Annotated in this window: 50 protein-coding genes (2 of these 50 cut by a window edge); 34 read left to right on the top strand and 16 right to left on the bottom strand. The window is 64.6% G+C overall.

The features are described from left to right. Together ACM43_RS32165 and ACM43_RS32160 are read left to right on the top strand one after the other, a co-directional pair. On the top strand, positions 1–41 hold the 3' end of the coding sequence (locus ACM43_RS32165; protein ID WP_271545536.1) for a patatin-like phospholipase family protein. Its footprint begins 1,105 nt before the window's first position; the window shows 41 of its 1,146 coding nt (coding positions 1,106–1,146); the start codon falls outside the window, past its left edge; it ends in the stop codon at positions 39–41. 91 nt (positions 42–132) lie between these two features. Then, positions 133–1,083, top strand: coding sequence for an oxygenase MpaB family protein (locus ACM43_RS32160; RefSeq protein ID WP_271545535.1), 951 nt, complete (start codon positions 133–135; stop codon positions 1,081–1,083). A gap of 306 nt (positions 1,084–1,389) precedes the next feature. Here the strand turns inward: ACM43_RS32160 and glgA are convergent, their stop codons facing one another. Next, positions 1,390–2,805: a glycogen synthase GlgA gene (glgA, locus tag ACM43_RS32155; RefSeq protein WP_271545533.1), complete on the bottom strand. Its 1,416-nt coding sequence runs from the start codon at positions 2,803–2,805 to the stop codon at positions 1,390–1,392. 193 nt (positions 2,806–2,998) lie between these two features. Between glgA and ACM43_RS32150 the strand changes: the two genes are divergently transcribed. The 8 genes from ACM43_RS32150 to ACM43_RS32115 all read left to right on the top strand — a co-directional run bounded on the left by ACM43_RS32150 (position 2,999) and on the right by ACM43_RS32115 (position 11,992). Continuing rightward, entirely contained in the window at positions 2,999–4,195 is a 1,197-nt protein-coding gene (locus ACM43_RS32150; protein ID WP_271545531.1) for a CaiB/BaiF CoA transferase family protein, read from the top strand. Positions 4,196–4,326: 131 nt separating this feature from the next. Next, positions 4,327–5,862 carry an ABC transporter substrate-binding protein gene (locus tag ACM43_RS32145; RefSeq protein WP_271545529.1) on the top strand — a complete coding sequence of 512 codons (1,536 nt, stop codon included), beginning with the start codon at positions 4,327–4,329 and terminating at the stop codon, positions 5,860–5,862. Between the two features lie 7 nt (positions 5,863–5,869). After that, positions 5,870–6,820, top strand: a complete 951-nt coding sequence (locus ACM43_RS32140) for an ABC transporter permease (protein ID WP_271545527.1) — start codon at positions 5,870–5,872, stop codon at positions 6,818–6,820. After that, on the top strand, positions 6,807–7,679 hold the full coding sequence (locus ACM43_RS32135; RefSeq protein ID WP_271545525.1) for an ABC transporter permease: 873 nt from the start codon (positions 6,807–6,809) through the stop codon (positions 7,677–7,679). The genes ACM43_RS32140 and ACM43_RS32135 overlap by 14 nt, the downstream gene beginning before the upstream one ends. Next, the gene (locus ACM43_RS32130) at positions 7,676–8,668 is read left to right on the top strand and encodes an ABC transporter ATP-binding protein (protein ID WP_271545504.1); all 993 of its coding nucleotides are present in this window, start codon (positions 7,676–7,678) and stop codon (positions 8,666–8,668) included. Before ACM43_RS32135 ends, ACM43_RS32130 begins: the two co-directional genes overlap by 4 nt. Next, entirely contained in the window at positions 8,665–9,636 is a 972-nt protein-coding gene (locus tag ACM43_RS32125; RefSeq protein WP_271545502.1) for an ABC transporter ATP-binding protein, read from the top strand. Before ACM43_RS32130 ends, ACM43_RS32125 begins: the two co-directional genes overlap by 4 nt. 75 nt (positions 9,637–9,711) lie before the next feature. Then, positions 9,712–10,779: an alcohol dehydrogenase gene (locus ACM43_RS32120; protein ID WP_036037755.1), complete on the top strand. Its 1,068-nt coding sequence runs from the start codon at positions 9,712–9,714 to the stop codon at positions 10,777–10,779. Positions 10,780–10,912: 133 nt separating this feature from the next. Next, on the top strand, positions 10,913–11,992 hold the full coding sequence (locus tag ACM43_RS32115) for an isocitrate/isopropylmalate dehydrogenase family protein (protein WP_157280988.1): 1,080 nt from the start codon (positions 10,913–10,915) through the stop codon (positions 11,990–11,992). A 33-nt stretch (positions 11,993–12,025) separates the two neighbouring features. On the opposite strand, the gene ACM43_RS32110 is transcribed toward ACM43_RS32115, so the two are convergent. From ACM43_RS32110 to ACM43_RS32100, 3 genes are all read right to left on the bottom strand, one after another. Continuing rightward, a complete protein-coding gene (locus ACM43_RS32110) occupies positions 12,026–12,847 on the bottom strand; it encodes an enoyl-CoA hydratase (protein WP_271545500.1) in 822 nt (273 codons plus the stop codon). A 286-nt stretch (positions 12,848–13,133) separates the two neighbouring features. Then, complete coding sequence (locus ACM43_RS32105; protein ID WP_020608151.1) at positions 13,134–13,505, bottom strand: helix-turn-helix domain-containing protein; 372 nt, start codon at positions 13,503–13,505, stop codon at positions 13,134–13,136. Positions 13,506–13,534: 29 nt separating this feature from the next. After that, a complete protein-coding gene (locus ACM43_RS32100) occupies positions 13,535–14,584 on the bottom strand; it encodes a LysR family transcriptional regulator (RefSeq protein WP_157280992.1) in 1,050 nt (349 codons plus the stop codon). Positions 14,585–15,069: 485 nt separating this feature from the next. Between ACM43_RS32100 and ACM43_RS32095 the strand changes: the two genes are divergently transcribed. The 4 genes from ACM43_RS32095 to ACM43_RS32080 all read left to right on the top strand — a co-directional run bounded on the left by ACM43_RS32095 (position 15,070) and on the right by ACM43_RS32080 (position 18,495). Then, positions 15,070–15,336: a hypothetical protein gene (locus ACM43_RS32095; RefSeq protein WP_275508917.1), complete on the top strand. Its 267-nt coding sequence runs from the start codon at positions 15,070–15,072 to the stop codon at positions 15,334–15,336. Positions 15,337–15,542: 206 nt separating this feature from the next. Continuing rightward, positions 15,543–16,274 carry a cytochrome c biogenesis CcdA family protein gene (locus ACM43_RS32090; protein ID WP_271545498.1) on the top strand — a complete coding sequence of 244 codons (732 nt, stop codon included), beginning with the start codon at positions 15,543–15,545 and terminating at the stop codon, positions 16,272–16,274. 143 nt (positions 16,275–16,417) lie between these two features. Beyond that, a complete protein-coding gene (locus tag ACM43_RS32085; protein ID WP_271545496.1) occupies positions 16,418–16,690 on the top strand; it encodes a hypothetical protein in 273 nt (90 codons plus the stop codon). Positions 16,691–16,947: 257 nt separating this feature from the next. Then, positions 16,948–18,495, top strand: a complete 1,548-nt coding sequence (locus tag ACM43_RS32080; RefSeq protein ID WP_271545494.1) for a peroxidase family protein — start codon at positions 16,948–16,950, stop codon at positions 18,493–18,495. 79 nt (positions 18,496–18,574) lie between these two features. Here ACM43_RS32080 and ACM43_RS32075 read toward each other — a convergent pair whose 3' ends face one another. The 6 genes from ACM43_RS32075 to ACM43_RS32050 all read right to left on the bottom strand — a co-directional run bounded on the left by ACM43_RS32075 (position 18,575) and on the right by ACM43_RS32050 (position 23,315). Continuing rightward, positions 18,575–19,630 carry an ABC transporter substrate-binding protein gene (locus ACM43_RS32075; RefSeq protein WP_036037747.1) on the bottom strand — a complete coding sequence of 352 codons (1,056 nt, stop codon included), beginning with the start codon at positions 19,628–19,630 and terminating at the stop codon, positions 18,575–18,577. Between the two features lie 4 nt (positions 19,631–19,634). Then, a complete protein-coding gene (locus tag ACM43_RS32070; protein ID WP_271545492.1) occupies positions 19,635–19,967 on the bottom strand; it encodes a hypothetical protein in 333 nt (110 codons plus the stop codon). After that, on the bottom strand, positions 19,964–20,722 hold the full coding sequence (locus ACM43_RS32065; RefSeq protein ID WP_036037743.1) for an ABC transporter ATP-binding protein: 759 nt from the start codon (positions 20,720–20,722) through the stop codon (positions 19,964–19,966). The genes ACM43_RS32070 and ACM43_RS32065 overlap by 4 nt, the downstream gene beginning before the upstream one ends. Next, entirely contained in the window at positions 20,719–21,525 is an 807-nt protein-coding gene (locus ACM43_RS32060) for an ABC transporter permease (protein ID WP_036004520.1), read from the bottom strand. The genes ACM43_RS32065 and ACM43_RS32060 overlap by 4 nt, the downstream gene beginning before the upstream one ends. Next, positions 21,522–22,343: an ABC transporter permease gene (locus ACM43_RS32055; protein ID WP_271545488.1), complete on the bottom strand. Its 822-nt coding sequence runs from the start codon at positions 22,341–22,343 to the stop codon at positions 21,522–21,524. Before ACM43_RS32055 ends, ACM43_RS32060 begins: the two co-directional genes overlap by 4 nt. Positions 22,344–22,496: 153 nt before the next feature. Then, positions 22,497–23,315 (bottom strand): FadR/GntR family transcriptional regulator, encoded by an 819-nt coding sequence (locus ACM43_RS32050; RefSeq protein WP_271545486.1) that lies wholly within the window; start codon positions 23,313–23,315, stop codon positions 22,497–22,499. Positions 23,316–23,929: 614 nt separating this feature from the next. Between ACM43_RS32050 and ACM43_RS32045 the strand changes: the two genes are divergently transcribed. The 3 genes from ACM43_RS32045 to ACM43_RS32035 all read left to right on the top strand — a co-directional run bounded on the left by ACM43_RS32045 (position 23,930) and on the right by ACM43_RS32035 (position 26,842). After that, positions 23,930–24,928 (top strand): TRAP transporter substrate-binding protein, encoded by a 999-nt coding sequence (locus tag ACM43_RS32045; protein ID WP_271545484.1) that lies wholly within the window; start codon positions 23,930–23,932, stop codon positions 24,926–24,928. 82 nt (positions 24,929–25,010) lie between these two features. Further along, the gene (locus ACM43_RS32040) at positions 25,011–25,526 is read left to right on the top strand and encodes a TRAP transporter small permease (RefSeq protein WP_271545482.1); all 516 of its coding nucleotides are present in this window, start codon (positions 25,011–25,013) and stop codon (positions 25,524–25,526) included. Continuing rightward, on the top strand, positions 25,523–26,842 hold the full coding sequence (locus tag ACM43_RS32035) for a TRAP transporter large permease (RefSeq protein WP_271545480.1): 1,320 nt from the start codon (positions 25,523–25,525) through the stop codon (positions 26,840–26,842). The genes ACM43_RS32040 and ACM43_RS32035 overlap by 4 nt, the downstream gene beginning before the upstream one ends. Before the next feature lie 52 nt (positions 26,843–26,894). Here the strand turns inward: ACM43_RS32035 and ACM43_RS32030 are convergent, their stop codons facing one another. Continuing rightward, the gene (locus ACM43_RS32030; protein ID WP_271545478.1) at positions 26,895–28,169 is read right to left on the bottom strand and encodes a serine hydrolase domain-containing protein; all 1,275 of its coding nucleotides are present in this window, start codon (positions 28,167–28,169) and stop codon (positions 26,895–26,897) included. 154 nt (positions 28,170–28,323) lie between these two features. Between ACM43_RS32030 and ACM43_RS32025 the strand changes: the two genes are divergently transcribed. Beyond that, positions 28,324–29,241, top strand: coding sequence for an intradiol ring-cleavage dioxygenase (locus ACM43_RS32025; RefSeq protein ID WP_271545475.1), 918 nt, complete (start codon positions 28,324–28,326; stop codon positions 29,239–29,241). A 16-nt stretch (positions 29,242–29,257) separates the two neighbouring features. Here the strand turns inward: ACM43_RS32025 and ACM43_RS32020 are convergent, their stop codons facing one another. Continuing rightward, positions 29,258–30,148, bottom strand: coding sequence for a LysR family transcriptional regulator (locus tag ACM43_RS32020; protein WP_271545473.1), 891 nt, complete (start codon positions 30,146–30,148; stop codon positions 29,258–29,260). A gap of 102 nt (positions 30,149–30,250) precedes the next feature. Here ACM43_RS32020 and ACM43_RS32015 point away from each other — a divergent pair, with 102 nt between their 5' ends. After that, the gene (locus ACM43_RS32015; RefSeq protein ID WP_271545471.1) at positions 30,251–31,120 is read left to right on the top strand and encodes an SDR family oxidoreductase; all 870 of its coding nucleotides are present in this window, start codon (positions 30,251–30,253) and stop codon (positions 31,118–31,120) included. A gap of 75 nt (positions 31,121–31,195) precedes the next feature. Here ACM43_RS32015 and ACM43_RS32010 read toward each other — a convergent pair whose 3' ends face one another. Beyond that, positions 31,196–32,932 (bottom strand): bifunctional protein-serine/threonine kinase/phosphatase, encoded by a 1,737-nt coding sequence (locus ACM43_RS32010; RefSeq protein ID WP_271545470.1) that lies wholly within the window; start codon positions 32,930–32,932, stop codon positions 31,196–31,198. A gap of 60 nt (positions 32,933–32,992) precedes the next feature. Beyond that, positions 32,993–33,832 carry a formate/nitrite transporter family protein gene (locus ACM43_RS32005; protein WP_271545468.1) on the bottom strand — a complete coding sequence of 280 codons (840 nt, stop codon included), beginning with the start codon at positions 33,830–33,832 and terminating at the stop codon, positions 32,993–32,995. A gap of 676 nt (positions 33,833–34,508) precedes the next feature. On the opposite strand from ACM43_RS32005, the gene ACM43_RS32000 reads away from it, so the two are divergent. The 13 genes from ACM43_RS32000 (at position 34,509) to ACM43_RS31940 (ending at position 52,848) form a co-directional block, all read left to right on the top strand. After that, the gene (locus ACM43_RS32000; RefSeq protein WP_271545466.1) at positions 34,509–35,828 is read left to right on the top strand and encodes a CmpA/NrtA family ABC transporter substrate-binding protein; all 1,320 of its coding nucleotides are present in this window, start codon (positions 34,509–34,511) and stop codon (positions 35,826–35,828) included. A 65-nt stretch (positions 35,829–35,893) separates the two neighbouring features. After that, positions 35,894–36,790, top strand: coding sequence for a nitrate ABC transporter permease (gene ntrB, locus ACM43_RS31995; protein ID WP_157281026.1), 897 nt, complete (start codon positions 35,894–35,896; stop codon positions 36,788–36,790). Between the two features lie 13 nt (positions 36,791–36,803). Continuing rightward, on the top strand, positions 36,804–37,598 hold the full coding sequence (locus ACM43_RS31990; RefSeq protein ID WP_271545463.1) for an ABC transporter ATP-binding protein: 795 nt from the start codon (positions 36,804–36,806) through the stop codon (positions 37,596–37,598). Between the two features lie 340 nt (positions 37,599–37,938). Then, positions 37,939–39,330: an MFS transporter gene (locus tag ACM43_RS31985; protein ID WP_271545461.1), complete on the top strand. Its 1,392-nt coding sequence runs from the start codon at positions 37,939–37,941 to the stop codon at positions 39,328–39,330. Between the two features lie 180 nt (positions 39,331–39,510). Continuing rightward, a complete protein-coding gene (locus ACM43_RS31980) occupies positions 39,511–39,939 on the top strand; it encodes a globin family protein (RefSeq protein ID WP_271545459.1) in 429 nt (142 codons plus the stop codon). Positions 39,940–39,949: 10 nt separating this feature from the next. Then, complete coding sequence (locus tag ACM43_RS31975; RefSeq protein WP_271545458.1) at positions 39,950–41,167, top strand: NAD(P)/FAD-dependent oxidoreductase; 1,218 nt, start codon at positions 39,950–39,952, stop codon at positions 41,165–41,167. A 1-nt stretch (position 41,168) separates the two neighbouring features. After that, positions 41,169–43,871: a nitrate reductase gene (locus ACM43_RS31970; RefSeq protein WP_271545456.1), complete on the top strand. Its 2,703-nt coding sequence runs from the start codon at positions 41,169–41,171 to the stop codon at positions 43,869–43,871. A 361-nt stretch (positions 43,872–44,232) separates the two neighbouring features. Continuing rightward, the gene (locus ACM43_RS31965) at positions 44,233–45,129 is read left to right on the top strand and encodes an SMP-30/gluconolactonase/LRE family protein (protein WP_271545454.1); all 897 of its coding nucleotides are present in this window, start codon (positions 44,233–44,235) and stop codon (positions 45,127–45,129) included. A gap of 168 nt (positions 45,130–45,297) precedes the next feature. After that, positions 45,298–46,137 carry an aldo/keto reductase gene (locus ACM43_RS31960; RefSeq protein ID WP_271545452.1) on the top strand — a complete coding sequence of 280 codons (840 nt, stop codon included), beginning with the start codon at positions 45,298–45,300 and terminating at the stop codon, positions 46,135–46,137. A 187-nt stretch (positions 46,138–46,324) separates the two neighbouring features. Then, complete coding sequence (locus ACM43_RS31955) at positions 46,325–47,266, top strand: DMT family transporter (protein ID WP_271545671.1); 942 nt, start codon at positions 46,325–46,327, stop codon at positions 47,264–47,266. Positions 47,267–47,326: 60 nt separating this feature from the next. After that, entirely contained in the window at positions 47,327–48,406 is a 1,080-nt protein-coding gene (locus tag ACM43_RS31950; RefSeq protein ID WP_271545450.1) for a zinc-binding dehydrogenase, read from the top strand. Between the two features lie 149 nt (positions 48,407–48,555). Continuing rightward, the gene (locus tag ACM43_RS31945) at positions 48,556–51,255 is read left to right on the top strand and encodes a hypothetical protein (RefSeq protein ID WP_271545448.1); all 2,700 of its coding nucleotides are present in this window, start codon (positions 48,556–48,558) and stop codon (positions 51,253–51,255) included. A 15-nt stretch (positions 51,256–51,270) separates the two neighbouring features. Next, positions 51,271–52,848, top strand: coding sequence for a metallophosphoesterase (locus tag ACM43_RS31940; protein WP_333919951.1), 1,578 nt, complete (start codon positions 51,271–51,273; stop codon positions 52,846–52,848). Positions 52,849–52,917: 69 nt separating this feature from the next. Here ACM43_RS31940 and ppk2 read toward each other — a convergent pair whose 3' ends face one another. Further along, the gene (gene ppk2, locus ACM43_RS31935) at positions 52,918–53,838 is read right to left on the bottom strand and encodes a polyphosphate kinase 2 (protein WP_271545446.1); all 921 of its coding nucleotides are present in this window, start codon (positions 53,836–53,838) and stop codon (positions 52,918–52,920) included. Between the two features lie 93 nt (positions 53,839–53,931). Beyond that, positions 53,932–54,393, bottom strand: a complete 462-nt coding sequence (locus ACM43_RS31930) for an Lrp/AsnC family transcriptional regulator (RefSeq protein WP_027571162.1) — start codon at positions 54,391–54,393, stop codon at positions 53,932–53,934. A gap of 131 nt (positions 54,394–54,524) precedes the next feature. Here ACM43_RS31930 and ACM43_RS31925 point away from each other — a divergent pair, with 131 nt between their 5' ends. Together ACM43_RS31925 and ACM43_RS31920 are read left to right on the top strand one after the other, a co-directional pair. Further along, positions 54,525–56,888, top strand: coding sequence for a transketolase (locus ACM43_RS31925; protein WP_271545444.1), 2,364 nt, complete (start codon positions 54,525–54,527; stop codon positions 56,886–56,888). A 265-nt stretch (positions 56,889–57,153) separates the two neighbouring features. Beyond that, positions 57,154–57,392, top strand: partial view of an aldehyde dehydrogenase family protein gene (locus ACM43_RS31920; protein WP_271545442.1) — the beginning only. The gene runs 1,192 nt beyond the window's last position; only the first 239 of its 1,431 coding nucleotides appear in the window; the start codon lies at positions 57,154–57,156; the stop codon falls past the right edge of the window.

Genomic DNA, 57,392 nt, shown 5'->3' with positions numbered 1-57,392 from the left:
TACACGAGCATATGGACGAGATGCCGATGGCGGCGGAGTGAGGGCTCTGTCCGTCATAGCCTCGCACGACGACGATTTTGCGGGCGCGCGGTCCGGAGTATGGTCGCCGTATCTTCGTCGCGAGGCTTGCAATTGGTCGCTGAGAAAGATCTGGAGGAGTCGCTCGATACGCTGCGTGCCAACGCGGCGGGACCGGTCGCGGGCGTATTCGGCCCGGCCTCACTGACCTGGCGGATCGACCGGGAGGCCGTGCTCTTTCTCGGCGCCGGCCGTGCGCTGCTGCTGCAACTGGCCCATCCCTGGGTGGCGGCGGCGATCGCCGAGCATTCGCGCACCCTTGCCGATCCGATCGGCCGCTTCCATCGCACCTTCGACATCGTCTTTACGATGGTGTTCGGCTCGCTGGACCGGGCGCTGCTGTCGTCCCGGCAGCTGCATCGGCGTCACAGCATGATCGTCGGCGAGATGCCCGAGACCGTGGGGCCGTTCGCGGCCGGCTCGCGCTACTGCGCCAACGACATCCCCGCGCTGCGCTGGGTCCACGCGACGCTGGTCGAGACCGCGCTCATGACACATGATCTGGTGCTGCCGCCACTCTCGGCGGAGGAGCGCGATCGCTATTGGAGCGAGGCCAGGCTGTACGGCGCCCTCTTCGGATTGACGCGGGATGATTTGCCGGCGGATTGGTCCGGCTTCGTCGCCTACACCAAGGCAATGGCGCAGTCGGAGACGCTGACCGTTGGCCCTGCGGCGCGCGAGATCGCCGCGCAGATATTCAGCGGCGCGCGCCCGTGGCTGCGGCCGCCGCGCTGGTATCGCGCGCTCACCGCGAGCATGCTGCCCGAGCGCTTGCGCGCAGGCTTCGGCTTCGAGCTCGACGAGCGCGGGATCCGATCTGCCGACAACGCGCTGCGATGGATCAGGCTCGTCTATCCGAAATTGCCTGGCCGGCTGCGCTATGTCGGTCCCTACCAGGAAGCGCAGGCGCGGCTGCGGGGCGAAGCGCAGCCTGATTGGATGACGCGGTGTCTTAATCGCGCCTGGATCGGCCGTCCGCAGATGGATGTGCGCGGGAAGGGGTGACGGCCGATCGCTCGTGTCCCGGACAAGCCGCAACGCATGAGCGTTGCGGCGCAGAGCCGGGACCCAGAGGCCACGAACTCCTGTGCAGCGTGGGCCCCGGCTCAGCAGCGCACCACGTCGCAAGGGCGACGCGCTGCGCTGTGTCCGGGGCACGAGAGCGGAGTGGGGCGCGCGACTTTCTCCGCATCGTCATTGCGAGCGCAGCGAAGCAATCCAGACTGTCACCGCTGAGGGATTCTGGATTGCTTCGTCGCTTCGCTCCTCGCAATGACGGAGAATGAGTACGCTCCTCGGGGCGCCTCATCCTCACACCGATGCCAGCTTGCGGTACAGCGCGCTGTAGCTGCCGGCCGAGACGCTCCAGGAGAACGAGCGCCCCATGGCGCTGCGGCGCATGGTGTCGAGCTGGTCGTGGGCCATGAAGGCCGAGAAGGCGCGCCGCACGCCGCCGAGGAAGGACTCGCGCGAGGGCTTCGAGAACAGGAATCCGGTCTCGCCGTCGCTGATGGTCTCGGCGAGGCCGCCGGTCTGGTGACCGATCGGCAGCGAGCCGAAGCGCTGCGCGTACATCTGGCTGAGCCCGCACGGCTCGAACCGCGACGGCATCAGGGTGAAGTCGCTGCCGGCAAAGATGCGCCGCGCCTGGGCGTCGTTGAAGCCGATCGCAACCCCGATCGCGTCGGGGCGGCGGCGGTGCGCGTCGATCAAGGCCTGCTCGAGCGCCGGCTCGCCGGAGCCGGTGACCACGATCTGCCCGCCGGCGTCGACGATCTCGTCCGCCGCTGACAGAACGAGGTCGATGCCCTTCTGGTGCACGAGGCGCGCGACGATGCCGAACATCGGTCCGCGCGAGACCGCCAGCCCGAACTGCTTGCGGACGTAATCCGCATTGGCCTTCTTGCCGACCCAGTCGCCGGCACCGAATTGCTGGGCGAGCTGGGCGCAGGAGCGCGGGTCCCAGCTCTCGTCGATGCCGTTGAGGATGCCGGTGAGCTCGGCGGCGTCCGAGCGCAGGCGGAGCAGGCCCTCCAGGCCACAGCCGAATTCGGCCGTGGTGATCTCCCGCGCATAGGTACCGCTCACCGTGGTGAGGTGGGAGGCGTAGACGAGGCCCGCCTTGAGGAAGGAGACCTGGTCGTAGAACTCGACGCCGTCGATGTGGAAGGAGCTCTCCGGTGCGCCGATCCGCCGCAGCGAGTCCTTCGGGAAGAGGCCCTGATAGGCGAGGTTATGGATGGTCAGGATGGATGGGAGCTTGGCGCCCTGCCAGGCCAGGTAGGCCGGCACGAGCGAGGCCTGCCAGTCGTTGGCATGGATCAGGTCTGCTGCCCAATTCTTGTCCAGCTTGCCCATGGCGAGCTCAGCCGCGGCCGAGGCGAAGCGCGCGAAGCGGATGTCGTTGTCGGGCCAATCGCGCCCGAGCTCGTCGCCATAGGGGTTGCCGGGCCGGTCGTAGAGCTGCGAGCACAACAGCACATAGACCGGCAGCCCGTCCTTGGTCGCGGCACGGCCAAGCGAGCAGGCCGGCATCTCCGCGAATGCCGGACAGCGGCCAACGATCTGGATATGGGTGAGTTGCTCGATGATGTCGCGATAGCCGGGCAGCATGATCCGGATATCGGCGAAGGAGCGAAGTGCGCGGGGAAGGGCGGCGGAAACGGCGCCCAGTCCGCCGACGCGAACGAAGTCGTCCATCTCAGTGGTGACGAACAAGACCCTCAAGAACAGCCGCCCTTTTCCGATCCCGCTCGCTGCTATGCAAGAACGGGTCCAGTTGTGCTGGAATTCCAAAGCCCGCCCACGCGGCACGTCTGTTCGGTAAACACTTTCCTACTCAGCCGCCGCCCTCTAGGGTCGCCGCATCAACAACAAAGAACTTCGATGGTTCCCACGAGATCCGAGGGCGCAGGCAGGCATGCAGCTAGCAGATAAGCATGAGGGGACGACGACAAAGGCCTTCGCAGGCCTGCGGGTGCTGGATTTTTCGACCACGATCGCCGGGCCCCATTGCACACGGATGCTCGCCGACATGGGCGCCGAGGTCATCAAGATCGAGACCGACGGCGGCGAGACGATGCGGACCCGGCCGCCGCTGCGCAACGGCTGCAGCACCGCGTTCGGCCAGCTCAATGTCGGCAAGAAGAGCGTGGTCCTCGACCTCAAGTCCGAGGACGGCAAGGAGGCGGTGCGCCGGCTGGCCGCGACGTCAGACATCCTGGTCGAGAACTTTCGTCCCGGCGTGATGCGCCGCCTTCGGCTCGACTACGACAGCCTGCGCCAGGTCAACCCGAGGCTGATCTACTGCTCGATCTCGGGCTATGGCCAGACCGGCCCTTCGGCCGAGCTGCCGGCCTACGCCCCGGTGATCCACGCGGCCTCGGGCTATGACATGGCCCATCTCGCCTACCAGCCGGGCCGCAACCGTCCCGACTATTGCGGTATCTACCACGCCGACGTCGTCACCGGGACCTATGGTTTTGGCGCGATCGCGTCGGCGCTCTATCAACGCAGCGTGACGGGCGCCGGCCAGCACATCGACGTCTCCATGCTGGAAACCATGCTGTCGCTGACGCTGACCGAGCTGCAGAGCTCGCAATTCGCGGTGCCGCCGCCGCCGCGCCCCATGTTCGGGCCGACCGAGACGGCAAGCGGCTACGTCATGATCACGATCGCCAGCGAGAAGACGTTCCAGGCCCTGATGGGGGTGATCGGCCGCCCGGACTGGGTTTCCGATCCACGCTTCGCCACCTATGCCGCGCGCCGCGAGAACTGGGCCGAGCTGATGGACGGCGTCGAAATCTGGTCGCGGCAGCTTTCGACCGAGGCGTGCCTGCGCGCACTCGGGGCTGCCGGCGTGCCGGCCTCGGCCTATCGCAGCGTGTCCGAGGCCTTGGCTGATCCGCAGCTTGCGCATCGCCGTGCGCTCTCAGAGGTGCGGGACGAGGGCGGCTCATTCCAGGTGCTCAACCTGCCGTTCCGGATGTCGGGCGCTGACACGGCGCCGGCCAAGACCGTGTCCGTGCTCGGCGAGCACACCGCCGCCTTGCGCCAGGAGATCGGGCTTGCCGACGGCTCGGCAATTCCGCCAGGCAAAACGGCCGCGACATCCTGAGTCTTATCGCCGCCACATGCGGCGTTTGAACTCTCGTTCGTTCCCCTTGCCGAGGCGAGCATTTGTCGCCAAGCTCGCCTCCGAGTCATTCAACGATCCGAAACATCGGACGACGGATCCCGGGAGGAACCATGACGAACGCGGCGGCCTTGGCACGCAGGCGCGTGCCTATTTTCCTCGTTGCGGCATTTGCACTGGCAACGCCGGTACAGGCGCAGAAATCGGGCGGCAGCATCACCGTCGGCCAGGAGCTGGATATTCCGGGCTTCGATCCACTCAAGGTCGGTGTCTACGACACGTCGACCAATACGGCTGCGGCCGCGATCTTCGACACGCTCACAACGCTGAATGACAAGGGCGAGCCCGCGCCGAAGCTCGCGGTGTCCTGGACCCATTCCGAGGATTACAAGACCTGGACCTTCAAGCTCCGCGAAGGCGTGACATTTCATGACGGCACGCCATTCAACGCGCAGGCCATGAAGGAGAACTTCGACCGGCAGAAGAATCCCGCCAACAAGTGTCGCTGCGCCTTTTACATCACCAACGTGAAAGAGGTGCTGGCCCCCGACGACTACACCCTCATCTACAATCTTACCGACCCTTCGATCAACTGGCCGGCGGTTATTACCATTCAGAGTTCCAACAACGTCATCCACTCTCCAACCGCCTGGAAGACCAAGGGTGACGATTACAATCGCAACCCCGTCGGCACCGGCCCCTACATCCTGAAATCATGGACCGCTGGCGACCGCATGGTGCTGGAGAAGAACCCGAACTATTGGGACAAAGGCCGTCCCTATCTCGACCGCATCGTCCTGAAGCCGCTACCCGACGCGCAGTCGCGCTTCGCCTCCCTGCAATCGGGCGAGGCCGACATCATCTGGGACGACGAGAACGACGCCGACAACATCACGAAGGCGCAGAAGGACCCCAAGCTCACCGTTCACACCTACAAGGGCTCGGGCGCTGCGGTCTATGCCTTCAACACCAAGGTGGCGCCGTTCGACGACGTGCGGGTGCGCCAGGCGCTGGTGATGGCGATCGACCGTCCCAAGATGTCGCAGGCGATCAGCAACGGCCTGAGCCGGCCGGCGAGCAATCCTTACGGCGACGGCTCCTGGGTCAAGTGCAAGGACGACGGGGCGCTGCCGTTCGACGTCGAGAAGGCCAAGGCGCTGATCAAGGATTATGGCAAGCCGGTCGAGTTCAAGATGCTGGTGACGGCAACGCCGCGCGGCCGCATCATCGGCCAGGTGCTGCAGCAGTTCTGGAAGCGCGTCGGCGCCAACATGGAGATCGAGCAGGTCGACCAGGCCACGATTCCGACGCGAGCCTTCACGCGGCAATTCCAGCTTACGCCGTGGCGCATCGTCGATCTCGCCGATCCCGATCCGCAGATGTACGCGAATTTCCGCAGCGGCAGTCCGCTGTCGCTCTCCGGATATTCGAACCCCGAGCTCGACAGGCTGCTGGATCATGCACGCGTGACCGCAGATATGGGCCAACGCAGCGAGGATTACTGCGCCATCAGCCGCCTGATCAACAAGGAGGCGATCTGGTTCTGGACCTTCCAGAACACCTATTACGCGCTGTCGAGTGCCAAGCTGAAAGGCTTTCCGAAGATGTACAACGGCGTGATGGACGTCTCCAGAACCTGGCTGGAATGATGGCGCGATGCTGAACTTCATCGTTCGGCGGCTGCTTGCCATGCTGCCGGTGCTGCTCGCCGTCTCGTTGCTGACGTTCCTGATCGCCTCGCTGCTGCCGGGCGATCTCGCGCTCGTCATCCTCGGCGACCAGGCAACGCCGGAGAACGTCGCGGCGTTGCGCCGCGACATGGGGCTCGACCAGCCGCTGTGGTGGCGCTACCTGAGCTGGCTCGGCCACGTGGTGCAGGGCGATCTCGGCCGCTCGTTTCGCACCGGGCAGACGGTGCTGCAGGCGGTGGCCGAGCGCATTCCGGTCTCGCTGCAGTTGATGCTGATGGCAGAGTTCATCGGGCTCCTGATCGGTGTTCCCGTCGCGATCGCCTGTGCCGCGCGCGCCGGCGGTGCGTTCGACCGCTTCATGACCGGCAGCGCTTTCGCGATGCTGTCGATGCCGTCGTTCCTGACTGCGATCCTGCTGATCTATCTGTTCGCGGTCGAGCTGCGCTGGCTGCCGGCGACCGGCTATGTGCCGTTCACCGAGGCGCCGCTGGCCAATTTGCGCTTCTTCGTGCTGCCGGCGCTGACGTTGGCGCTGGCGGAATGGCCGGGCATCATGCGCGTGCTGCGCTCCGACATGATCGCGACGTTGCAGGAGGACTATATCGCGCTGGCGAAAGCAAAGGGTCTCAAGCCATCGCGTATCCTGTTCGTGCATGCGCTGAAGCCGTCGTCGCTGACCCTGGTGACGGTAACCGGCATCAATATCGGCCGCCTGCTCGGCGGCACGCTGATCGTGGAATCGATCTTCGCGCTGCCCGGCATCGGCCGGCTGCTGGTCGGGGCGATCTACACCCGCGACCTCGTCATTCTCCAGGGCGTCGTGCTGCTGGTCGCCTGCGGCTTCGTCATCGTGAACTTCATCGTCGACATGCTCTACGCCGTGCTCGACCCCAGGATCCGCCATGGCCACGCTTGAGCTGTCGATCCAGGACGAGGACGTGGCTGCGCCGGTCGGCCGCAAGCCCAAGCTCGGCCTGTTGTTCTGGATCGCAAGCGCCTGGGTTGCGATCATCCTTTCGCTTGCGATCCTGGCGCCGGTGCTGCCGCTGCAGAACCCGACCGACATGGACATGCTGGAACGGCGCGCCGCCTTCTCCAGCGAACATTGGCTCGGCACCGACGGGCTCGGCCGCGACGAGCTCGCCCGGCTGATCTTTGGCGCGCGGGTGTCGCTGACGGTCGGGCTGATCGCGCCCATGATCGGCCTCGTCATCGGCGGCGCGCTCGGCCTGCTGGCCGGCTACTTCCGCGGCCGGTTCGAGACGCTGGTGGTCGGCAGCATGGATGTGCTGCTCGCGTTTCCGCCGCTGATCTTCGCGCTCGCGGTGGTCGCCTATCTCGGGCAGTCGGTCCCCAACCTCACTGTCGTCCTCGGCGTGCTCGGCATTCCCGCCTTCATGCGCGTGGCGCGCGCGGCGACGCTGACGCTGGCGCGGCGAGAATTCGTGATCGCGGCCGAGGCGCTAGGGGCGAGCCATGCGCGCATCCTGCTGCGCGAGCTGCTGCCGAACGTCATCCTGCCGCTGCTCGCCTTCTTCCTGCTCGGCGTCGCCGTCACCATCGTGGTCGAGGGCGCGCTGTCCTTCCTCGGCCTCGGCGTGCCGCCGCCGATGCCGAGCTGGGGCAGCATGATCGGGGAGGGACGTGACAGTCTGGACGTCGCGCCGCGCCTCGCCTTCCTGCCGGCGGCGGCACTGTTCGCGACCGTGCTGGCGTTCAACCTCGTCGGCGACACATTGCGGGCCCTCACCGACCCACGTCAGGGGGCGCTGTGAGCGCGCCGCTCTTGGCCATCGAGGATGTCGCGGTCGAGCTGCCGACCCCGCGCGGAAATTTGCGTGCGGTCGATCACGTCGACCTTTTGCTGGAGGCCGGCCGCACGCTCGGGATCGTCGGCGAATCCGGCTGCGGCAAGACCATGCTCTCGCGCGCCGTGCTGCAGCTGCTGCCGAAGAAGGCGAAGCTGACGGGCCGAGTGATGTTCGACGGCGAGGATCTGGTGCGGCTCGAGCCTGAAAGCCTGCGGCGCCTGCGCGGACGCGACCTCGCGGTCGTGTTCCAGGACCCGATGACCTCGCTCAACCCGGTGCTCACCATCGGCACGCAGCTGATGGAGACGATCCAGGAGCACCTCGAGCTTGACGCTCCCGCCGCGAAGGCCCGCAGCATCGAGCTGCTCGCCGCCGTCGGCATTCCCGCCCCGGAGCAGCGGCTCACACAATATCCCCATCAATGCTCCGGCGGCATGCGCCAGCGCATCGCGATTGCGATCGCACTGTCCTGCGAGCCGAAGCTGTTGATCGCGGACGAGCCGACCACCGCGCTCGACGTCACCATCCAGGCTCAGATCCTCGATCTGCTCGCGCGCGAGCAGCGCCGCCGCCACATGGCGATGATCATCATCACCCACGATCTCGGCGTCGTCGCTGGCCGGGCCGACGAGGTCGCGGTGATGTATGCCGGCCGGGTGGTGGAGCGCGCGCCGACGCAAGCCTTGTTCAAGCGCATGCACATGCCCTACACCGAGGCGTTGCTGGCGGCGATCCCGAAGCTCGAGACCGCGCCGCATACGCCGCTGCCGGCGATCTCGGGCCGTCCACCCGATCCGACGCGGCCTCTGAAAGGCTGCTCCTTCGCGCCGCGCTGCAATTATGCCACGGCGCGCTGTCATGAGGCCAAGCCGGTCCTGACGAGTGCCGAGATGGCGGAACATCTCTATGCCTGCTTCCATCCGATCCGGATGGCGGAGGGGATCGAGGCATGATGCAGCTTGCCGCGCGCCCCGCGCCGCTTCTGAGCGTCGACAATCTCGTCGTCGAATATGGTCTGGGTAACAAGATTGTTCATGCCGTCTCCGGTGTCAGCCTCGAGGTCGCGCGCGGCGAGACGCTGGGACTGGTCGGCGAATCCGGCTGCGGCAAGTCGACGCTCGGCCGCGCGGTGCTGCAACTGCGCCGCGCTAAGTCCGGCCGCGTGATGTTCGACGGCGAGGACCTCACCGCCATGGAGGGCGAGGCGCTGCGCAGGATGCGCCGGCGCGTGCAGCTGATCTTCCAGGATCCGATTGCTTCCCTCAATCCGCGCCGGCGCATCGGCGACATCGTCGCCGAGCCGCTGATCATCGCCGGGATCAAGGATGCCGCCGAGCGCAAACGGCGCGTTCACGAGGTGCTCTCCGCGGTCGGGCTCGACCCCGATCTCGTGGCGAACCGCCTGCCGCACGAATTCTCCGGCGGCCAGTGCCAGCGCATCTGCATCGCGCGCTCGCTGGTGCTCAAACCCGAATTCATCGTCTGCGACGAGCCGGTGTCGGCCCTCGACGTCTCCATTCGCGCGCAGATCCTCAACCTTCTGGAGGAGATGAAGGCGCGCTTCGGTCTGACGCTGCTGTTCATCGCGCACGACCTCGCCGTGGTCAAAGCAGTCAGCGATCGCGTCGCGGTGATGTATCTCGGCCGGCTCTGCGAGGTCGCTCCCTCCCAGCAATTGTTCGCGCGGCCTGCGCATCCCTACACCGCGCTGCTGTTGCAGGCGATCCCGGTGCCGGATCCGGACGTGCGTCCCGTCGAAAGTGTGGCGGCCGGCGAGCCGCCATCGCCGATTGCGCCGCCATCCGGCTGCCGCTTCCGCACCCGCTGCCCGCGCGCAGATCAGCGTTGCAGCGCGGAGATACCGGAGTTGCGCCAGATCGCACCCGGCCAGTTCGCGGCTTGCCACCATCCGCTGGCCTGAACTAAGACCGGTTTGTCTGGTCGCGCCGACCATGGCATGGTGGCGCGACAACAAGAAGCATGCGGGAGGACGCCGATGAAGAGTTTCAAGGTTGCCGATTTCAAGGCACCGCTGTTGGAGGTCGACGAGGCGACGCCGCAGCCCTCGGGCACACAGGTGCTGATCAAGGTGAAGGCCGCCGGCGTCTGCCACAGCGACCTCCACATCTGGGAAGGCGGCTATGATCTCGGCCATGGCCGCAAGCCGCTCTCGCTGAAGGACCGCGGCATCAATCTGCCGCTGACCATGGGCCACGAGACGGTCGGCGAAGTCCTCGCCTTCGGACCCGACGTGAAGCCGACCGATCAGGGCGACCTGAAGGTCGGCGATGTCGGGCTGGTCTATCCCTGGATCGGCTGCGGCAAATGTGCCACGTGCCTCGCCGGTGACGAGAACATGTGCCTGACGCCGCGCTCGCTCGGGGTCTATTGCGACGGCGGCTATTCCGATCACATGCTGGTGCCGCATCCGCGCTACCTGCTCAATCTGAAAGGCCTCGATCCTGCGACGACCGCGCCCTATGCCTGCTCGGGCGTCACCACCTACAGTGCGCTGAAGAAGGTCGAGCAGCATTTCGACACGCCGATCGTGATGTTCGGCGCCGGCGGCCTCGGGCTGATGGCGCTGTCGCTGCTCAAGGCGATGGGCGGCAAGGGCGCGATCATGGTCGATATCGACGCGAGGAAGCGCGAGGCGGCAGAGAAGGCCGGTGCGCTCGCGACCGTCGATCCCAAGGCGCCGGACGCGCTGGAGCAACTTGCCAAGAAGGCGGGTGGCCCGATCCGCGCCGTGATCGATCTCGTCGGCAATGCCGCCACGACGCAGCTCGGCTTCGACTGCCTGACCAAAGGCGGCAAGCTCGTCATCGTCGGCCTGTTCGGCGGCGGCGCGACCTGGGCGCTGCCGCTGATTCCGATCAAGGCGGTGACGATCCAGGGCAGCTATGTCGGCAATTTGCGCGAGACGCAGGAGCTGCTCGACCTGGTGCGGTCGAAGAAGGTGCCGCCGATCCCGGTGACGCAACAACCGCTCGCCAAGGCCAACGACGCCCTGCTGCAATTGCAGCAGGGCGCGGTGGTCGGGCGTACGGTGCTGACGCCGTAACGAACGCCCTCTCCCTCGTCATTGCGAGGAGCGAAGCGACGAAGCAATCCAGAATGTCTCCGTGGATGCAGTTCTGGATTGCTTCGCTTCGCTCGCAATGACGACCTGGTTGACACCTTCCTTGAGGCCTTAAATGTCCGCAAACAACGCCTTCCACATTGCCGTGCTCGCCGGTGACGGCATCGGCCCTGAAGTCATGGCGCCGGCGCTGGAGGTGCTGCGCAAGGTCGGCGAGAAGTCCGGCCTCGGCTTCCGCTTCACGGAGGCGCCGGCCGGCGCCAACCATTATCTCGCGACCGGCAAGTCGATGCCGGACAGCACCATCAAGCTATGCGAGGAGGCGGACGCGATCCTGCTCGGGGCCTGCGGCCTGCCGTCGGTGCGCTACCCCGACAACACCGAGATCGCGCCGCAGATCGAGCTGCGCTTCATCTTCGATCTCTATGCCGGCGTGCGTCCGGCGCGCCTCATTCCGGGCGTGCCGAGCCCGATCGTCGGCGCGGACCAGCGCGGCATCGATCTCGTCGTGATCCGGGAGTCCACCGAGGGCCTGTTCGCCTCGATGGGGAAGGGCATCGTCACCCATGAGGACGCGCGCGAGACCCTAGTGATCACGCGCAAAACCTCCGAGCGTCTGTTCGAGTTCTCGTTTCGCCTCGCCGAGCGGCGCAAGGCGCGCGGCAAGCCGGGGTCGCTTGCCTGTGTCGACAAGGCAAATGTGTTCAAGGCGTTCGCCTTCTTCCGCCGGATCTTTGACGAGGCCGCTAAACGTCATCCGGACGTGAAGACGGATCATCTCTATGTCGATGCCTGTTCGGCGATGCTGGTCAAGCGTCCCTGGGATTTCGACGTGATGGTGATGGAGAACATGTTCGGCGACATCGTCTCCGACATCACCGCGAGCCTGATCGGCGGCCTCGGCATGGCGCCGTCCGCCGACATCGGCGACAAATACGCGGTGTTCCAGCCGTGCCACGGCACGGCGCCTGACATCATGGGGCAGGGCAAGGCCAACCCCACCGGCATGATCCTGTCCGCCGCGATGATGCTGGATTGGCTCGCCGACAAGCACGGCGTAGAAATTGCGGCCGAGGCGGGTGAGCAAATCGAGCGCGCGATGGACCAGGTCTATGCCGGCGGCATCAAGCCGATGGAGTTCGGCGGCAGCAACGGCACCGCCGACATCACGAAGGCGGTGCTGGGAGCGCTGTAGGGGCTGTGCTCCTCGCCTCTCTCCTCGACGAAATTACTTTCCCCTAAACTGCGGCTTGCGCTTTTCCATGAAGGCCTGCCGGCCCTCGCGGAAATCCGCGCTGTCCATGCAGGCATTGCCGATGACCTTGATCGCCTCCATGTCGCGCCGGCCCTCGTCCCTCATGACCTGAGCAATAGTGATCTTGGCCGCCTTGATCGCGAGCGGGGCGTTCTGCGCGATCGTCTCGGCCATCGCCATGGTCTCGCCCCAGAGCTCGCCTTGCGGAAACACACGCTCGACGAGGCCGATGCGAAGCGCCTCGGCGGAATCGATGCGCATGCCCGTGTACATCAGAAGCCGCGCCCAGGACGGCCCGATCAGCGACACCAGATGCCGCAGGCCGTCATAGCCATAGGCGATGCCGAGCTTGGCGGCGGGAATGCCGAACTGGCTGTCCTGCGAGGCGAGGCGGATGTCGGCGAGCATCGCGACCTGCATGCCGCCGCCGAGGCAATAGCCGTCGATGCAGGCGATGGTCGGCTTGGGATAATCGGCGAGCAGCGCGCGCTGGGCGGCGCTGCGCTTGGCGTATTGCTCGGACGCCGCCGCATTGTGCCTCACCTTCTCGAACTGGCTGATGTCGGCACCCGAGACGAACGCCTTGCCGCCGGCGCCGCGCAGGATCACGACGCGCACCGTGTCGTCGTCGCGCAAGGCCGTCAGCGCCTCGCCGAATCCCTCCCACATCTCCAGCGACATCGCGTTGCGCTTGTCGGGATTGTTGAAGGTGATCACGCCGACGCCATCGGCCGTGTGCGTCAGAATCTTGCCGTCGGCGTAAGGTGTTCCGGTCGTGCTGATAACGTCTGGCATCGCGCGCTCGCTGCTCGGTGGCGAGGCGCAATGTGCGGCGCAGGCGCCGCCGCGGTCAACCGGCGCGGGAGAGCAGAGGCTGCATCCGCCTGTGCTGCGATTGCATGGCGCGCGGCCGGAAACTTCGAAGGAAGACCGGCAAGAAAAAGGGGCGGCCAGGCCGCCCCGAGACAGGCCGCGCGCAGTTGCGCGCAGACATCTTTCGGCCGATCTCGTGCAATCCGGCCGCGCCCCCGTGACGCGGCGGATTGAACGTCGGCCGTGAAGGCCGGGCCGTCGACCGGCCTCAGCTCTCGTTCGCCGCGATCGATTCCATCAGCGAGACGAGCTGACGCTGCACCGTCTGGTCCTTGATCTTGCTGTAGGCGCGCAGCAGGCGGAGGCTGAAGGCCGAGTCGAGGAAGAGCAGGCTCTCGACTTCGCGGGCCTTGTTGTCGCCGTCGTAGAAGAAGGTCACGGGCACATCGAGGGCGGAGGCGATCTGCTGAAGCCGAGCCGCGCCGACGCGATTGACGCCCTTCTCGTATTTCTGCACCTGCTGGAAGCTGACGCCGAGCTTCTCGCCGAGCTCGGCCTGCGAGATCTTCATCTCGACGCGCCGCAGACGGATCCGCTTGCCAAGCTCGATGTCCGGCTTGCCCGCGCTGCGCTGCTTCATTCTTTTCGCCGCTGCTTTCATCTCTGTTTTCACCTTTGTTCTTCGGTTGAAAATCCCCCGAAGAGCTGGGTCAGGGGTTCGCCCATATACGAGTCCTTGAATTCATGCGGGTGCACGAACTCTTCCTTAAACCACGGGAAGCGGGCCGGATTGAAAGCCTCGATCAGCCAGTCAATCATGTGCCGCACGCGGGGGATACGGCCGCTACCGGGGTGGTAGGACAACCAGATATCCAGCGGCCGGTTCAGCTCGACCTCCAGTGGAATTAGTTTCCCGCCGAGCGCAATGGCGTAGCTCGGGAAGACGCCGATGCCGGCGCCGTTCGCGACCGCCCAATAATTGGCGCTCGAGACGTTCGTCTTCATGACCAGAAGGTCACGTTCGGACACGCCCGGGAAGAAGCTCTCGAAGGATTCCTTGGCGGCGAGCTGGTCGGCGAATTGCAGCACCAGACGATGCTTGATCAATTCCGCCGCCGAGCGCGGCGCGCCATGCTTTGCGATGTATTTCTCGGAGGCCCAGAACATCAGATGCATGCGGCCGAGCCGCACCAGCTTGATGTCCAGCGCCGAGGGACGGGACAGATGAATGGCGACGTCGGCCTCGTGGCGCGAGACGTCGGCCGAGCGCATCGCGCAATGCAGGTCCACCAGGATTTTCGGATAGGCCTGCTGGAATTCGACCAAGCGGGGGGCAAGCCAGAATGTGCCGAGCCCTTCGGTGACGGCCACGCGGACCTCGCCCGACAGCGCGTTGGCCATCGAATCGCTGGCGCGCAGCACGTCGAAGGTGGCCGCCTCCATGCGTTCGACAGCGGAGACTACCAAGGCGCCCTCATCGGTCAGATGGGTGCCGTGGACGTCGCGCGTGAATAACGTGGTGCCGGTCTGGCGTTCGAAATCGTCGATCCGACGCCGCACGGCGTTGATCGACAGAGACAGGCGCTCGGCCGCCGAGCGAAAGCTTCCGCATCGGACGACTTCCAAGAATATGCGGGCGGCGTCCCAATCGGAGAGGCCGCTGATATTTGTCTTTGGGCGTTCCGCCAGAGGAACGCCCCTTTCCGCCAAGGAGTGCATACAATTCCCTTTGGAACGCTAAACTGGCAGAATCTGGCGCAAACCACAACCACGACGGGTTGGGGAACGACGAGTTTTGAACGTCATCCTTACTACCTTAGGGCGGTATTTGGATGCTCCCATGGGCTGGGAATTCGGGCGAGGCTAATCGGCTCGAGTGAGGGGTATGACGTGAGTTCCGTTGCGAGCCGCGAGATGGCTGCGGGAGTGCCGGCGCTGACTGCAATGAACGGTCTTGCGCAGGAGTCGGTGCTCTTCGCCGTTGCTGGATCAATCGCACCGCGTCAGGCGTTCGCTCCCGGAGCATTGCTGCGATCGCCAAAGGCGTCGCATGGCGATGCGAGCGGGAACCTGGTTCCGCAGCAGAAACACACTGAAATCACGTTCGAAGGCGCAGTCGCCTCGTGCTATCTATCGTCTTCCATGGGGGCCGAAGGGGGCGTGACAGATACGTCTCGCAGGCCGAATTAACGGAAAGAACGCCGGTGTCGCATTCAGACGAACAGTTGCAGTCGGTGCTGGAAACGCTCGAGGAGTGCCGCAGGGTTCTCAATGCCTGCAACAGCCGCGAGTCGGCCGAGATGCTGTCCATCGTCATCCTCGACGTCAGGATGAAACTGAAAGGAATCGACAGTGCCGATCTCAAGGCGCTGTGCGACGAAATGCTGCGGAGCGCTGCCAGCGAGCCGCCGGCCCCTTCCAAGCAGACGCAGGACCAGCCCCGGCGTCCGCTGCTCCGCGTGGTGAAGTAGCCGCGCCGCCCAATCTCGCTTTCCGGCGAGGTTTGTGCGCGTCCCGATGCCGCATCTGTGATCACGGAGGGCATCGGGCGGAGCCCTGGATTTGTGCGCCTCTGTTGCGCATTCTCCGGCATGGGCTACACCAGAGCCGGTTCGGCTCCGGGCCGGGCGCGTTCCCTACGCGCCTTGACGGGGCCTGAGATGGCTCCGATTGCATCATGCAAAATGTTTCGATTCCGGCCGCACTGATTGCCGGCCTCGTCAGCTTCCTCTCGCCTTGCGTCCTGCCTCTAGTTCCGCCCTATCTGGTCTACCTCACGGGTGCCACGATCGAGCATGTCGAGAGCGACGAGCCGGTCGCGGCCTCCAAGCGCGCGATCATGATGTCGGCGCTCCTGTTCGTGCTCGGCTTCTCCACCATCTTCGTGGCGCTCGGCGCCAGCGCTTCGCTGATCGGCGGGCTGATCCGTGCCTGGTCGGCGGAGCTGTCGATCCTCGCTGGCATCGTCATCATCATCATGGGCCTGCACTTCCTCGGCCTGACGCGGATCGGCTTTCTGATGCGGGAAGGACGCCTGCCGATCTCCAAACCGGTCGGCCTGTGGGGCGCCTATATCATGGGCCTCGCATTTGCGTTCGGCTGGACGCCTTGCATCGGCCCGATCCTCGCCGCGATCCTCTCGGTCGCCGCGGCGGAAGCCACGGTGACGAGGGGCGCCGGCCTGCTCGCGGTCTATTCCGCGGGCCTCGGAATCCCATTCCTGATCGCCGCGCTGATGATCGAACAGTTCTCCGCGCTGTTCGCGCGCATGAAGGGCCAACTCGTCAACGTCGAGCGCGCCATGGGCGTCCTGATGGTGCTCACCGGCATCGGCTTTCTCACCGGCGCGGTCTCGAATGTGAGCATCTGGCTGTTGGAGACGTTTCCGGTGCTGCAGACGATCGGTTAGGGCGCGCGGGGACCGGGTTCTCACGGACGAAAAAGTAGAGGAACCGTTGAAATCGGTCAGGCATGCTGCCACGGAACGACGATTCCAAACCTTTCCGGTCCCGAGGCGTTGCATCGTGGGACAACTCGCATGGTGGAGATCACGTGACCAGGACACTGCGCTTAGAACCCCTGTCGGACAACGCGGCGTTGGTTGCCTGGCAATTTTTGGGGCAGCCGTTGCAGGAGTGGCCGAGCTGGGTTCAGTCGAATTGCTCGCTGCAGAAGGATGCCGACGGAAAATTCGAGCTTCGGCACGAGCGGCGCAGCGGCACACAGATCGTCTATCTCGGCGAGTGGCTGGTGAGAGATCTCGATGGCGGCGTGGACTTCTACACGGACGCTGAGATCTGGTCGCGGTTCGCTGCCAAGCGCTGACGCGCTGAGAGATTCAGCCGACGCGTCGATCGGCCTTAGTCTTTCCTGCTCGAGCTTCGGACGATCAAAAGCCTGTGTGGCTGGTGGGGCAAAAGGCCTCGCGGTAGGACACATCCACAGAATGCAATCTGTGGTAATATTCCTTCGTACTGCACCCTGAGGGGCAATTCTTCTGAACGTATACTGAAACGAGAATTTCAGACAATCGACATCTTCGGCGCCCCTCTCCCTTACAGCATATTGAGCAGGAGCAAGCGATGGGAACCGACGTGAATGTTCATCCCGGTCATGGCAAGGCCGGACGTCAACCGACGCGACAATTTCTGGATACGCTTTCCGGACACGACGATCCGGGCATGTTTGGCCGGATGTTTCCGACCCTGGAGCCGCTGGCTGTCGACGACGGTCCGCTGCGCGAGCTCGCCGACGCGATGAAGGATCCCGCCCCCGGCGACGCCGCGGGAAACAACCTCAACGTCCCGGCGGGTTTCACCTATCTCGGCCAATTCGTCGATCATGACATCACGCTCGATCTGACCTCCTTCGGCGAGAAGGAAGCCGATCCGATGGCGGTCACGAATTTTCGCACGCCCGCACTCGATCTCGACAGCATCTATGGTCTCGGTCCCGACGGGAGCCGTCATCTGTACGCGCGCAATTCGGCGGGCGACAACGGCAAGACTCCGGGTCCCAAGCTCCTGATCGGCAAGACCGTCAACGTCGACACCATCACCGGAGATCATCGCAACGACCTCCCGCGCAATCCCGAGGGGTTCGCCCTGATCGGCGATCATCGTAACGACGAGAACCTGGTCGTCGCGCAAACTCACCTTGCGATGCTGAAGTTTCACAACAAGGTCTGCGATCAGCTCGCGGCGTCAGGCAAGCCGGCGGGCGAGATCTTCGAGGAGGCGCGCCGGATCGTGACCTGGCACTATCAATGGATGGTCCTGCACGATTTCGTGGAGCGGATCACCGAGAAGGGTATCGTTGCGAAGATCCTCGAGCAGGGTCGGCGCTTCTACCGCTTCAAGAAGATCCCCTACATGCCCGTCGAGTTTTCGGGGGCGGTCTATCGTCTCGGCCACAGCATGGTGCGCCAGGCCTATAGCCACAACCGGATCTTCACGTTCGGCCCCGGCGGTATTCCTGCAACTCTCGATTTGCTGTTCAGGTTCACCGGGCTTTCGGGAGGAATCATCGGAGACCTCGCACCCAATCCGATTCAGCCGCCGCTCCCGCTTCCGTTGCTTTCGAGCAACTGGATCATCGACTGGCGGCGCTACTTTCAGGTGCTGCCGAACAACCCTGCGGGCGTGACGCTCAATCCCTCGCGCAAGATCGACCCCTTCATCGTGCCGCAACTCCATACCCTGCCTGGCGACGGCGGCAGCCTGCCGTTCCGCAACCTCAAGCGCGGCGTGTTGCTGGGATTGCCGTCCGGGCAGGACGTCGCCAAGGCCATGAAGATCAAGAATCCGCTGACGCCGGAAGAAATCTCGAAGGGGAGCGACGGCGCCGTGGCGAAAAAGCATGGCCTGCACCAAAACACCCCGCTCTGGTACTACATCCTCAAGGAGGCGGAGCAGCGGGGCAGCGGCGAAAGGCTCGGCCCGGTCGGCGCGACCCTGCTTGCCGAGGTCTTCGTCGGCCTCGTCCATGGCGACCACCAGTCGTATCTCTGGCTCAAGGGCAAGAGCTGGAAGCCGACGCTGCCGTCGCAAGTGCCGGGCGAATTCACGATGGCCGACCTGCTGCGTTTCGTCGGGGATATCAGCCCGATCGACGGCATCTCGACGGTCTAGACCAGACGCCCGCCAGCGTTGCAGACGATGGGCCGGACCGGCGTGCATGGCGCGCCGGTCTGGACGTTTGCAACAATGCTCAGGGCTTGAACACGTAGCCCGGCGTGATCGCCGCCGTCTCCGGGATCGGCGGCAGGTCGGCGAACAGCTCAGGACGGTCTTTCATGACCTTGAGAATGTGCTTCGGCTCAATATGCGCATTGACATCGAAGGTCGATTTGAGGATGCCGAGCCGGGTGAGCCGGTCCTGGGCGCTCCACAGCGCGCGGTAGTTGTTCGCCGACAGCCGGCGGTCCGCCTGCTGGATGTTGAACTGCATCGCGGCCTCCGCGACCTCCTGCTTCAGGCCTGGAATCCAGCGCGTCGCGACTTGTGCCGCCAGCTTCGGGTTCTTGCGCATCCATTGGTCGGCCTCGGAGACGGCGGCGAGGAATTTCTCGATGGTCTCGCCGTTGGCCTGCACCCATGGGCGCAGCGCGACGTTGAAGCCGATATAGGAGATCACGTCGCCGCCCCGAATGATCTCGACGGCGCCCGGCACGTCCTTGCCCGCGACGATCGGCCAGGGGTCCCAGCCCGAGAACGCGTCGATGCCCTTGGCGAGCAGGGCGACGGTCATGTCCGGGGGCGGGGTGTTGACCAATGTTACGTCGTCGGGTTTCAGTCCGGCCTTCTCCAGCGTCGCCAGGATGTAGAGATGGTTGATCGTGCCGAACGACGCCGCGATCTTCTTGCCCTTCAACGTCGAAAGGTCGCCCTTGACGATGCCCGAGCCTTCGCGCGCGATGATCGCCATCGTGGCATCGGAGCCGGCCTTGGTGGCGTTGCCGCTGTAATTGCCCAGCGCGACGAGGTCCATGCCGCGCAGCACCGCGCCGATCATGGGTACGCCGACCTGCACGATCTCGCTCTCGCCGGCCTGCAACGCGTTCAGCGCGTCGACGCCGGTGGCGTAGGGGCGTGCGATCGTGACGTCGAGCCCGTACTTCTCGAAGAAGCCGCGCTCGAGCGCGATGGGCAGGCCAATCTGGTCGATGCCAGTGACCATGCCGGCCTTGAGTTTCGTCAGGGTTTGGGCGCTTGCCGGCACCATGCCGGCCAGAAGCGCCAATCCAAGCAGCAAGAGTCGTTTCATAGTCTCAGCCTCCCTCTTTTATCGGCCCCACCGCCGTCACCCAATAGGGCCGGGCCACGGCATTGAGGTCCGTTCTTTTGACACCGCGCAGCTCGATCGAATGCTCGTCCGTGCCCGAGACGCGTCCGTATTGCTGGAAGGCGAGCACGTGGAAACGCTCCGGCGTGAACGGCAGCTCGATCTGCACGTTCACCTTGTCCGATGTGCCCGCGAGCTGCGGCGAGATCTTTCCAGGCGCTGCCACCGTCAGCCAGACCTGAAACAGTGCCCATGCGGCCACCGCGCCGAGAACGACACGGCTCTTGGGCGAGCGAAGAACGTCGGCGGCGATGCTCATGCTGCGCGCACCATCTGCAGCACGCGCGCCGAAAGCTGCTTGAACTGGTCGTCCCGGACGAGATCGTCCCAGATGCGGGGACGCGGAAGGTCGATCGCGACCTGATCGAGCACGCGTCCCTTCGACAGCACGACGACGCGGTTGGCGAGAAACACCGCTTCCGACACGTCATGGGTGATGAAGATCACCGTCGGCTTGCGCTCCTGCCAGATGCGGGTCAGTTCCTCCTGGAGCGTCATGCGCGTTTGCGCGTCGACGCTGGCGAACGGCTCGTCCATCAAGAGGACGTCGGGGTTGTTGGCGAGTGCGCGCACCACGCCGACGCGCTGTTGCATGCCCCCGGAAAGCTCGTTGGGATAACGGTGCGCCGCATGCGAGAGCCCGGCAAGCGCGAGATATTCATGCGCGATGCGGTCGCGCTCGGCCTTCGGCACGCCGCGCATCTTCGGCCCGAAGCCGACATTGTCGAGCACGGTCTTCCAGGGAAACAGCGCGAACGACTGGAACACGACGCCGCGCTCGGGGCCGGGCCCGTGCACCGGCTTGCCGTCGAGCAGGATGTCCCCCTTCGAATAGGGAATGAAGCCGGCGATCATGTTCAGGATCGTCGTCTTGCCGCAGCCGGAGGGGCCGACCACCGAGATGAACTCGCCGGGCTCGACGTCGAGTGAGACGTCGTGAACGGCGGTGACATGCGCGCCTGCATAAGGGTCGAAATAGGTCTTGCCGAGATTGCGCAGCGAGAGCGTCTTCATGATGTCACCAATCCCCAACGCTGGCCGGTCGCACGCTCGAGCGGGGCGAGAATCCAGGCGTCCACGATGTACCAGAGCAGTCCGAGAATGATCATGCCGAGGATGATCTCGACGGTCGAGCCGGCGCGGCGCGCATCGAACATCATGAAGCCGATCCCTGAGGTGCCGACGATCATCTCGACGGCAATCAGCGCGCGCCAGCCGTAGCCGAGTCCGTTGCGCAGGCCGGTGATGATGTTGGGCAGCGCGCCCGGCAGCGTCACCTCCCAGAGCACGCGCGCCCGCGAAGCCCCGAGGCTCAAGGCGGCGCGTGACAGATCGCGCGGTACCGATTCGACGCCGAGCACGGTGTTGAGCACGACGGGGAACAGCACGGTGTAGACGATGACGAAGGTCATCGTCGTCAGACCGAAGCCGAACCAGATCAGAAGGATCGGCAGCCAGGCGATGTCGCCGATGGCCTGGAAGAACAGCAGCACCGGCCAGCAGATGCGATGCGCCCAGCGGCTGGTGCCGATCAGGATGCCCAAGGGTATGCCGAGCGCCATGCCGACCGCGGCGCCGGTCGCGAGCCGGATCAGGCTGTCCTGGAGATAGTCGGGCAGGATACCCTTGTAGGTCAGCGTGAAGAATGCGCGGATGACGTCGGCCGGGCCGGGGAAGAACGCGCGTGGAAACAGCCCGGCCTCGCTGACCGCGGTCCACAGCGCCAGCACCGGGATGAAGGGAATGATCGCGGCGATGCCCGGCCAGCGCCGGGTCAGGCGGGCATAGCCGGCCCAGATTTGCAGCAGGACGTTCATGCGCGCCTCACCATGCCCCAGCGCTCGATGGTCGCGCGTTCCAGCGGGACCAGCAACAGACGGTCGATCAGAAGCCAGAGCACGCCGATCACGATCATGCCGAACACGATCACCTCGGTGCGGTAGAAATCGCGCGCGACGAACAGCATGTAGCCGAGCCCGACATTGGTCGCGATCATCTCCGCGGCGATCAGGCCGCGCCAGGCAAAGCCCAGGCCGGTGCGAATGCCCGTGACGATATTGGGCAGCGCGCCCGGCAGCAGCACTTCGGTCAGCAGCGCCCAGCGGCCGGCGCCGAGCGAGGCGGCAGCGTTGCGCAGCGTGTGCGGGATGGTCCTGACGCCGAGAAGCGTGTTGTAGGCGACGACGAAGAACACTGCGTTAAAGATCACGAAGACGATCGCGCCGAAACCGTAACCGAACCACAGTGTCGCGATCGGGATCCAGGCGATGCCGGCGAGCACCGAGAAGAACCGGAACAGCGGCGTGAGAAAGGCCGCGACTGTCGGGCTGACGCCCATGGCGATGCCGAGCGGCACCGCGGTGGCGATGCCGATCAGTGTCCCCAGGCCGACCCGCAAAAGACTGGCGCCGACATGCGCGAACAACGTGCCGTCCCGGATCGAGTCAAGCGCGGCGGTGCCGACCGCGCCGACCGAGGGAAACACGCGCGGATTGACGTTGAACAGCGGGATCACGGCGGCCCAGACCGCGACCAGCGCAAGCAGCGGCGCGATGAACATTGCAGCGCCGGCCAGCGAGTTGACGCTGCGCATCAGCCGCGACGATCGGCCTTTCAGACTGCCCGTCAGCTGCATTCGACCTCCCTGACGCTCAGCTATGCCTGTACCGGCATTTCCCACTGATCATTGCTGGTATCGTAGCCGCGTCTCGCCCAATCGCATATCTGTATCGGTTGCGACCCTCCTCGCGATCCGCGCGGAGCGGGGATCCGGGCCGAGCCCCTCATGTCACGGTGCATGGCGCTTTCTCTTGTTGAGGCTCGGCTTCCTGACGGCGCGCAGGGTCGATCCATCCGCCTTGCGAGCCGCCGCGGCGATGATGGTCTTTCGGTTCGACAGCTTCGATCGGGTGTAGCCCAGAAGCCGTTCCATCGCGGCGCGCGCCTTCTCCGGGTTGCCGCTCTCGATGGCCCGCGCCGCCATGACGTGATTCGGCAGATTGTCCTTGAACCAGCCGCCGGGGCCGCCGACGGCAACGGTGAAGACGGTGCCCAGAATGGTATCGATCGCCCCGCGAAAGCCCTGGAGGACCGGATTGTGGGTCGCGTCCAGGATCGCGAGATGGAAAGCCTTGTCGGCAGCGAGGGCGCTGGCCTGGTCCTTTGCAGTCTGCATCGCCGCCAGGGCCGTGTCGATCCGCCAGCGGTCGTTCCTTGTTGCACGCTCGGCCGCAAGCGCTGCGGCAGCGGGCTCGATGATCGAGCGCACCTCCTGGATTGCCAGCAGAAGGTCCCGATCCGGCTCGTCCTGGCCGACCAGCCAGCTCAGCACGTCGCGGTCGAGCAGGCTCCATTCGTGGCGCGGCAGCACGTGCGTGCCGTGGCGCGGCCGCACGCTGACCAGACCTTTGGCGGCGAGCGTCTTGATGGCTTCGCGCACCACGCCGCGCCCGACTCCGAAGCGGGCTTCGAGCTCAGGCTCCGGCGGCAGGGCTGTCCCGACCGGAATGAGATCCTGCGCGATCTCCCGGCCGAGCGTCGTCAGCACGGCGCGAATGCGGCCGGGCTTGATCGGCTTGTCGACGGGGCTCGGGCGCGCTCTTGCCACTCGTACGTTTCTCCCGTCCGGCCTGTCGCGGCTGGTTCGTTTGTATTTGGCTGCCACGCCCCGGCAGCTGCAATCATCGGATGTTTAACATCGGATGAATGGATGAGGGCAAGCGCAATTGTCGCAGCACACCCCGTGTTGCGCTGCGATATGCGCGTGGACCGCGGATCAAAGCGTCTCCTCCAGCGTGCAGGTCACAGTGCAGACGACGCCGCGCGGCAGGGGCAACCCCCGTGATCCGCTGCACCTCGGCATCGAGCACCATGCGCATGCTACGCACCGTTTCCAGCACACGGCGCGCAGCCTCGCTGCGATCCTGACGGTAGTTGCAATAGGCAAGGCCACCGCGAAAACGATCAGCGGCAGCGTCGTTCCGGCCCCCGTCCAGCGCGCTCCTGATCGCCGGAGACCTCGCGCCTCCGCCGCACACCGAAGTGGCGAGTTGCAGTGCAGCAGGCGTTTACGTGCAGTCCTGCGACGAAGGGGTAGCTCCAGCGCACGCAAAATGACTTCCGTCCCGCCGAGGTTTTTCATACGCTTGCGTCTCGCAAGCCGCATAACGGCTGCGCTCACGGCCCGGCGACAGGGCCGGAGCATCAAAGGGAGGGGAGACGATGAAGCGAAGGTCATTTCTCGCTGGGATCGGGGCAACCACTGCGGCAGCTGCCATCGGCATGCCGTCGATCCTGAGGGCGCAAGCCCCGATCACGCTGAACGGTGCCGTGCAGTTCAATGACGACCATGCCTTCAACCGGGCCCTGCTGCGGTTCGAGGAGCTGGTGAAGAAATATTACGGCAAGCCCGTCAACTTCACCCTGCACAGAAACTCCTCGCTCGGCCTCGAGAAGCAGTATTTCGAGTACATGTCGCAAGGTAAGGCGGTCGATTACGCCATCGTCTCGCCGGCGCATATGTCGACCTTCGCCAAGGCGGCCCCGTTCATCGATGCGCCCTTCGTGTTCAAGGGCATCGAGCACATGAACAAGGTGGTCGAAGCCAACATCCTGGCGCCGGTCGCCGACGAGGTCGCGGCCAAGGCCGAGGTGGTTCTGATCGGCTATGCCGGCGGTGGCATCCGCAACATCTTCGCCAACAAGCCGCTCAAGAACCTCGCCGATCTCAAAGGCCTCAAGGTGCGCGTGCAGGGCGCGCCGATCTGGTCGAAGACCTTCGCGGCCGTCGGCATGAGCCCCACCGTGATCGCCTATAACGAAGTCTACAACGCGATCCAAAACGGAGTGATATCAGCCGGCGAGAACGAAGCGGCCGGCGTCGAGGCGATGAAGTTCTATGAAGTGGCGCCGCATCTCAACTTGACTCAGCACGCCGTGTCGATCCGGCCGATCTGCTTCTCGGTGAAGACGCTGAAGACCCTGCCCAAGGATCTGCAGGACGCGATCATGAAGGCGGGCAAGGAGGCCGGCGATTACGGCCGTCAGCTCGAGTCGAGTGAAGAGGTCGTCAAGCTCGACGCGCTAGAGAAGGCCGGCAAGCTCAAGCGCGTTCCGTTCGAGGAGCGGGATGCCATGAAGAAGCTCGCCGACCCCGTGATGGCCACCTACGCCAAGGAGATCGGCGCGGAGGGCATCTTCGAGAAGATCAACGTCGTCTGAGGCCGCCCCGTCCGCCGACAGCATTTCGGGCAGGCCCCGCTTCCTGCCCGGACTCGGCGGATGAGCGCCGTACGGAGCCCCCATGTCCGAAATGCACGTCCTGTCCACGCCGTCGCTGTGGCGTCGCGTCACCGCAGCCTATGCGAAATTGCTGGAATTCCTGCTCGCTGCCTGCGTCGGCATCCTGGTCATCCCCGTCACGTTGCAAATCGTCTCACGTTACACGCCGTTCATTCCCTCCTACATCTGGACCGAGGAGATGGCACGGTTCCTGTTCGTCTGGACGATCATGATCGGGGCGATGGTCGGCATCCGGGAAGCGCAGCACTTCGAAGTCGACGTCTGGCCCGATCTGTCGCGGCGATCGGAGGCCGCTGTACGGATTCTCGCGCGCCTCGGCGTGCTGGCACTGGCCCTCGTGTTCTTGTGGGCCGGAATCGAATTCACGCGCTTCGCCTGGAACAGAACGTCGGAGCTGGCCGATCTGCCGCTCTGGCTGATCCACGTCGCCTGGCCGGTGGCCGGCGTGACCTGGATCGTGTTTGCGGGCGAACAGATCCTGGACGAAATGCGCATTCTGGTCGGGGCACAGAGATGAGCGGCACTGTACTTTCTGCCGGACAGGCCGCCATGGTGCTGTTCGGGGTCTTCATCGGGCTGCTGATCGTGCGCGTGCCGGTCGCCTTCGCGCTCGGCCTTGCCTGCGTGCCGATCCTTCTGATCGAGCCGCGCCTGTCGTTGATGACGCTCGCGCAGGAGACCTTCAACGCCTACAATTCGTTCATTCTGCTCGCGGTGCCGTTCTTCCTCTTGACGGCGAACCTGATGAGCATCGGTGGCATCACCGACCGCCTCGTGGCGCTGTCGCGCTCGATGGTCGGGCACTGGCCGGGATCGCTGGCGCAGATCAACGTGGTGCTGTCGGTGTTCTTTGCCGGCATCTCGGGCTCCTCGACCGCAGATGCCGCCAGTCAGTCCAAGATCTTCATCGATGCGCAGAACAAGGAGGGCTACGACCTTTCGTTCTCCATTGCCATCACCGCGGTGTCGGCGGTGCTTGCCGTCATCATCCCGCCGTCGATCCTGATGATCGTCTGGGGCGGGCTGATCTCGACCTCGATCGCGGCGATGTATCTGGCCGGCATCGTGCCGGGCCTTTTGATCGCGGGCGCGCAGATGGTGACGGTGCACATCTATGCCGTGCGCCGCGGCTACCCCACCTATCCGAAATCGACCTGGGTCGAGATGGGATCCGCTATCTGGCGATCGATCCCGGCGCTGATGACGCCGTTCATCATCGTCGGCGGCATTCTGCTCGGCTGGTTCACGGCGACCGAGTCCGCCTGCGTCGCCGTGCTTTATTCCGTGGTGCTCTCCGCGTTCTTCTACCGCGAGACGGGCTTGCGGGAATTGTACAAGGCGCTGCTCGACACCGGGCGCCTTGCCGGCGTGGCGCTGTTTTGCGTCGGCACCGCAAGTGCATTCGGGTGGCTGCTGGCCTACTACAAGATCCCGCAGGAGCTTTTGGCGAATGTCTCGACCTGGGGCATGGGCACGGTCACGGCGGGCTTCTTCATCGCCTTCTGCTTTCTGGTTGTGGGCTGCTTCCTCGACGCGATCCCGGCGATCGTCATTGTCGGCACCGTGCTGGAGCCGCTCGCCAGGTCGGTCGATCTCCATCCAGTCCAGTTCGCGATCATCTCCATCGTGTCGCTGGCCTTCGGACTGGTGACGCCACCCTACGGCCTCTGTCTAATGATCGCCTGTTCGATCGCGGGCGTGCGGCTGCGCTATGCCCTGAAGGACACGGTGATCATGCTGATCCCGATGCTGCTCGTGCTGGCGGCGGTGATCATTTGGCCCAGCGTGTCGTTGTTCCTGCCGCGCCTGCTTGTGCCGGAAATGCTGAAATGAGCGTTTGATCGTGCGATCCCGCGGTCGTGGACCGCGGGACCGTTCCGGTGGGCTACAGATTGCTTTCAGTGATCGCGGCGTAGACCATGCTGCGCAGCTCGCGGCGGATCGGATAGGCGCTCGACGGCAGCACCTGGGTCATGAAGATCGCGATCAGGTCCTCTGCCGGATCGATCCAGAACGAGGTCGTGGCGGCGCCGCCCCAATTGTATTCGCCGGGGCTGCCGGCGATCAACGTTTCGGCCGGGCGCATGGTGACGGCGAAGCCGAGACCGAAGCCGATGCCGTTATAGGTCGCTTCCGAGAACAGCGAGCGCGAGACTTCCGGCAGCGCACGGCCGCCCGGAATGTGGTTGGTCGTCATCAGGGCCAGCGTCTTCGGGCCGATCAGCCTGACGCCGCCGAGCTCGCCGCCATTGAGCAGCGTGCGGCAGAAGGTGAGATAGTCGGCGACCGTCGAGCACAGGCCTCCGCCGCCGGAGATGAACGAGGGGGGCGACAGGAACGAGCTCGTTGCCGGGTCGTCCTGCAGCGTCAGGCCTTCGCGTCGCTGGCCGGCATGGAAGGTCATGCCGCCGCCGGGATCGGCGGAATAGCAGGCTGCGAAGCGATGTGCCTTCGAGGCCGGCACGTGGAAGTCGGTGTCGATCATGCCGAGGGGATCGAGGATGCGCTGTTTCAAGAACTGCTCGAACGGCACGCCGGAGATCTTGCCGACGAGATAGCCGATCACGTCGGTCGCAACGGAGTAATTCCAGGACTCGCCCGGCGAAAACTCCAGCGGGATCTTGGCCAGGCCTTCGATCATGGTTTGGAGTGTGCCTGACTTCTCGACCTCGCCGATCTTTTCAGTTCGATAGGCGGCATCGACGTTGGAGCGTTGCTGGAAGCCATAGGTGAGCCCAGACGTGTGGCGCAAGAGGTCGACGATCAGCATCGGCCGGGACGGCGGCCGGGTCAGGAACGCCGGGTAGGTGCCGGCGACGAACACGCCGAGGTCCTTCCACTCCGGAATGTATTTGGCGACGGGCTCGTCGATGGCGACGAGGCCTTCCTCGACCAGCATCATGAAGGCGACGCTGGTGAGCGGCTTGGTCATGGAATAGATGCGATAGATCGTATCGTCCTTCACCGGCACCTTGCGCTCGACATCGGCAAAGCCCTGCACTGAGCTGTGTGCGACCTTGCCGCGGCGGTAGACCAGAAGATGCGTGCCCGGAAAACGGCCGGCATCGATGTACCGGCGCTTGAGATGTGCATCGACGCGGTCGAGCGCGGCCTTGGACATGCCGACGGATTCGGGCGAGGCGGGGGTGGGGGCGAGCATCGGTTCCTCCGGGCGTTTTGTCGTTGATACCGAAATGGCGGCCGCATTCCAAGTCGGTTGCGCTTAACGGGGCCGGGCCGGCTGGTGTAGACTCGGCCTCGGAACGCAGGGAGCCCGCCGGGGCCAACGAGAAGAACGCGAGGGCAAACGCACCATGACTCAGTTCACCGAGACCGAACTCACCGAAGCCGTCGTCAGGAGCTTCGACCAAACGCCCGATACGCGCGCGAAATTCCTGCTGCAGGAATTGGTGAGGTCGCTGCACGATTACGTGAGCAAGACCGGTCTCACCTTCGCGGAATGGGAATATGCCATCGATTTCCTGACCCGGACCGGGCAGAAATGCACCGACACCCGCCAGGAATTCATCCTCTTGTCCGACGTGCTCGGCGTCTCCATGCTGGTCGACGCCGTCAATCACAGGGATCGCGACGGTGCCACTGAGACCACGGTGCTCGGCCCGTTCTACGTCGGCGAGCACAAGGTGACTGCGCACGGCACCGACATCTCGCCGAACAACCAGACCGGCGAGCGGATGTTCGTGCAGAGCCGCGTCACCGATCTCGAGGGCAAGCCGCTCGCCGGCGTTCCCGTCGACGTCTGGCACGCCGATGACGACGGCTTCTACGATTCCCAGAAGCCGAACTACGATGAGGTCGGCGCCTCGGCGCGGGCGCGCTTCATCACCGATGACGATGGCCGCTTCTTCTTCCGCACCATCCTGCCGTGTAGCTATCCGATCCCGACCGATGGTCCGGTCGGCGAGATGATCGTTCAGACCGGCCGCCACCCGATGCGCCCGGCACATGTGCACTTCCTGGTCAACGCCAAGGGCTATGAGCCGCTGATCACGCACGTCTTCATGGACGGTGACAAATATCTCGATTCCGACGTGGTGTTCGGCGTGAAGGACGACCTCGTCGCCAAGGTCGAGCCGCGCAATGATCCCGCAATGCCCGACGGCACCAAGGCGAACGGGCAGTGGCATTTGATGACTTACGAATTCCACCTCAAGCCGGGCGGCGGCATGGCGCCGAAGCCGCTCGGGGTGAAGGCGACCGAGCCGGCGTGAGGATGCGAAATCTCAGTCATCCCCCGATATAGGCCGCCAACTCGTCGGGCGTACCCTTTGGAAAGGCGTCTTTCAGATAATCGAGGAAAGCGGAGACGCGCGCACTGAGCAATCGCCGCGAGGGATAGAGCGTCCATAGGGCGATGTCGGCTCCCTCGACGTCGCCCCAGCGTACGAGCGTGCCGGCGGCAAGATCGTGGCTGACGAGCGACAGCGGCAGCCTTGCGGCGCCGATACCGGCTCTCACGGCATCGCGAACCATCATCAGGGATGACAGTCGAAGCACAGGATCGATCGCGATGCGCGATGGGCCGCTTGGCCGTCTGATGTCCCAAACCGCAGCTTTGTCATCGCCGCGCACGATGGCCGGAACGGCGAGGTTTCCTCTCGGGTGCTTCAGAGCGGGGCTGGCGACGACCAGCATTCGGTCGCGCAAGAAGATGCGGCCGACCAGGCTTTCATCCGGATCGGGATTGACCCGGATCACGAGATCAAAGCCTTCCTCGATCATGTCGACGTAACGGTCATCGGTCGTAACTTCGAGCCGGACTTGCGGATGCCGAACGGCGAAGCCGGCCGCGAGACGGCCCATCGCGGTTTGCGAGAAGAGCAGGGGTGCGCTGATCCGCAACCTGCCCTTTGGCTTGTCCCCACCCGAGGCGATCGCGGCCGCGGTCTCGTCGAGCTCGGTGAGGAGTGCGCCCGTCCGCTCATAGAGCGTGCGCCCTTCCTGGGTGAGCTTGAGCGTGCGCCCGCCGCGCTCGAACAGACGCAGATCAAGACTGCTCTCCAGTTCAGACACACGTCGAGACAAGGTCGCTTTCGGACGTCCCGCTGCCCGCGCGGCCTTTCCGAACCCTCCGTGACGGGCGACGAGATTGAAATCGGCAAGCGCAAGCAAATCCATCTGTTCCACCAATGAGACGGTCTGTCCAAATATAACGTCTATCGGCTCGCATGTGGATCATTAGTTTCCGGGTGTCTTCCAAAACCCAACCGGAGTGATCCCATGACCATCCTCGTTACCGGCGCCACCGGCACCATCGGCCGCAACGTCGTTGAGCAACTCGTCAAGCGCGGCGCCGATGTGCGCGCACTCGTCCGAAATCCCGAGAAGGCCAACCTTCCGGCAGGTGTCGCGGTCGCCCAAGCCGACTTGCTGGACGTCGATTCCGTGCGCGCTGCGTTTTCGGGCGTCTCGACGCTGTTCCTGCTCAACGCCGTGGTGCCCGACGAATTCACTCAGGCGCTGACTGCGCTCAACCTTGCCCGCGAAGCCGGCATCGAGCGGTTCGTCTATCTGTCGGTCATTCACAGCGACCTCTACGTGAATGTGCCGCACTTCGCCGGCAAGTTCGGGGTCGAGCGCATGATCGAGCAGATGGGCTTCAAGGCGACCATCCTGCGGCCCGCCTATTTCATGAACAACGAGCTCATGATCAAGGATGCCGTGACCGGATATGGCGTCTACCCGATGCCGATCGGCAGCAAGGGCCTTGCGATGATCGACGCGCGCGACATCGGCGAGATCGCTGCGATCGAACTGATCCGCCGCGAGACATCCGCAGCGCCGCTTCCGCTCGAACGCATCAATCTTGTTGGCCCTGAGACACTCACTGGCGCGAGGGCCGCCGCGATCTGGTCGGAGGTGCTCGGCCGCGCGATCGCCTACGGCGGAGACGATACCGCGGGGTTCGAGAAGAACCTCAGGCAGTTCATGCCGCCCTGGATGGCTTTCGACATGCGGGTGATGGGCGAGCGCTTCCTCACCGAGGGGATGATCCCTGAGCCCGGCGACGTCGAGCGTCTGACCGGCATGCTGGGCCGTCCCTTGCGCTCCTATCGCGACTTCGTCGCCGAGATCGCGGCCTCCGTTTGAGGCTTGCCAGAGCAGAAGCGCAGGCGGGCTGGCTGCGCCGCTCGCTATTGATCATGTGGCGAGCGGCAATCTCGATCAGCGCGCATGCAGCAAGGCCAGCAGCACGACGACGGCGCAGGCGAGCGCCGCCGTTGTCAGCTTCCAGAACATCAGCGGGCTGCGCTCCAGGAGCGGTGTGATGCGCGTGTCGAGATAGGCCGGGTTGGGCGTGCGAAGCTCGAAGATGAATTCCGAGAGATCCTCGTGCCGCTTGTAGGGATCGGGATGGAGCGCGCGCCGGAGCGCGCCGTCGACCCAGGCGGGAACGTTGCGGTCATCGTCGGCGGCGCGATATTTAAGCTTTCGCACATCCGCCTTGCGCCGGATTTTGGCGATTTGGGTGCCGTAGGGCAGCTTTCCCGTCAGCATCTGGTAGCAGATCACGGCCAGCGAAAACATGTCGGAGCGCGGCGAGCCGCCTTGCCCCAGGAAATATTCCGGCGCCGTGTATTGGACGGTGCCCAGGATTTCGTCGGCCTCCCCCGGCGGCGCCGCCTCGGCCACGCCGGCGACCCTGACCGATCCGAAGTCGATGATCTTGGCGGTGCCGGTCTTGTCGATCAGGATGTTGTCGGGCCTGAGGTCTTGATGCAGCATCTCCATGCGATGGAAGGCGCGCAGGCCCGCGGCGATCTGCTCGATGAGGCCGCGCACGGTTTCGAGATCGGGCCGCGGATTGTCGGTCATCCACTGCTTCAAGGTCTGCCCCTCGACGAACTCGGTCGCGACGTAGAGATAGCCGCGTCGCCGCGACTGCGACAGCGGTTTGAGCACATGCGGGCTGTCGATCCGGCGCGCGATCCACTCCTCCATCAGGAAGCGCTTGAGATAGGCGGCGTTGTCGCGTAGGTCGACCGACGGCAGCTTGAGCGCGACCGGCTGCTCGGTCTCGGTGTCGACGGCGAGGTAGATATGGCTGCGGCTGCTGCCGTGGATCTCGCGGACGATCCGGTAGCCGTCGAAGATCGCCCGCGGCTCCGGCAGCGCCGGCAGCGGCAATTCCGAGCTCTGATTGAAGATGCCGGCCGGATCGCGCTGCGGCACCGCATCGATCCGCAGGATCTGCACGGTGATGTTGTCGTCGCTGCCGCGGCGATAGGCTTCCTCCACGATCGCCTTCGCCGCCCCGTCCAGCTCGGCTGCATGCTCGCTTAGCGCGCTCGTGATGAAACGGGAGTCGACGAATTCATAGGCGCCATCGGTCGCCAGCAGGAAGGTGTCGCCGGCCTCGATTTCGATCGCCTGATAGTCGATCTCGAGCTGCGGATTAATGCCGAGCGCGCGGCCGAGATATGTCTGCTCGGACGAGACGATGATGCGGTGATCGTCGGTCAGTTGCTCCAGCGCCTTGCCGGCGACGCGATAGACGCGGCAATCGCCGACATGGAAGATGTGCGCGGTGGTTGCCTTGATGACCATGGCGCTGAGGGTGCAGACATAACCCTTGTCGCGGTCATAGGCATATTGGCTCTTGCGCGTCTGCGCATGCAGCCAGGAATTGGTCGCCTCCAGCACGCGGCGGGCGGAGGTCTTCACCGTCCACGATTCCGACGTGCAGTAATAATCCATCAGGAAGCTCTTGACCGCCGACTCGCTGGCGATCTGGCTTACCGTGCTCGAGGAAATTCCGTCGGCGAGAACCGCCGCGATGCCCTTCAGGCTGAGCAGCGGCTCTTCCGGAATCAGGACGCCGTGAAAGTCCTGGTTGATGGGCTTGCGGCCCTTGTCGGAATGCTGGCCGACTGAAATCAGGAGTCCGCGGGTCATCGCCATCCCCGGCAAGGAGGAGCCTCACCCTGATCGGGCGAGGCTCCCCTGTCGAGACGTTTTCGATCAGGCCGCAACGCGGGGCTTCACGGCCTTCTCCGCCTGACGCTTCGGCAGGGTCATGACGTGCGTGGCATAGAGGGTCATGCCGGTGAAGGCGAGGCCGCCGACGAGGTTGCCGAGCACGGTCGGGATCTCGTTCCAGATCAGATAGTCCATGATCGAGAACTTGGCGCCGAGCAGCAGGCCCGACGGGAACAGGAACATGTTCACGACGGAATGCTCGAACACCATGTAGAAGAACACCAGGATCGGCATCCACATCGCGATCACCTTGCCGGGCACGGAGGTCGAGATCATGGCGCCGACGACGCCGGTCGAGACCATCCAGTTGCAGAGCATGCCGCGCAAGAACAGCGTCGCCATGCCGGCCGCGCCGTGCGCGGCATAGCCAAGGGTTCGGCCCTCGCCAATATTGCCGATGGCGGCGCCGACCTTGTCGGGCGCCTGCGTGAAGCCGAAGGTCGTGACGAAGGCCATCATGAAGGCGACGGTGAAGGCGCCGGCGAAATTGCCGACGAAGACGAGACCCCAATTGCGCAGCACGCCGTTGAGCGTGACGCCCGGGCGCTTGTCGATCAGCGCGAGCGGCGAGAGCACGAACACGCCGGTCAGGAGGTCGAAGCCCAGGAGATAGAGCATGACGAAGCCGACCGGGAACAAGAGCGCGCCGACCAGCGGCTGGCCGGTGTTCACGGTGATCGTGACGGCAAACCAGGCTGCGAGGGCCAGGATCGCGCCGGCCATATAGGCGCGGATGATGGTATCCCGGGTGGACATGAAGATCTTGGACTCGCCCGCATCCACCATCTTGGTGACGAATTCCGAAGGCGCGAGATACGACATCAATGGTTCCTTTTGCTCGTAAGTGAGATCGACACGCCCCCCGACGAGGGCGCGGCTGAACGTCATCGGCCGTGCGGGCAGCCTGCCGCGCACGAGGGCTATGGAAAGTCTGGAAGCCTTGGGAATCGCGTCACGAGGACTCTGAAGCCGGAGACCGCGAAGCAGGTGAGCTTCCGGGATGCAGCCGCCAGAGGCTGCATCAATGCGGCCAAGCCGCAGTCGTCGTTGACGCAACCTCAGAAGCAATTTGTGTGCCGTGGTGCGTCGATCGAAAAAGCGAGCAAATTCAGCTGGATGTCAGCTGCAGGGGGATGATTGGCAAAACTGCGCCGCCTCTTGCTTGAGCGGCTGCACAACTTTTGTGCGGCGCACAAGGATTGAGCAGATCGCAAACTTCGCGTGCGGAACAGGGCTGCGTTGGTCAGACGCGAAATTACCAAGCATCTGATTATCCATCATTTTTGACGGTGGCAGGCTTGGCATGAAGCTTGAATAGTTCCAGGCCGACGCCATTGAAGCCGTCCCGCGAGACTTCTCATCCGAATTGCTGACGCACCCAAACGGGGTCTCCCCGTCGCGCGTTCGCATGCGCCTTTTTCTGGCGTCACGGACGGACGGGCTGCTCGTGCGCACTGACGCAATCATTCCGCAACGACGCAAAAGGACGACACGACCTATGACCAAGCGCATTCGCCGGCCCTCCGAGACTGGCCTCAGCCGCCGTCAATTTTTGAAAGCCACCGGCTCGACCGCCGCACTGCTCGCCGCCGCCAAGCTGAATTTCCCCGCCGGCGCCTTCGCGCAGGACGGAGGCCCCGAGGTCAAGGGCGCCAAGCTCGGCTTCATTGCGCTCTCCGACGCCGGCCCGCTGTTCGTCGCCAAGGACAAGGGCCTCTTCGCAAAGCACGGGGTGCCCGACACCGACGTGCAGAAGCAGGCATCCTGGGGCACCACGCGCGACAACCTCGTGCTCGGCTCCGAAGGCAACGGCATCGACGGCGCGCACATCCTCACCCCGATGCCGTACCTGATCTCGGCCGGCAAGGTGACGCAGAACAACCAGCCGACGCCGATGTACATCCTGGCGCGGCTCAATCTCGATGCGCAGTGCATCTCGGTCGCCAAGGAATATGCCGACCTCAAGGTTGGTGCGGACGCCTCGGTGCTCAAGGCCGCATTCGAGAAGAAGAAGGCCGAAGGCAAGTCGGCCAAGGTCGCGATGACCTTCCCGGGCGGCACGCATGACCTCTGGATCCGCTACTGGCTCGCCGCCGGCGGCATCGACCCCGACAAGGACGTCGAGACCATCACCGTGCCGCCGCCCCAGATGGTGGCGAACATGAAGGTCGGCACCATGGACGCCTTCTGCGTCGGCGAGCCCTGGCCCGGGCAGTTGGTCCACCAGAAGATCGGCTATACCGCCGTCAACACCGGCGAGATCTGGAGCAAGCATCCCGAAAAGTCGTTCGGCATGCGAGCGGCCTGGGTCGACAAGAACCCCAAGGCTGCAAAGGCGATCCTGATGGCCGTGATGGAGGCCCAGCAATGGGCCGACAAGATGGAGAACAAGGAAGAGCTCGCCACCATCATGGCGAAGCGCCAGTGGATCAACTGCCCGGTCGAGGACATCGCCGATCGTGCCAAGGGCAAGTTCGACTACGGCATTCCCGGCAAGGTGGTCGAGAACTCGCCGCACATCATGAAGTACTGGCGCGATCATGCCTCCTATCCGTTCCGGAGCCACGATCTCTGGTTCATGACCGAGGACATCCGCTGGGGCAAATACGAGGCCGGCTTCGACAGCAAGGCGCTTATCGCCAAGGTCAACCGCGAGGACCTCTGGAAGGATGCGGCCAAGACCCTGGGCGTTGCCGCCGCCGACATTCCGGCCTCCACCTCGCGCGGCAAGGAGACCTTCTTCGACGGCAAGGTGTTCGATCCGGAAAATCCGGCCGCCTATCTGAAGTCGCTCGCGATCAAGCGCGTCGAAGTCTGATGGAGCCCTGCGGCCGCCTTTAGGGGGCGGCCGCATCGTCCTTGCCACGCCGGAGAGAGATAGCGATGAACATGACCGCCACCAAGATCGAGGTTGAGACTGCGACGCCTGCCGCAACGATTGCGCCGGTCGTCGCGCTGACGCCCAAGCGTCCCCCGCGCGCTGAAACTTACGCACGCATGGCGCGCGAGACAGCCGTGCGCGTGATCCCGCCGCTGGTCGTGATCGCGCTGCTGACGCTGGTGTGGGAGCTGGTCTGCAGGAGAGCCGGTTCGGCGCTGCCGCCGCCCTCAAAAGTATTTGCGGATACCAAGGAGCTGATCTTCGATCCGTTCTTCGATCATGGCGGCATCGACAAAGGCCTGTTCTGGCACCTGTCCGCCAGTCTCCAGCGCGTCGCCTTCGGCTACTCGCTCTCGGCCATCGCCGGCATCGCGCTCGGCGTGCTGGTCGGACAGTCGGTCTGGGCGATGCGCGGGCTCGATCCGCTGTTCCAGGTGCTGCGCACCATTCCGCCGCTGGCCTGGCTGCCGCTCTCGCTCGCGGCCTTCCGCGACGGCCAGCCTAGCGCGATCTTCGTCATCTTCATCACGTCGATCTGGCCGATCATCATCAACACCGCGGTCGGCATCCGCAACATCCCGCAGGACTATCGCAACGTCGCCGCGGTGGTGCAGCTCAATCCGCTGGAATTCTTCGCAAAGATCATGATCCCGGCGGCGGCGCCCTACATCTTCACGGGCCTGCGCATCGGCATCGGCCTGTCCTGGCTCGCGATCGTCGCCGCCGAAATGCTGATCGGCGGCGTCGGCATCGGCTTCTTCATCTGGGACGCCTGGAACTCCTCGCATATCAGCGAGATCGTCCTGGCGCTGTTCTATGTCGGCATCGTCGGCTTCGTGCTGGACCGCCTGATCGCGGGGCTCGGCAAGATCGTCACCCGCGGCACCGCGCAGAACTGAGAGGAGAGGGCACATGACCGCCTATCTGAAGCTCGACCACATCGACAAGGTCTTCACCCGCGGCGCCGCCAGCACGGAGGTGCTGAAGGACATCAACCTGACGATCGAGAAGGGCGAATACGTCTCGATCATCGGCCATTCCGGCTGCGGCAAGTCGACCCTGCTCAACATCATCGCAGGGCTGACTGGCGCCACCACGGGCGGCGTGCTGCTGGAAAACCGCGAGGTGAACTCGCCGGGGCCCGATCGCGCCGTGGTGTTCCAGAACCACAGCCTGCTGCCATGGCTGACCGTCTACGAAAACGTCAGGCTCGGCGTCGACAAGGTCTTTGCCAAGACCAAGTCCCGTGCCGAGCGCGACGCCTGGGTGATGCACAATCTCAACCTCGTGCAGATGGCCCATGCCAGGGACAAGCGTCCTTCGGAGATCTCCGGCGGCATGAAGCAGCGCGTCGGCATCGCCCGGGCGCTGGCGATGGAGCCGAAGGTGCTGCTGCTCGACGAGCCGTTCGGCGCGCTCGACGCGCTGACCCGCGCCCATTTGCAGGACTCGGTGATGGCGCTGCATCAGAAGCTCGGCAATACCATCCTGATGATTACCCACGACGTCGACGAAGCCGTGTTGTTGTCCGACCGCATCGTGATGATGACCAACGGACCGAGCGCGCGCATCGGCGAGCTGCTGGAGGTGCCGCTGGCGCGGCCGCGCAAGCGGCTCGACCTCGCGACCAACGCCACTTATCTGAAGTGCCGCCAGCGCGTGCTCGAATTCCTCTACGAGCGTCATCGCTTCGTCGAAGCCGCGTAAGTCACGCGTTCACGCGAGATCTGCCCGCGCCCAATTAATCGACATCAAGCTCAATCCTTGTGCGTCGCACAGGGATTGAGCGAAACGCAAATTTAGCGTGCGGAAAAGCCCTGCAAACCATTCGGGCAATGCGAATAACATCCTGAAATCCCTGTGTTTCCTGCGTGCGCGCAACTGGCACGGAAATTGAAACGTCTTTGCGCGACGCCAACGACGACGTCCCTCAACATCATCAATCAGCATCGTGATCTCGCCACCGGGGGTGAAGCCTCGGAGCGCGCCTCCGTGACCGGAGGCAGAGCCTGCAACGACGCAGCGGTGAGCCTGGAAGGGATACTCAATGACGAAGAATCCGACTCTGAATTCGAGCTGGATCTCAGACTGGCGCCCCGAGGATGAGGCGTTCTGGAACACGACCGGCAAGTCGATCGCGCGGCGCAATCTGATCTGGTCCATCGTCGCCGAACATATCGGCTTCTCGGTCTGGCTGATCTGGAGCATCGTCACCACCAAGCTGCCGCAGGCCGGCTTCCACTACACCACCGACCAGCTGTTCCAGCTCGTCGCGGTGCCCGGCCTGATCGGCGCCTTCATGCGCTTTCCCTACACCTTCGCTGTGACGACGTTCGGCGGCCGCAACTGGACCATCTTCAGCGCGGCGATCCTGTTCATCCCGACCCTGTCGCTTGCCTATTTCGTCAGCCAGCCCGACACGCCGTTCTGGCTGATGCTGCTGGTCGCCTCGACCGCTGGTCTCGGCGGCGGCAATTTCGCCTCCAGCATGACCAACATCTCCTTCTTCTTCCCCGACCGGATGAAGGGATGGGCGCTCGGCCTCAACGCGGCCGGTGGCAATATCGGCGTCTCCAGCGTGCAGCTCCTGACCCCGATCCTGATGACGCTCGCCGTCTTCAACCTGTATCAGGCAACGCCCGTCGACGGCATCTTCCTGCAGAATGCCGGCCTGATGTGGGTGCTGCCGATCGGCATCGCGGTGTTCGGCGCGGTGTTCTTCATGAACAACCTCACCACGGCGAAATCGTCGGTGAGGAACCAGCTCGCGATCGTCAAGCGCAAGCACACCTGGATCATGGCGTATCTCTATATCGGCACGTTCGGGTCCTTCATCGGGTATTCGGCGGCGTTTCCGCTGCTGCTCAAGACGCAGTTCCCCACCGTGACGATCTCGATCGCCTTCCTCGGCCCGCTGGTCGGCTCGCTGTCGCGTCCGCTCGGCGGCTGGCTCGCAGACCGAGTCGGCGGCTCCATCATCACGTTCTGGAATTTCATCCTGATGGCGGGCGCCACGGTCGGCGCGCTCTACTTCGTCGGGCACAAGGATTTCATCGGCTTCCTGTCGATGTTCCTGATCCTGTTCGTGACGACCGGCATCGGCAACGGCTCGACCTACCGCATGATCCCCTCGATCTTCCGCGAGGAGAACCTGTTCAAGGTGCGCGGCAAGGGCGATGCGGCACGCAGCGCTGCCCTGAAGACCGCGAGCATCGAGAGCGGCGCGGCGGTCGGCTTCATCGGCGCGGTCGGTGCCGTCGGCGGCTATCTGATCCCGAGCGGCTTCGGCAAGTCGATCGCCATGACCGGCGGGCCGCAGCTCGCCCTCGCGGTCTATCTCGCCTTCTACGCCTCCTGCCTCGCTCTGACCTGGTGGTTCTACCTGCGTCGCAGCCCGCAGGGTGAAGGCGCGCCAAGCCTCGCCGAGGCGCGTGTGTAGAGCATGATCCGGAAAAGTGTGAAGCCGTTTTCCGACAAGATCATGCTCAGGAGATAGAGAATTGGCACGAATGTCGCTTCTCCCCGTACGCGGGGAGAAATCTCTCTGATGACGTTTGACTCATGAACTTTGTCCGCAATGGCGCGGACGAAGGCAGACCGAAACAGACAGGAGAACATCATGACGCCCGAGCAGATTACCCTCGTTCAGCAGAGCTTCGCCAAGGTCGCCCCGATTTCGGAAGCCGCTGCGGTGCTGTTCTACGACCGCCTGTTCGAGGTGGCGCCGTCCGTGCGCGGGATGTTTCCCGAGGACATGACCGAGCAGCGCAAGAAGCTGATGGGCATGCTCGCCGCCGTGGTCAGCGGCCTGTCGAATCTGGAATCGATTCTTCCCGCGGCCTCCGCGCTCGCCAAGCGTCACGTCGACTATGGCGCCAAGGCCGAGCACTACCCCGTGGTCGGCGCGAGCTTGCTTTGGACCCTCGAGAAGGGCCTTGGCGAAGCCTGGACGCCCGAACTCGCCGCAGCGTGGACCGACGCCTATGGCGTGCTGTCCGGCTACATGATTTCCGAGGCCTACGGCGCGCAAGCGCAGGCCGCCGAATAGGAGATGCGTTGTGAGTGAACCGCTGGTCATCGTCGGTAACGGTATGGCGGCCGCGCGTCTGGTCGACGAGCTCGCCAAGACCGCGCTCGGCCGCTACGCGGTCGCCGTGATCGGCGAGGAGCCGCGGCTCGCTTACAATCGCGTGCTCCTCTCCTCGGTGCTGGCGGGCGAGACCGGCTCGCACGAGATCGAGCTGCGGCCGGCCGGTTGGTGGCGAGACCGCGGCGTCACGGTGCGCTACGGCTATCGCGTCAGCGAGATCGATGTCGGCCGCCGCGAGCTCAAGATCGCGGGCGAGGAGAGCATGGAATATTCCAAGCTCGTGCTCGCCACGGGATCGACGCCGCTGCGGCTCAACGTGCCGGGGGCCGATCTCGGCGGCGTCCACACGTTTCGCGACACCCGCGACGTCGACCTGCTGCTGACTTTGGCCGCGGCCAGGAAGCGCGTCGTCGTGGTCGGCGGCGGTCTGCTCGGGCTGGAAGCGGCTTACGGTCTCGCCAAGGCCGGCGCACCGGTGACGCTGCTGCATCTGATGGACCGGCTGATGGAGCGTCAGCTCGACGCGCCCGCGGCCGACCTGCTCAAGACGCTGGTCGAGCGCAAGGGTATCCGCGTCATGCTCAATGCCGCGACGGCCTGCATCCACGGCGACGGCCACGTCCAGGCCGTCGAGCTCGCCGACGGCAGTCGCATCGCGGCCGATGCGGTGATCTTCGCCGCGGGCATCAAGCCGAACGTCGCGCTGGCGAAAGAGGCGGGGATCGCGGTCAACCGCGGCGTCGTCGTCAACGACGTGATGCAGACCTCCGCGTCCGACATCTTTGCGCTCGGCGAATGCGCCGAGCATCGCGGCACCTGCTATGGCCTGGTCGAGCCCGCCTACGAGCAGGCGCGCGTGCTGGCGCGGCATCTGGCCGGCCGGCCCGCCGCCTATCAGGGCAGCGTGGTCTCGACCAATCTGAAGGTCTCCGGCGTCAGCGTGTTCTCCGCCGGCGACTTCATGGGCGGGGAGGGCAGCGAGAGCCTCGTGCTGTCGGATCGCAGGCGCGGCACTTATAAGAAGCTCGTCATCGCCGACGGTCGGCTCACCGGCGCGGTGCTGATCGGCGATACGATCGATGCGCTCTGGTATCTCGAGCTGATCCGCAATCGCGACAAGGTCGCTTCGATCCGCACCGACATGATGTTCGGCCGCGCGCTGGCGCAGCCTTCGAAAGCGGCGTGATATGACGGCGATCGATCCAAATCTCCGCACCACCAAGACCACCTGTCCCTATTGCGGCGTCGGCTGCGGCGTCCTGGCGACGCCCGACGGCAAGGGCGGCGCGGCGATCGCGGGCGACCCCGATCATCCCGCCAATTTCGGCCGGCTGTGCTCAAAGGGCTCCGCGCTCGGCGAGACCGTCGGCCTGGAAGGGCGGCTGCTCTATCCGATGATCCGCTGCAAGGGCGTGCTCGAGCGGGTCGCCTGGAGCGATGCGCTGGACCACGTCGCCCACCGCATGCAGCACATCGTGGCGCGCGATGGCGCCGACGCGGTCGCGTTCTATCTCTCCGGCCAGCTCCTCACCGAAGACTATTACGTCGCCAACAAGCTGATGAAGGGGTTTGTCGGCACCGCCAATGTCGACACCAATTCCCGGCTCTGCATGTCGTCCTCGGTTGCGGGCCATCGCCGCGCTTTCGGCGCCGACACGGTGCCTGGCTGCTATGACGATCTCGACCAGGCCGATCTGCTCGTCTTCGTCGGCTCGAACGCGGCCTGGTGCCATCCGGTGCTGTTCCAGCGCATGCTGAAGAACAGGCAGGAGCGCGGCGCCCGCATGATCGTGATCGATCCGCGCCGCACCGATACCGCCAGCGATGTCGACCTGTTCCTCGGCCTCAAGCCCGGCACCGACACCGCGCTGTTCTCCGGCCTGTTCGTGCATCTCGCCGACAATGGCGTGCTGGACCAGGATTACATCGCGCAGAACACGTCGGGCTTCGATGATGCGCTGGCGCGCGCGCGCAACATCGCCGGCAGCGTCACTGCGACCGCGCTCGCCACGGGCCTCTCCGAGCAGGACGTCGCCGCCTTCTTCAGGATGTTCCGCGACACCGAGAAGGTCGTCACGCTGTACTCGCAAGGGGTCAACCAGTCGGCGCAGGGCACCGACAAGGTCAACGCCATCCTGAACTGCCATCTCGCCACGGGGCGGATCGGCAAGCCGGGCGCCTCGCCGTTCTCGCTGACCGGCCAGCCCAACGCGATGGGCGGCCGCGAGGTCGGCGGCCTCGCCAACATGCTCGCCGCCCATATGGGCTTCACGCCGCCCGACATCGACCGCGTCAGGCGGTTCTGGAAGGCGCCGCGCATCGCCACCCATGAAGGCCTGAAGGCGGTGCAGCTGTTCGAGGCGATCAACCGCGGCGAGGTCAAGGCGCTCTGGGTGATGGGCACCAACCCCGCGGTGTCGCTGCCCGATGCCGACATGGTGCGCGACGCTCTGAAGAAGCTCGAGCTGTTCGTGGTGTCCGAGAACGTGCTCTCCAACGACACCGTCGCGGCCGGCCCGCACGTGCTGCTGCCGGCGCTGGCCTGGGGCGAGAAGTCGGGCACGGTGACCAATTCGGAGCGGCGCATCTCGCGCCAGCGCGCGTTCCTGCCGGCCCCGGGGGAAGCGCGTCCTGACTGGTGGATCCTGAGCGAGACTGCAAAACGTCTCGGCTTCGGCGACAGCTTCAATTACAGATCGGCCGCCGATATCTTCCGCGAGCATGCCGCGCTGTCGGCGTTCGAGAACAATGGCAGCCGCGATTTCGACATCGGCGCGCTGACCTCGCTGTCGGACGAAGCCTTCGATGGTTTGAAGCCGGTGCAATGGCCGGTGCGCGAGGGCGGGACGCCCGGCGAGCGCTTCTTCGCGCAGGGCGGCTTCTTCACCAATGACGGCAAGGGCCGCTTTGTTGCGCCGGAGGTGCCGGCGCTGCGCGGCGAGACCGGCCCGTCGCGTCCCCTGAGGCTCAACACCGGGCGCATCCGCGACCAGTGGCACACCATGACGCGCACCGGCCTGAGCCAGCGCCTGGGCGCGCATCTGCCCGAGCCTTTCGTCGAGATCCATCCCGACGATGCCGGCAAATACGGCATCGCCCATGACGGCTATGCCCGTATCACCACCGATTACGGCCAGTGCATCCTCAAGGTCGTCGTCAGCGACCGCCAGCAGCGCGGCACCCTGTTCGTGCCGATCCACTGGAGCGCGATGAACGCCTCGCACGGCCGCGTCGGGGCGATGGTAGCACCGTTCACCGATCCGTTCTCGGGACAGCCGGAAGCCAAGGCGACGCCGGCCGCGATCGCGCCTTACGAATTCGTCTTCCGCGGCTTTGCATTGTCGCGCAAGCCGCTCGATCTGCCGCAGAACCTGTTGTGGACGCGCGTGACCGTCAGCGGCGGCTTCGGCTATCTGTTCGCCGACAATGCCGATCTCGCCCGCTGGCCCGCCTGGCTCGAGAGCGTCGCCGGAGAGGACGTTGCCGAATATCGCGATTTCGGCGGTGGGGTTTTTCGCGCGGCTTCGTTTGTTGGGGATCGAATCGAGACCTGCCTGTTCGTCGGCCCCGCGCACGATGCCGGCGACTGGGAGGTGGTGAAGAGCCTGTTCGCGGCCGATCAGGTCACGGATGAGCAGCGCCGCATGCTGCTGTCGGGCAGGTCCAGCGAAGGCGCGGCCTCGACCGGCCCGATCGTCTGCGCCTGCTTCGGCGTCGGCCGCGGCACCATCTGCGACAGCATCGCTGGCGGCGCGCGCACGGCCGCCGAAATCGGCGCCAAGCTCAAGGCCGGCACCAATTGCGGCTCCTGCATCCCCGAGCTGAAACGCCTGATCGCCACGACGGAAGTGCCAGCAAAGCAGGCGAAGATCGCAAGCGCGGCGGGATAGGGCTGGCTCTCTCAACCGTCATTGCGAGCGCAGCGAAGCAGTCCAGAGTCTTTCAGCAGAGGGATTCTGGATTGCGTCGCTGCGCTCGCAATGACGGTGTTGATGCAGGTGCGCACCAAATCGATCATCTCGTGCCCCGGACGCAGCGCAGCGCATAGCGATGCGCTGCAGAGCCGGGGGCCATGTTGCACCGAGTTGCGTGGCTTCCTGGGTCCCGGCTCTGCGCAGCAGCGTTTCACGCTGCAGCGCGCCCGGGACACGAGAGCGACGTGGACGCAGCCATGCCCCCCGCGCCAATCGACGCGCCCTCGATTGTGCCCTATGCTGCCCGCGCTCCCCCTCAACAAACACAACAACAAAGATGTACCTGGAAACGCCGCCGCGCCTGATCGAAACCAGGCTGTTCACCGCCATGCCCGAAAAGTTTCGCCGCAAGGGCGTGCGAACCGATTGGGCCGATGCCAACCGGCCGAACATGCCAACCGAGAGCTTCATCGAGGGGCCGTCATTCGACAAGGACGGCAATCTCTACATCGTCGACATTCCGTTCGGCCGCATCTTCCGGATTGCGCCCGACGGCGAATGGTCGCTCGTGGTCGAATATGAGGGCTGGCCGAACGGGCTGAAGATCGCATCCGACGGACGCATCCTGGTCGCCGACTACAGGCATGGCATCATGGAGCTCGATGCCGAAGCCGGCCGCGTCAAGCCGGTCGTGACCGGGCGCAATTCGGAATCGTTCCGCGGCTGCAACGACCTGCATCTCGCCTCCAACGGCGATATCTATTTTACCGACCAGGGGCAGACCGGGCTGCATGATCCGAGCGGGCGCGTCTATCGGCTGGGTTCGAACGGCCGGCTCGATTGCCTGCTCGACACCGGCATCAGTCCGAACGGCCTAGTGCTCGACCCAACCGAAACCGCGCTGTTCGTCGCGATGACGCGCGACAACGCGGTGTGGCGGCTGCCGTTCATGAAGGACGGCAGCGTGTCCAAGGTCGGCCGCTTCTGCTCGCTGTTCGGCACCAGCGGCCCTGACGGTTTGACCATGGATGCCAAGGGCCGCCTGTTCGTCGGCCACCCCTCGCTCGGCCACGTCTTCGTGTTCGAGCCGAACGGGGAACTGATCGCGCGCATCAAATCGTGCGCGGGACCGAACTGCACCAATGTCGCGATCGGTGGCGAGAACAAGGATCGGCTCTATATCACGGAGTCCGCGACCGGCAGCGTGCTGGTGGCGGATATCGGGGGATTGTAGCGCTGACTCTTCGCCTCTCCCCGCTTGCGGGGTGAGGCCGACGCACGCAGTGCGGCGGGGCCTCCGCGAGTCCAACTGTCAGCGAATCTGCGGAGGCAGCCCCTCACCCCGACCCTCTCCCCGTAAGAACGGGGAGAGGGAGAAATAACAGCGGAGATCGGAGCGACCATGAACACAAAACCCTTCGGCAAGACCGGCGCAAACGTCTCTGTCATCGGGCAGGGCACCTGGTATCTCGACCACGGCGACCGCAAGCGCGCGATCGCGGCGCTGCAGCGCGGGCTCGATCTCGGCATGAACCACATCGACACCGCCGAGATGTACGGCGATGCCGAGCTCGTCATTGCGGATGCGATCGCAGGCCGGCGCGACGAGGTGTTCCTCGTTTCGAAAGTGCTGCCCAGCAACGCCTCGCGCCGCGGCACCATCACCGCCTGCGAGCGCTCGCTGAAGCGGCTGAAGACCGACCGGCTCGATTGTTATCTCCTGCACTGGCGCGGCTCCTATCCGCTGGAGGACACCGTCGCCGCGTTCGAGGAGCTGGTGCAATCCGGCAAGATCAAGTCCTGGGGCGTCTCCAATTTCGATGCCGACGATCTCGACGAGATTCTCGACGTCTCCGGCGAGGGCCGGATCGCCTGTAACCAGGTGCTCTATCATCTGAAGGAACGCGCGATCGAGCATGCGGTGATCCCGTGGTGCGAGCAGCACAATGTCGCCGTCGTCGCCTATTCGCCGTTCGGCCATGACGATTTCCCCGATGAGCGGAGCAAGGGCGGCGCCGTGCTGGCGCGCATCGCGGAGGCGCATCGTGCGACGCCGCGTCAGGTCGCGCTGAGCTTCCTGACCCGTGCGACTACGGTGTTCGCCATACCGAAGGCCGCGTCCGCGGAACATGCCGGCGAGAATGCGGCGGCAGGCGATCTCGTGCTGACGAAAGACGAGGTTGCCGCGCTCGATGCGGTGTTTCCGCGCGGACCGAAGCCGCGCGGCCTGCCCATGCTGTAGTGCACAAATGGCAATATTAACGGAGCATTGACGCGCGCGGCGGCTCGCGCATATCGGCATCCTGTTTTCGGAAGTTGTGAACGCGGAGCATTTGTCGTTTTTTACGGCTGTTCTCGATTCGCATTTTGCCCGGGTTCCAGCCGTGACACCGCCGCCCGCCGCAGCCGCAAGGCTCGACGTTATTCCCATGCCTGTGCCGGAGAAGAAGCAGCAGGCTCGCCGCGCGCCTGCGCGCGTCGATCATCCCTTCAAGGGCATCGCGCTGATCCTGCTCTCGACGGTGTTTCTCGGCTGCTCCGACGTCACTGCGAAATATCTTTCGACCAGCCTGCCCTCGATCGAGATCACCTGGATCCGGTTCCTGACTTTCACGCTGCTGTTCACGCCCGTGATGCTGCCCGCCTCGCCGTTCTATGCGATGCGGACAAAGCGTCCGGGCCTGCACGTGATGCGCGGGGCGGCCCTGCTCGGCTCCTCGCTGTTCTTCATCACGGGCCTCGGCTTCCTGCCGATCGCGGAAGCGTCCGCCACCGGTTTCGTCGCGCCGCTATTCGTCACAGCGCTCTCGATCGTGTTCCTCGGCGAGAAGGTCGGCATGCGCCGCTGGCTCGCCACCGCGCTTGGCCTCATCGGCGTGCTGATCATCCTGCGCCCGGGCACCAGCGCGTTTCACCCCGCCGCCTTCTTTCCGTTGGTCTCGGCGGCGTGCTGGGCCGGCACGCTGATCCTGACGCGCATGATGAGCGGACGGGAAGCCGTCGTCACCACCATGGCCTATTCCTCGCTCACCGGCCTTGTCATCCTCACCGCGATCGTGCCGTTTGTCTGGGTGACGCCGTCCTGGACCGCGATCGCGCTCGGCATCTTCATCGGCGTCGCTTCGACCGCGGGCCAGTGGATCGTCGTGCTCGCCTATCGCTACGGCGATGCCTCGGTGCTGGCGCCGTTCTCCTACTCCCAATTGTTGTGGGTCAGCATTCTCGGCTTCTTCATCTTCGGCGAGATCCCGAGCGTCTGGACCGTCGTCGGTGCAGCCTTCATCGTTGCCAGCGGTCTCTACATCGCCCATCGCGAGCGCGTCCGCCGCGCTCAGCTGCTGGTGCTGGAAGAGCGTTCGCCGAACGCCTGACGCAAGTTCGCAGCTTTCGCGTCGTGCTATCAACGGCTCCAACGATCAGGGAGGAGCCGGATGCGCGCCGCGATTTTCAGGAACGGTGAAATTGTCGTAGGCCGGATGGCCGAGCCGACGCCGGGCCCCGGCCAGGTTCTGGTCAAGACGCTCGCCTGCGGCATTTGCGGCTCCGATCTGCACGCGCGCCAGCACGCCCATCGCATGGTGGAGATGGCGCGGAAGACCGGGCGCAAGCCGATGGACCTCAGCCGCGACGTCGTGTTCGGCCACGAATTCTGCTGTGAGATCGTCGACTACGGCCCCGGCACATCGCGCAAGCTGAAGCCGGGAACCCAGGTCTGCTCGCTCCCAGCGCTGGTGACGCCGCAGGGCATCGAAGGGATCGGCTATTCCAACGACAATATCGGCGGCTATGCCGAGGCGATGCTGCTGAGCGAAGCGCTGCTGCTCGAAGTACCCAACGGCCTCGCGCCGGAGCATGCCGCGCTGACCGAGCCGCTCGCCGTCGGCGTTCATGCCGTCGCCAAAGCCAATATCCGTGGCGGCGAGGTGCCGCTCGTGATCGGCTGCGGCCCGGTCGGACTTGCGGTGATCGCCGCGCTGAAGCTCAAACGGCTGCATCCGATCGTCGCGGCCGACTATTCGCCGGCGCGGCGTGCGCTCGCCGCAAAACTCGGTGCCGACATCGTCGTCGATCCCCGAGAGTCGCAGCCTTACGCGACTTGGGCCGAGCACGCGCAGATGTCGGAGGCCGAGAAGGCGGCGCGGCCGCCGTTCCAGGCCATGCTGCCCGCGCTGAAGCCCGCCATCATCTTCGAGTGCGTCGGCGTGCCCGGCCTGTTGCAGCAGGTATTCGAGGGTGCCCCGCGCGATGCGCGCATCGTCGTGGTCGGCGTCTGCATGGAGAGCGACAGAAGCGAGCCCATGCTCGGCATCATGAAGGAGCTCAACGTCCAATACGTGCTCGGCTACACCCCGGAGGAGTTTGCTGCGTCGCTGCGCCTGATCGCCGAAGGGCAGGTGGACGCGGCCGCGATGGTCACCGCCGAAGTCGGCCTCGACGGCGTCGCCAAGGCCTTCGCCGATCTCGCCAACCCCGAAGCCCACACCAAGATCATCGTGCAGCCGTGGCGGTGAGGCCCGGGGCTCGACCGCTTCGTTCCAATCCTGTGCACGCAAGCGGCCAACGGGTTCCCCGGAACGCTTGCACGTAAGGGTAGACGCGCTGAACTTCTTGTGACAATCTCCGCGATTATTTCTTGCAGTTCATTTTTTGCGGGGTCGCCGTGGCAAGTATTCAAGCCGCAGAAAGGCGCACGCTGGTATCCCCTGTCAGAACGGTGTTTCTGGCGGCGATCGGCATTTTCGTCTGTATCGCGCTCGCGTGGTTCGAGGCCTACGCGCTGCACGCCGCCGGCGTAGATGTGCCGCCGCTCTGGTTTGCGACACTGATAGCAGCCAATCTCGGTCTGTTGACGCTGGCCGCTCTGCGTTCCGATCGGTTCGCGCCGCGATGGCTTGCTGTGGGCGGCATGTCAGGCTTGACGCTCGTTGCGGGCCTGTTCCTGCTGCTTCAATCGGTGGCTATGAATACGATGCGTGAGATCCACGCGTCGCTTCCGACTTCCCAGAGTATCGACGTCTGGAACCGCGATCCGCCAGCGCCGCCGCAATTGCCGTTGGACTTGCCGAAGGCTCCGAGCGCGCCCGCGCCGCCGTCCGGAGACACGGCACCGATCGCCAAGGAGGCTCCCGCTCGTACCGACAGCAAGGCCGCCAGAATTGGCGATGCGGGGCCGAACGTCACACCAGATACGCCCGAGCATCGCGAGATGCAGGCGGCGGCCAAAGAGAGTAAGTCGGCGCGCCGGCATGGCAGAATCGCCACGATCGACGGACCGGCCGAACCACAGTCGCGAATGGGTCCGACGGCCGCGCCCATGCGCGAGCCGCCTCCTCCGGCGTCGGCACCAATGGTCCCCGCGCCACCACCGGTAGCGTCTTCGGCGCCATCTTCGCCCCGACCGATCGCGCCCGGCGCGCCACTTCCGCGCGCTGACGGGCGCATCGGAGACTTTCTCGGCCGGGCGCCTCAACTCGATCTCGACGGCAAGATAGCCTCGGCCTTCCCGCCGGTTGGAGGAGGATATTCCGGTCGCCTTGGCGAAGTCTTCACCGACACGCCAATTGCGGAGTCGCCAACGCCAGCCCCGAGGCCCACCCCGAGCCCGGCGCCGGCGGCGCCCGAACCGGTCAACACCTCGGCCTACTGGAATAGCTGGTTCGTGGATGGCGGCGGGGCAGCGGCGAACATCCTGATTGCCAACAACACATACATGTACACGCTCGACGTCGCTGCGTTCAATTACGCCCTGCTGCGACGGATCACGCAGTCCGCAGGCGCGAAAGTGGATGCAGCGGTAGAGGAGATGATCGCCGATTCCAGGAGTCGCGAGGTCGTTCTGACCATCAAGCCACTCGTTCCCGAGGGCTCCAGCCTGCGGCTTGCTGACGATCGCAACTCTTACACGCTGAAGATCGATCTCGACAAGATTCGGTATCCCGATGCGGAGTCCGCGCGGAAATATGCCGACGGATCGATGTCGATTGCCGAATTTTCGGCGAAGGCCAGCGCCGGCAGCATTCAGATCGCACTCACCGCGGAATCCCAGGGCTGTGCGACGGTTGCGTTCGCAATCTTCAGGGGCGTACAGCCGCTCGATCATCTGGTGCAGCGTGTGTCGATCGGCGAGACCAGCGCGTCTGCGCCCGTGTGCGACAGTGCCGATCCGGCGCAGGCCAACGCGCTGTCCAGCGGCCTCAATCCGCTGCGCAAGGTATCGCTTGGTATGGAGGGCTCGGGCGCCGACGTGACTGCAGCAGCCGCCCTTCATATCTTCGATTTCGAAGCCTACAGCATGGCCGTGTTCGTCGATGGCCGCCCCGGCAAGACACCGGTCTATGGCTGGCAGACAGCGTCCAGCGTGGTCGACTTCGTCAAGTCCGACCGATTCCAGAACATGATCTTGAAAGCCCGTAGGGACGCCGCCGACAGGAAGCCCGGAAGCTATCTCCCCGCCGCCAAGGAGCTCGCAAAGATCCTGTTCTCCGCAAGGCCTGGAACCACCACCGAGGACGATGCCAAGAACGCCAGAGCCGCACTGCGCGCCCTCGTTCGCGAAAGCGACGGGTCGCCAGTCATTGTCGTCCGTGTCGCATCGGATGCGACTGGCGGTCAAAATCGCAGCATCTACGTGCCACTTGGAATTCTCGGAGCCAAAGGGACGGATCCCGTCTTGGAAAAGTCGATCATCGTGGTGCAGCCGATGGCGATCGAGCGATATCCATCCCGCGACAAGTGCATCGGCGACTGGATGTTCGCGGTCCCCGACGGCTTGGAGAACGTTCCTGGTGCGGTGATGCCCCCGGGCTTCTTCCCGGCAAAGGTGCCGGGAACGCGAATTTCCGAGATCGAAAAGCTTCGGCAGTATTTTGCCGCCACTGGGGGCACCGTCACGCCGTTGCTCGCGGCGTCTTCTTCCGCGCTCGGGTTCGTCGTACTCGCGCACCAGGACGAGGGAGCGATGTGGTTTACGGAATCAACCGATCACATCATTCCCCAAGATATCGAGAAGAGGTTTCCGCCCGGGAGCGTCGGCATTTTCGCCGCCTGTTCCGCCGCGTCCGCCAAGGGCCGCAACACGGCGCTGCTGCAGCGGCTGAACGAGCAGGGATTCGACACGTTGATCGCCTCACCGTTCACGATCGACGCCGGCTACGGCGTTGTATTCGCCAGCTCGTTCGCCGAGCTCATGGCCGAGATCACATCAGAGAAGCCGCCCCCCACCATTCTCGATCTTTTCGACAAGACGGTCGCGCGAACGGCGCAGAAGTTCAAGGACAAGGCGGATGCCAACTACAGCGAGCTGGGCCTTGAATATGTCCTGCTCGGCAACCCCGCGATCAAGCTGTGTGTCCAGCCCTAACCCGCAAGGTGGCGCATGAAACTTCGTCAGACCGCCGTGTTCATGGCTGCGATCGTCCTGGCTTGGCCGATTGCCCTCGCTCGGGCCGACGATGCAAACGCGCCTGCTGTCGCAAAGGTGCCTTATCAGGCACCGGCCGCCTCGCCCCGACACAGCGTGTTCATCAGCGATCTGCATTTCGGCGTCGGCAAGCAGGCGGGCGGTGCCTGGGACCCGACGGAAGACTTCCGCTGGCCAAGGGCGCTGGAGGGCTTCCTGAACGAGATCTCGGAGGATGGCGAGCAACGCGTCGATCTCGTCGTCGTCGGTGACTTTCTCGAGCTCTGGCAACCGCCGGCCGATATCAAATGCGGCGGTGCGAGCGCAGATCTCGGCTGTACGATCGACGAGATGGCTGCGCTGGTCGACAAAGTGGCGGCCGAACATGCGGGCGATCTCGGCATCTTGCGGGCGTTTGCCGAGCGCGGTGAAAACCGGTTGCACCTCATCGTGGGAAACCACGACTCGACCTTGCGCTATGCTGGGGTTTGGAAGGCGCTCGGGGCCGCGCTGAATGCCGACAGCGGTCGCATCAACCTCGTGACCGAGGGCCTGTGGCTTTCCGCCGACGGCCGAATCTTGGCAGAACACGGCAATCAGATCGGCCAGGACGTCAACAAGTACGCGACATGGCCTACGATATCGCGTCGCGTCGACGGCAAGGACTACATCGTCCGGCCGTGGGGCGAACTGTTCGTTCAGCGGCTGTTCAATGACCAGGAAAAGACGTATTCAATCATCGACAATCTCAGTCCGGAGACCGCGGGGGCTCGGTATCGTGCCGCGGATCGGGGGCTCTGGGGCTCGGCTTCCGACATCGCCAGATTGTTGAGCTTCAACCTGCTGGAAACGTCGCTGAGACAGAAATCCGTCATGCTCGGCAAGCCGCCCGCCGGCAAGGTCAACTGGGATATCAAGATCGCGCGCGGAAAGGGCGCGATGCTCTTCCTCTACGCGTTGCCGAAGGAAGACCCGCTGAGGCAGCAATTGTCGAAGGACGATGAAGAGGCCAACGCCATCAAATCGGAATTGACCAGGCTGGCGAACGATAAGGAGCAGCTTCCGGACGCGGAAGTTCAACAGCTCTGCGACATGATCGCCGCCATTGAGAAGGACCAGGTCTGCTGGGACATGCAGCTTGGAAGTCTCGCCGAGCACTTCCTCTCCTCCAAGGGCAAGGTGATGGCGAAACATCTTGCTGCCCGCCAAGCCGACCACAAGTCGATGCGCGTCTTCATCTATGGTCACACTCACCAGTTCGAGGAACCTTGGCGTGTCGAGGTTGAAGGCTCGCCGGTCACGATTACGGTCGCGAACACCGGCGCATTCCAGCGATTGCTCGACGACGCGGGTTTCCTCAAACGTCTCGGCGGCCGTGCACCACAGGAGGCTTTGCGCTTGATGAGCCTCGAAGAATTGCCGCCCTGCTATTCGGCCGTCGTCGTGCCGGCAGCTCCGCCGGGACAGGTTCCCCTTCCCAGGACTGTGGCCTGGCACATGCCGGAAGACGGTGCAGGCAGCTTCACGAGCCCTGACGATCCGAAGTGCCGTTGAGTGGGTCAGTCGCGGCGCCAACCCCGAAGCCCACACCAAGATCATCGTGCAGCCGTGGCGGTAGGAGTGTCAATATTTCGCCGGCACGTACATCTCTGGCGGGACCGGGCCTCGCTGATAGTCGGGATGTCGCACGCGCGGCGGTAGCGTCACCGGCGCCCGCACGACCTCCTGGTACGGGATCTGCGTCAAGAGATGCGCGATGCAATTGAGCCGCGCGCGCTTCTTGTCCACGGCATCGACGATCCACCACGGGCTATCCGGCAGATGCGTGTGCTCCAGCATCGTCTCCTTGGCCTTGGTGTACGCCTCCCAGCGACTGCGGGACTCGACGTCCATCGGGCTCAGCTTCCACTGCTTCAGGGGATCCTTGATCCGCATGGTGAAGCGGAATTGCTGCTCGTCGTCGGTAATCGAAAACCAGTACTTGACCAGGATGATGCCGGATCGGATCAGCATGCGCTCGAATTCCGGCACGGTCTTGAAGAACTCCTGGTACTCCGCCTCCGAGCAGAAGCCCATGACGCGCTCGACGCCGGCGCGGTTGTACCAGCTGCGATCGAACAGCACGATCTCGCCGCCGGCTGGCAGGTGCGCGACGTAGCGCTGGAAATACCATTGCGTGCGCTCGCGCTCGTTCGGCGCGGGGAGCGCCGCGACGCGGCAGATACGCGGATTGAGCCGTTGCGTGATGCGCTTGATCACGCCGCCCTTGCCGGCGGCGTCGCGGCCCTCGAACAGCACCACGACCTTCTTCCTCTCGCTCTGCACCCAGTCCTGGAGCTTGATCAACTCGCCCTGGAGGCGAAGCAGTTCCCGGAAATAGAGCCTGCGATCGACCGTCGGTTTCAGCGTTCCGGTCTCGTCGAGGAGCTCGTCGAGACGGGCATCATCCAGCTCCATCTCAAGTTCCTCGTCGAGATCGTCGGCCATTTCCTGGATGATGCGCGCGCGCTTGGAGATCTCGGATTTGCGATCGGATGCGGTCATGGGTCCTTCTCTCCGCTAGGATGCCAGTTACCAACGACCATCGGCGGGCTTTGTTGCGCCCATGTGACAACCCGCCAATCCCCCTGAGCCAGGTCACACCGGCAGCGCGATCGAATATTTCACCTGGCTCAGCGCAAAGCTGGACTCGATTGAGGCAATGCCGTCGAGGCGGGTCAGCTTGGTCTTGAGGAACGTCTCGTAGGAGGCGAGGTCGGCGGCGACGACACGCAAGAGATAGTCGCGGTTGCCGGTCATCAGATAGCATTCCAGCACCTCGTCCCATTTCGAGATGGCGCGCGCGAAGCGGTTGAGGTCCTCCTCCTTCTGCCGTGCCAGCTTGATCGAGATGAACACGCTGACATGCAGTCCCAGCGCCTTCTGGTCCACGGTCGCGACATAGCGCGAGATGACGCCGCGCTCCTCCAGGAGCTTGACCCGGCGATGGCAGGGCGAGACCGAGAGCCCGACCTTGTCGGCGAGCTCCTGCATGGTCAGGCGGCTGTCGTTCTGAAGGTGGCTGAGGATCTTGCGGTCGATGGCGTCGAGCTCGGGCATTGGGATGAAACCTGCATTTTGTCTGTTACGTTGGTAAAGTATCCCAATATCGGCGGGTATGGCGCGAAAAATTGAGAAGTTTGATGCCGCGCGCAGGCGTATGATCGGTGCATATTTTCCGGAGCATCGCCATGCCCGTTGACCCCGCCCGTCTCGAAATCCTGACCGCCCTCAGCCGCAAGGCGCTGTGGCTGTCGTCCTGGACCATCCACCACGCCAACCACATCCGCTCCAATGCGGATGGCCTCAAGGTCGGCGGCCACCAGGCCTCGTCCGCCTCGCTCGCCACCATCATGTCGGCGCTGTACTTCCACGTGCTGCGCCCTGAGGACCGCGTCGCGGTGAAGCCGCATGCGAGCCCGGTGTTCCACGCCATCCAGTATTTGTTCGGCCGGCAGAGCCGCGAGAAGCTGGAGAATTTTCGCGGCTTCAAGGGCGCGCAGTCCTATCCCTCGCGCACCAAGGACGTCGACGACGTCGACTTCTCCACCGGCTCGGTCGGCCTCGGCGTCGCGCAGACGCTGTTCTCCTCGCTGGTGCAGGACTACGTCAAGGCGCATGGCTGGATGAAGGACCGCCGCGAGGGGCGGATGATCGCCCTCGTCGGCGACGCCGAGATGGACGAAGGCAACATCTTCGAGGCGCTCGCGGAGGGCTGGAAGCACGGCCTGCGCAACACCTGGTGGGTGGTCGACTATAACAGGCAGTCGCTCGATGCCGTCGTGCGCGAAGGTCTGTGGGAAAAGTTCGAGACCATGTTCCGCAATTTCGGCTGGGACGTCGTCATCGTGAAATACGGCCGGCTGATGCGCGAGGCCTTCGCCGAGCCCGGCGGCGAGGCGCTGAAGCGCTGGATCGACAATTGCCCGAACGCGCTCTATGCGGCGCTGTGCTTCCAGGGCGGCGCAGCCTTCCGCAAGCACCTCCATGATGAGATCGGCGACCAGGGCCCGATCACAAGACTGATCGACAAGCGCAGCGACGAGGAGCTCTTGGCGCTGATGTCGAATCTCGGCGGCCACGACATGGCGAGCATGCTGGAGGCGTTCGACGCGATCGATCACGACCGCCCGGTCTGCTTCATCGCCTACACCATCAAGGGCGTCGGCCTGCCGTTCCAGGGCCACAAGGACAACCACGCCGGTCTGATGACTGTTGCGCAGATGGAGAAGTATCGCGAGAGCCAGAACATCCGGCCCGGCCACGAATGGGACAAGTTCGAAGGGCTGTCGCAGGATGCAGCCGAGCTCGAGGCCTTCCTCGCGCGGGTGCCGTTCAACCAGGATGGCCGCCGGCTCACGGCGCCCGTCGTCGAGGTGGCGCAACAGCTCGCCTTCAAGCCGTCGCCGCAGATGTCGACCCAGCAGGGCTTTGGCCTCGTGCTGAACGAGATCGCGCGCAGCGACAGCGAGCTCGCCAGGCGCATCGTCACGACCTCGCCGGACGTCACCGTCTCGACCAACCTCGGCCCCTGGGTCAATCGCCGCGGCCTGTTCGCGCGGGCCGAGAAGGCGGACTTATTCCGCAGCGAGAAAATTCCTTCGACCTACAATTGGGACGCTTCGCCAAAGGGCCAGCATCTGGAGCTCGGCATCGCCGAGATGAACCTGTTCATCATGCTCTCGGCGCTCGGCCTGTCGCACCAGATCAACGGCGAGCGGCTCTTGCCGGTCGGCACGCTCTACGATCCCTTCATCGAGCGCGGCCTCGATGCGCTGAACTACGCCTGCTACCAGGACGCCCGCTTCATGGTGGCGGCGACGCCGTCGGGTATCACGCTCGCGCCCGAAGGCGGCGCGCATCAGTCGATCGCAACGCCCTTGATCGGCATGGCGCAAGACGGCCTCGCCTCGTTCGAGCCGGCCTTCGTCGACGAGCTCGCCGTGATCATGGCTTTCGGCTTCGAGCACATGCAGCGCGATCCAGGCGAGGGCGGCTCGGTCTATTTGCGGCTCTCGACGCGCTCAATCGAGCAGGCGCAGCGGATCATGACACCGGAGCTGCGACAGGGCATCACCGACGGCGCCTATTGGCTGCGCAAGCCGGGGCCGAATGCCGAGGTCGTGATCGCCTATACCGGCGCGGTCGCGCCTGAGGCGATCGAGGCGACCGGCTTCATCGGCGAGAGCCGCCGCGACGTCGGGCTGCTCGCGATCACCTCGGCCGATCGTCTCCATGCGGGGTGGACCGCCGCGCGGAAATTGCGGCGCGACCGCCGCGGCGTGCTGCATCTCAGCCACATCGAAAAGCTCCTGGCGCCACTGCCGCGCGACTGCGGCATCGTGACCGTGATCGACGGCCATCCGTCTGCGCTCGGTTGGCTCGGCAGCGTCCGCGGCCACCGTGCCGAGGCGCTCGGCGTCGAGCAGTTCGGCCAGACCGGCAGCATCGCGGACCTTTATCGGCACTACGGCATCGATGCGAACGCGATCATCGATGCGGCCGAAAGCCTCACCACCGGCGCACCGGTGCTGCACCGGAAGATGGCGGTGTAGTGGAGGTAACTGCCTCGTCATTCCGGGGCGACGCGCAGCGTCGAGCCCGGAATCCATAACCACGATCGGGAGTATGGATTCCGGGCTCGCGCTCCGCGCGCCCGGAATGACGGCTGAGAGTGCCTTGCCACGTTCCCGCCACCGGCTCATATAACCTCCGTCCGCCGCAACGCTGGCCCCGCATATGGCGGGTTCAATTGCCGGCGCTTTCGTGCAAGGATGCCTGCCGAAACGCCCCCTCCAAGCCCCCAAGAAGAGGTTAACGATGGTCAATCGCATGCAATTTTACATCGACGGCGCCTGGGTCGATCCCGCCGTCAAGAAGTCCACCGCCGTGATCAATCCGGCGACGGAAGAGGCGATGTACGAGGTTGCGCTCGGCTCCAAGGCCGATGTCGACAAGGCGGTTGCCGCCGCCAAGCGCGCCTTCGAGACCTTCTCCCAGACCAGCCGCGAAGAGCGCGTCGCGCTGCTCAGCAAGATCATCGAGATCTACAAGGGCCG

The sequence above is a fragment of the Bradyrhizobium sp. CCBAU 45321 genome (assembly GCF_028128975.1).
GTDB classification, from domain to species: Bacteria; Pseudomonadota; Alphaproteobacteria; order Rhizobiales; family Xanthobacteraceae; genus Bradyrhizobium; species Bradyrhizobium yuanmingense.
This window is presented reverse-complemented; position numbering and strand designations above follow the sequence as displayed.

What these genes read in the sequence shown, in the direction of transcription:
- ACM43_RS32135 (WP_271545525.1), top strand. Translation starts at nt 6,807, where the DNA reads ATGGCCACGCTTGAGCTGTCGATCCAGGACGAGGACGTGGCTGCGCCG.
- ACM43_RS31960 (WP_271545452.1), top strand. Translation starts at nt 45,298, where the DNA reads ATGAACACAAAACCCTTCGGCAAGACCGGCGCAAACGTCTCTGTCATC.
- ACM43_RS32140 (WP_271545527.1), top strand. Translation starts at nt 5,870, where the DNA reads ATGCTGAACTTCATCGTTCGGCGGCTGCTTGCCATGCTGCCGGTGCTG.
- ACM43_RS32100 (WP_157280992.1), bottom strand. Translation starts at nt 14,584, where the DNA reads ATGCACTCCTTGGCGGAAAGGGGCGTTCCTCTGGCGGAACGCCCAAAG.
- ACM43_RS32065 (WP_036037743.1), bottom strand. Translation starts at nt 20,722, where the DNA reads ATGAAGACGCTCTCGCTGCGCAATCTCGGCAAGACCTATTTCGACCCT.
- ACM43_RS32110 (WP_271545500.1), bottom strand. Translation starts at nt 12,847, where the DNA reads ATGCCAGACGTTATCAGCACGACCGGAACACCTTACGCCGACGGCAAG.
- ACM43_RS32055 (WP_271545488.1), bottom strand. Translation starts at nt 22,343, where the DNA reads ATGCAGCTGACGGGCAGTCTGAAAGGCCGATCGTCGCGGCTGATGCGC.
- ntrB (WP_157281026.1), top strand. Translation starts at nt 35,894, where the DNA reads ATGAACATGACCGCCACCAAGATCGAGGTTGAGACTGCGACGCCTGCC.
- ACM43_RS32105 (WP_020608151.1), bottom strand. Translation starts at nt 13,505, where the DNA reads ATGAAGCAGCGCAGCGCGGGCAAGCCGGACATCGAGCTTGGCAAGCGG.
- ACM43_RS31985 (WP_271545461.1), top strand. Translation starts at nt 37,939, where the DNA reads ATGACGAAGAATCCGACTCTGAATTCGAGCTGGATCTCAGACTGGCGC.
- ACM43_RS32025 (WP_271545475.1), top strand. Translation starts at nt 28,324, where the DNA reads ATGACTCAGTTCACCGAGACCGAACTCACCGAAGCCGTCGTCAGGAGC.
- ACM43_RS31955 (WP_271545671.1), top strand. Translation starts at nt 46,325, where the DNA reads ATGCCTGTGCCGGAGAAGAAGCAGCAGGCTCGCCGCGCGCCTGCGCGC.
- ACM43_RS32035 (WP_271545480.1), top strand. Translation starts at nt 25,523, where the DNA reads ATGAGCGGCACTGTACTTTCTGCCGGACAGGCCGCCATGGTGCTGTTC.
- ACM43_RS31925 (WP_271545444.1), top strand. Translation starts at nt 54,525, where the DNA reads ATGCCCGTTGACCCCGCCCGTCTCGAAATCCTGACCGCCCTCAGCCGC.
- ACM43_RS32015 (WP_271545471.1), top strand. Translation starts at nt 30,251, where the DNA reads ATGACCATCCTCGTTACCGGCGCCACCGGCACCATCGGCCGCAACGTC.
- ACM43_RS32045 (WP_271545484.1), top strand. Translation starts at nt 23,930, where the DNA reads ATGAAGCGAAGGTCATTTCTCGCTGGGATCGGGGCAACCACTGCGGCA.
- ACM43_RS32005 (WP_271545468.1), bottom strand. Translation starts at nt 33,832, where the DNA reads ATGTCGTATCTCGCGCCTTCGGAATTCGTCACCAAGATGGTGGATGCG.
- ACM43_RS31990 (WP_271545463.1), top strand. Translation starts at nt 36,804, where the DNA reads ATGACCGCCTATCTGAAGCTCGACCACATCGACAAGGTCTTCACCCGC.
- ACM43_RS32040 (WP_271545482.1), top strand. Translation starts at nt 25,011, where the DNA reads ATGTCCGAAATGCACGTCCTGTCCACGCCGTCGCTGTGGCGTCGCGTC.
- ACM43_RS32145 (WP_271545529.1), top strand. Translation starts at nt 4,327, where the DNA reads ATGACGAACGCGGCGGCCTTGGCACGCAGGCGCGTGCCTATTTTCCTC.
- ACM43_RS32070 (WP_271545492.1), bottom strand. Translation starts at nt 19,967, where the DNA reads ATGAGCATCGCCGCCGACGTTCTTCGCTCGCCCAAGAGCCGTGTCGTT.
- ACM43_RS32075 (WP_036037747.1), bottom strand. Translation starts at nt 19,630, where the DNA reads ATGAAACGACTCTTGCTGCTTGGATTGGCGCTTCTGGCCGGCATGGTG.
- ACM43_RS32010 (WP_271545470.1), bottom strand. Translation starts at nt 32,932, where the DNA reads ATGGCGATGACCCGCGGACTCCTGATTTCAGTCGGCCAGCATTCCGAC.
- ACM43_RS32115 (WP_157280988.1), top strand. Translation starts at nt 10,913, where the DNA reads ATGTCCGCAAACAACGCCTTCCACATTGCCGTGCTCGCCGGTGACGGC.
- ACM43_RS31930 (WP_027571162.1), bottom strand. Translation starts at nt 54,393, where the DNA reads ATGCCCGAGCTCGACGCCATCGACCGCAAGATCCTCAGCCACCTTCAG.
- ACM43_RS32060 (WP_036004520.1), bottom strand. Translation starts at nt 21,525, where the DNA reads ATGAACGTCCTGCTGCAAATCTGGGCCGGCTATGCCCGCCTGACCCGG.
- ACM43_RS32090 (WP_271545498.1), top strand. Translation starts at nt 15,543, where the DNA reads ATGCAAAATGTTTCGATTCCGGCCGCACTGATTGCCGGCCTCGTCAGC.
- ACM43_RS32030 (WP_271545478.1), bottom strand. Translation starts at nt 28,169, where the DNA reads ATGCTCGCCCCCACCCCCGCCTCGCCCGAATCCGTCGGCATGTCCAAG.
- ACM43_RS31970 (WP_271545456.1), top strand. Translation starts at nt 41,169, where the DNA reads ATGACGGCGATCGATCCAAATCTCCGCACCACCAAGACCACCTGTCCC.
- ACM43_RS32020 (WP_271545473.1), bottom strand. Translation starts at nt 30,148, where the DNA reads ATGGATTTGCTTGCGCTTGCCGATTTCAATCTCGTCGCCCGTCACGGA.
- ACM43_RS32080 (WP_271545494.1), top strand. Translation starts at nt 16,948, where the DNA reads ATGGGAACCGACGTGAATGTTCATCCCGGTCATGGCAAGGCCGGACGT.
- ACM43_RS31965 (WP_271545454.1), top strand. Translation starts at nt 44,233, where the DNA reads ATGTACCTGGAAACGCCGCCGCGCCTGATCGAAACCAGGCTGTTCACC.
- ppk2 (WP_271545446.1), bottom strand. Translation starts at nt 53,838, where the DNA reads ATGACCGCATCCGATCGCAAATCCGAGATCTCCAAGCGCGCGCGCATC.
- ACM43_RS32000 (WP_271545466.1), top strand. Translation starts at nt 34,509, where the DNA reads ATGACCAAGCGCATTCGCCGGCCCTCCGAGACTGGCCTCAGCCGCCGT.
- ACM43_RS31940 (WP_333919951.1), top strand. Translation starts at nt 51,271, where the DNA reads ATGAAACTTCGTCAGACCGCCGTGTTCATGGCTGCGATCGTCCTGGCT.
- ACM43_RS31980 (WP_271545459.1), top strand. Translation starts at nt 39,511, where the DNA reads ATGACGCCCGAGCAGATTACCCTCGTTCAGCAGAGCTTCGCCAAGGTC.
- ACM43_RS32120 (WP_036037755.1), top strand. Translation starts at nt 9,712, where the DNA reads ATGAAGAGTTTCAAGGTTGCCGATTTCAAGGCACCGCTGTTGGAGGTC.
- ACM43_RS32150 (WP_271545531.1), top strand. Translation starts at nt 2,999, where the DNA reads ATGCAGCTAGCAGATAAGCATGAGGGGACGACGACAAAGGCCTTCGCA.
- ACM43_RS32125 (WP_271545502.1), top strand. Translation starts at nt 8,665, where the DNA reads ATGATGCAGCTTGCCGCGCGCCCCGCGCCGCTTCTGAGCGTCGACAAT.
- ACM43_RS31950 (WP_271545450.1), top strand. Translation starts at nt 47,327, where the DNA reads ATGCGCGCCGCGATTTTCAGGAACGGTGAAATTGTCGTAGGCCGGATG.